At 63.7% G+C, this 55,907-nt stretch carries 54 protein-coding genes, 1 tRNA gene and 1 pseudogene (2 of these 56 cut by a window edge); 26 read left to right on the plus strand and 30 right to left on the minus strand.

The features are described from left to right. Positions 1-1,085: the beginning of a TonB-dependent siderophore receptor gene (locus AC1DX0_RS00265; protein ID WP_477221563.1), read on the minus strand. Its footprint begins 1,123 nt before the window's first position; the window shows 1,085 of its 2,208 coding nt (coding positions 1-1,085); it begins with the start codon at positions 1,083-1,085; the stop codon falls past the left edge of the window. 174 nt (positions 1,086-1,259) lie between these two features. On the opposite strand from AC1DX0_RS00265, the gene AC1DX0_RS00270 reads away from it, so the two are divergent. From AC1DX0_RS00270 to AC1DX0_RS00285, 4 genes are all read left to right on the plus strand, one after another. Continuing rightward, on the plus strand, positions 1,260-2,051 hold the full coding sequence (locus AC1DX0_RS00270; RefSeq protein ID WP_477221564.1) for an ATP-binding cassette domain-containing protein: 792 nt from the start codon (positions 1,260-1,262) through the stop codon (positions 2,049-2,051). Between the two features lie 63 nt (positions 2,052-2,114). Continuing rightward, on the plus strand, positions 2,115-3,032 hold the full coding sequence (gene exbB, locus AC1DX0_RS00275; protein ID WP_477221565.1) for a tonB-system energizer ExbB: 918 nt from the start codon (positions 2,115-2,117) through the stop codon (positions 3,030-3,032). 7 nt (positions 3,033-3,039) lie between these two features. After that, positions 3,040-3,507 carry a TonB system transport protein ExbD gene (gene exbD / locus AC1DX0_RS00280; RefSeq protein ID WP_477221566.1) on the plus strand — a complete coding sequence of 156 codons (468 nt, stop codon included), beginning with the start codon at positions 3,040-3,042 and terminating at the stop codon, positions 3,505-3,507. After that, the gene (locus AC1DX0_RS00285) at positions 3,504-4,451 is read left to right on the plus strand and encodes an energy transducer TonB family protein (RefSeq protein WP_477221567.1); all 948 of its coding nucleotides are present in this window, start codon (positions 3,504-3,506) and stop codon (positions 4,449-4,451) included. Before exbD ends, AC1DX0_RS00285 begins: the two co-directional genes overlap by 4 nt. A 6-nt stretch (positions 4,452-4,457) precedes the next feature. Here the strand turns inward: AC1DX0_RS00285 and AC1DX0_RS00290 are convergent, their stop codons facing one another. The 6 genes from AC1DX0_RS00290 to AC1DX0_RS00315 form a co-directional block, all read right to left on the minus strand. Then, on the minus strand, positions 4,458-4,775 hold the full coding sequence (locus AC1DX0_RS00290; protein ID WP_477221568.1) for a hypothetical protein: 318 nt from the start codon (positions 4,773-4,775) through the stop codon (positions 4,458-4,460). 27 nt (positions 4,776-4,802) lie between these two features. Continuing rightward, positions 4,803-5,042, minus strand: a complete 240-nt coding sequence (locus AC1DX0_RS00295) for a hypothetical protein (RefSeq protein ID WP_477221569.1) — start codon at positions 5,040-5,042, stop codon at positions 4,803-4,805. A 3-nt stretch (positions 5,043-5,045) separates the two neighbouring features. Further along, positions 5,046-5,297 carry a hypothetical protein gene (locus AC1DX0_RS00300; RefSeq protein WP_475455982.1) on the minus strand — a complete coding sequence of 84 codons (252 nt, stop codon included), beginning with the start codon at positions 5,295-5,297 and terminating at the stop codon, positions 5,046-5,048. A 67-nt stretch (positions 5,298-5,364) separates the two neighbouring features. Beyond that, positions 5,365-6,423 (minus strand): SagB/ThcOx family dehydrogenase, encoded by a 1,059-nt coding sequence (locus AC1DX0_RS00305; protein WP_477221570.1) that lies wholly within the window; start codon positions 6,421-6,423, stop codon positions 5,365-5,367. 502 nt (positions 6,424-6,925) lie between these two features. Then, positions 6,926-7,675 carry a helix-turn-helix domain-containing protein gene (locus tag AC1DX0_RS00310; RefSeq protein WP_477221571.1) on the minus strand — a complete coding sequence of 250 codons (750 nt, stop codon included), beginning with the start codon at positions 7,673-7,675 and terminating at the stop codon, positions 6,926-6,928. A 326-nt stretch (positions 7,676-8,001) separates the two neighbouring features. Further along, positions 8,002-8,077, minus strand: a tRNA-Ala gene (locus AC1DX0_RS00315). A 146-nt stretch (positions 8,078-8,223) separates the two neighbouring features. Here AC1DX0_RS00315 and AC1DX0_RS00320 point away from each other — a divergent pair. After that, positions 8,224-8,520 (plus strand): YggT family protein, encoded by a 297-nt coding sequence (locus AC1DX0_RS00320; RefSeq protein WP_477221572.1) that lies wholly within the window; start codon positions 8,224-8,226, stop codon positions 8,518-8,520. Between the two features lie 7 nt (positions 8,521-8,527). Next, the gene (locus AC1DX0_RS00325) at positions 8,528-8,839 is read left to right on the plus strand and encodes a DUF167 domain-containing protein (protein ID WP_477221573.1); all 312 of its coding nucleotides are present in this window, start codon (positions 8,528-8,530) and stop codon (positions 8,837-8,839) included. Between the two features lie 201 nt (positions 8,840-9,040). On the opposite strand, the gene AC1DX0_RS00330 is transcribed toward AC1DX0_RS00325, so the two are convergent. The 3 genes from AC1DX0_RS00330 to AC1DX0_RS00340 all read right to left on the minus strand — a co-directional run bounded on the left by AC1DX0_RS00330 (position 9,041) and on the right by AC1DX0_RS00340 (position 11,828). Beyond that, a complete protein-coding gene (locus tag AC1DX0_RS00330) occupies positions 9,041-9,922 on the minus strand; it encodes a MurR/RpiR family transcriptional regulator (protein WP_477221574.1) in 882 nt (293 codons plus the stop codon). 65 nt (positions 9,923-9,987) lie between these two features. Further along, on the minus strand, positions 9,988-11,055 hold the full coding sequence (locus AC1DX0_RS00335) for an ABC transporter ATP-binding protein (RefSeq protein WP_477221575.1): 1,068 nt from the start codon (positions 11,053-11,055) through the stop codon (positions 9,988-9,990). Positions 11,056-11,057: 2 nt separating this feature from the next. Continuing rightward, positions 11,058-11,828, minus strand: coding sequence for an SDR family oxidoreductase (locus tag AC1DX0_RS00340; protein ID WP_477221576.1), 771 nt, complete (start codon positions 11,826-11,828; stop codon positions 11,058-11,060). A 181-nt stretch (positions 11,829-12,009) separates the two neighbouring features. On the opposite strand from AC1DX0_RS00340, the gene AC1DX0_RS00345 reads away from it, so the two are divergent. The 4 genes from AC1DX0_RS00345 (at position 12,010) to AC1DX0_RS00360 (ending at position 16,635) form a co-directional block, all read left to right on the plus strand. Continuing rightward, positions 12,010-13,242 carry an ABC transporter substrate-binding protein gene (locus tag AC1DX0_RS00345; RefSeq protein WP_477221577.1) on the plus strand — a complete coding sequence of 411 codons (1,233 nt, stop codon included), beginning with the start codon at positions 12,010-12,012 and terminating at the stop codon, positions 13,240-13,242. A 135-nt stretch (positions 13,243-13,377) separates the two neighbouring features. Continuing rightward, positions 13,378-14,247 carry a carbohydrate ABC transporter permease gene (locus AC1DX0_RS00350; protein ID WP_475456000.1) on the plus strand — a complete coding sequence of 290 codons (870 nt, stop codon included), beginning with the start codon at positions 13,378-13,380 and terminating at the stop codon, positions 14,245-14,247. Continuing rightward, the gene (locus tag AC1DX0_RS00355; protein WP_172222440.1) at positions 14,244-15,068 is read left to right on the plus strand and encodes a carbohydrate ABC transporter permease; all 825 of its coding nucleotides are present in this window, start codon (positions 14,244-14,246) and stop codon (positions 15,066-15,068) included. The genes AC1DX0_RS00350 and AC1DX0_RS00355 overlap by 4 nt, the downstream gene beginning before the upstream one ends. A 22-nt stretch (positions 15,069-15,090) precedes the next feature. Beyond that, positions 15,091-16,635: a M81 family metallopeptidase gene (locus tag AC1DX0_RS00360; protein ID WP_477221578.1), complete on the plus strand. Its 1,545-nt coding sequence runs from the start codon at positions 15,091-15,093 to the stop codon at positions 16,633-16,635. Positions 16,636-16,754: 119 nt separating this feature from the next. Here AC1DX0_RS00360 and AC1DX0_RS00365 read toward each other — a convergent pair whose 3' ends face one another. From AC1DX0_RS00365 to AC1DX0_RS00390, 6 genes are all read right to left on the minus strand, one after another. Then, positions 16,755-18,809, minus strand: coding sequence for a M3 family metallopeptidase (locus AC1DX0_RS00365; protein ID WP_477221579.1), 2,055 nt, complete (start codon positions 18,807-18,809; stop codon positions 16,755-16,757). Between the two features lie 98 nt (positions 18,810-18,907). Then, positions 18,908-19,342, minus strand: coding sequence for a nuclear transport factor 2 family protein (locus AC1DX0_RS00370; RefSeq protein ID WP_477221580.1), 435 nt, complete (start codon positions 19,340-19,342; stop codon positions 18,908-18,910). Continuing rightward, entirely contained in the window at positions 19,339-19,983 is a 645-nt protein-coding gene (locus AC1DX0_RS00375; protein ID WP_027060457.1) for a carbonic anhydrase, read from the minus strand. Before AC1DX0_RS00375 ends, AC1DX0_RS00370 begins: the two co-directional genes overlap by 4 nt. Positions 19,984-20,122: 139 nt before the next feature. Beyond that, positions 20,123-20,893, minus strand: a complete 771-nt coding sequence (locus AC1DX0_RS00380; protein ID WP_477221581.1) for a DUF429 domain-containing protein — start codon at positions 20,891-20,893, stop codon at positions 20,123-20,125. Then, entirely contained in the window at positions 20,890-21,774 is an 885-nt protein-coding gene (pdxY, locus tag AC1DX0_RS00385) for a pyridoxal kinase PdxY (RefSeq protein WP_477221582.1), read from the minus strand. Before pdxY ends, AC1DX0_RS00380 begins: the two co-directional genes overlap by 4 nt. A gap of 13 nt (positions 21,775-21,787) precedes the next feature. Further along, positions 21,788-22,039 (minus strand): hypothetical protein, encoded by a 252-nt coding sequence (locus AC1DX0_RS00390; RefSeq protein WP_475456011.1) that lies wholly within the window; start codon positions 22,037-22,039, stop codon positions 21,788-21,790. 163 nt (positions 22,040-22,202) lie between these two features. On the opposite strand from AC1DX0_RS00390, the gene AC1DX0_RS00395 reads away from it, so the two are divergent. The 7 genes and pseudogenes from AC1DX0_RS00395 (at position 22,203) to ppa (ending at position 27,249) form a co-directional block, all read left to right on the plus strand. Further along, the gene (locus AC1DX0_RS00395; protein ID WP_172222459.1) at positions 22,203-22,841 is read left to right on the plus strand and encodes a LemA family protein; all 639 of its coding nucleotides are present in this window, start codon (positions 22,203-22,205) and stop codon (positions 22,839-22,841) included. Positions 22,842-22,862: 21 nt separating this feature from the next. Further along, positions 22,863-23,363 (plus strand): annotated as a pseudogene (locus AC1DX0_RS00400) (TPM domain-containing protein); the annotation flags it as partial. A gap of 10 nt (positions 23,364-23,373) precedes the next feature. Beyond that, on the plus strand, positions 23,374-24,222 hold the full coding sequence (locus tag AC1DX0_RS00405) for a TPM domain-containing protein (protein ID WP_477221583.1): 849 nt from the start codon (positions 23,374-23,376) through the stop codon (positions 24,220-24,222). Positions 24,223-24,226: 4 nt separating this feature from the next. Beyond that, positions 24,227-25,120, plus strand: a complete 894-nt coding sequence (locus tag AC1DX0_RS00410; RefSeq protein WP_477221584.1) for a TPM domain-containing protein — start codon at positions 24,227-24,229, stop codon at positions 25,118-25,120. Positions 25,121-25,124: 4 nt separating this feature from the next. Then, a complete protein-coding gene (locus AC1DX0_RS00415; protein ID WP_477221585.1) occupies positions 25,125-25,763 on the plus strand; it encodes a TPM domain-containing protein in 639 nt (212 codons plus the stop codon). A gap of 244 nt (positions 25,764-26,007) precedes the next feature. Further along, on the plus strand, positions 26,008-26,514 hold the full coding sequence (locus tag AC1DX0_RS00420; RefSeq protein ID WP_477221586.1) for an N-acetyltransferase family protein: 507 nt from the start codon (positions 26,008-26,010) through the stop codon (positions 26,512-26,514). Between the two features lie 201 nt (positions 26,515-26,715). Further along, complete coding sequence (gene ppa, locus AC1DX0_RS00425) at positions 26,716-27,249, plus strand: inorganic diphosphatase (RefSeq protein ID WP_172222467.1); 534 nt, start codon at positions 26,716-26,718, stop codon at positions 27,247-27,249. Positions 27,250-27,252: 3 nt separating this feature from the next. Here ppa and AC1DX0_RS00430 read toward each other — a convergent pair whose 3' ends face one another. Together AC1DX0_RS00430 and AC1DX0_RS00435 are read right to left on the minus strand one after the other, a co-directional pair. After that, entirely contained in the window at positions 27,253-27,846 is a 594-nt protein-coding gene (locus AC1DX0_RS00430) for a hypothetical protein (protein ID WP_477221587.1), read from the minus strand. A 44-nt stretch (positions 27,847-27,890) separates the two neighbouring features. Continuing rightward, positions 27,891-28,508: a TetR/AcrR family transcriptional regulator gene (locus AC1DX0_RS00435; RefSeq protein ID WP_477221588.1), complete on the minus strand. Its 618-nt coding sequence runs from the start codon at positions 28,506-28,508 to the stop codon at positions 27,891-27,893. A 72-nt stretch (positions 28,509-28,580) separates the two neighbouring features. Here AC1DX0_RS00435 and AC1DX0_RS00440 point away from each other — a divergent pair, with 72 nt between their 5' ends. Beyond that, complete coding sequence (locus AC1DX0_RS00440) at positions 28,581-29,864, plus strand: MFS transporter (protein ID WP_477221589.1); 1,284 nt, start codon at positions 28,581-28,583, stop codon at positions 29,862-29,864. Positions 29,865-30,034: 170 nt separating this feature from the next. On the opposite strand, the gene AC1DX0_RS00445 is transcribed toward AC1DX0_RS00440, so the two are convergent. After that, positions 30,035-30,319 carry a hypothetical protein gene (locus AC1DX0_RS00445; RefSeq protein ID WP_477221590.1) on the minus strand — a complete coding sequence of 95 codons (285 nt, stop codon included), beginning with the start codon at positions 30,317-30,319 and terminating at the stop codon, positions 30,035-30,037. Positions 30,320-30,516: 197 nt separating this feature from the next. Between AC1DX0_RS00445 and typA the strand changes: the two genes are divergently transcribed. Further along, the gene (gene typA, locus AC1DX0_RS00450; protein WP_172222479.1) at positions 30,517-32,346 is read left to right on the plus strand and encodes a translational GTPase TypA; all 1,830 of its coding nucleotides are present in this window, start codon (positions 30,517-30,519) and stop codon (positions 32,344-32,346) included. Positions 32,347-32,409: 63 nt separating this feature from the next. Here typA and AC1DX0_RS00455 read toward each other — a convergent pair whose 3' ends face one another. Further along, a complete protein-coding gene (locus AC1DX0_RS00455; RefSeq protein ID WP_477221591.1) occupies positions 32,410-33,033 on the minus strand; it encodes a DUF1062 domain-containing protein in 624 nt (207 codons plus the stop codon). Positions 33,034-33,641: 608 nt separating this feature from the next. On the opposite strand from AC1DX0_RS00455, the gene AC1DX0_RS00460 reads away from it, so the two are divergent. Next, positions 33,642-34,256: a LysE family translocator gene (locus AC1DX0_RS00460; RefSeq protein ID WP_027060444.1), complete on the plus strand. Its 615-nt coding sequence runs from the start codon at positions 33,642-33,644 to the stop codon at positions 34,254-34,256. A 9-nt stretch (positions 34,257-34,265) separates the two neighbouring features. On the opposite strand, the gene AC1DX0_RS00465 is transcribed toward AC1DX0_RS00460, so the two are convergent. Together AC1DX0_RS00465 and AC1DX0_RS00470 are read right to left on the minus strand one after the other, a co-directional pair. Beyond that, complete coding sequence (locus AC1DX0_RS00465) at positions 34,266-34,592, minus strand: YciI family protein (RefSeq protein ID WP_477221592.1); 327 nt, start codon at positions 34,590-34,592, stop codon at positions 34,266-34,268. 136 nt (positions 34,593-34,728) lie between these two features. Further along, positions 34,729-35,292 (minus strand): peroxidase-related enzyme, encoded by a 564-nt coding sequence (locus tag AC1DX0_RS00470; protein ID WP_477221593.1) that lies wholly within the window; start codon positions 35,290-35,292, stop codon positions 34,729-34,731. 136 nt (positions 35,293-35,428) lie between these two features. Here AC1DX0_RS00470 and AC1DX0_RS00475 point away from each other — a divergent pair, with 136 nt between their 5' ends. Then, positions 35,429-40,219: an NAD-glutamate dehydrogenase gene (locus tag AC1DX0_RS00475; protein ID WP_477221594.1), complete on the plus strand. Its 4,791-nt coding sequence runs from the start codon at positions 35,429-35,431 to the stop codon at positions 40,217-40,219. Between the two features lie 274 nt (positions 40,220-40,493). Next, positions 40,494-41,870, plus strand: a complete 1,377-nt coding sequence (locus AC1DX0_RS00480) for an MFS transporter (protein WP_477221595.1) — start codon at positions 40,494-40,496, stop codon at positions 41,868-41,870. Between the two features lie 160 nt (positions 41,871-42,030). On the opposite strand, the gene purH is transcribed toward AC1DX0_RS00480, so the two are convergent. From purH to htpX, 4 genes are all read right to left on the minus strand, one after another. After that, on the minus strand, positions 42,031-43,647 hold the full coding sequence (gene purH, locus AC1DX0_RS00485) for a bifunctional phosphoribosylaminoimidazolecarboxamide formyltransferase/IMP cyclohydrolase (protein ID WP_477221596.1): 1,617 nt from the start codon (positions 43,645-43,647) through the stop codon (positions 42,031-42,033). An 84-nt stretch (positions 43,648-43,731) separates the two neighbouring features. Continuing rightward, on the minus strand, positions 43,732-45,456 hold the full coding sequence (locus AC1DX0_RS00490; RefSeq protein ID WP_477221597.1) for a heparinase II/III family protein: 1,725 nt from the start codon (positions 45,454-45,456) through the stop codon (positions 43,732-43,734). A 136-nt stretch (positions 45,457-45,592) separates the two neighbouring features. Then, the gene (locus tag AC1DX0_RS00495; protein ID WP_477221598.1) at positions 45,593-46,975 is read right to left on the minus strand and encodes an RsmB/NOP family class I SAM-dependent RNA methyltransferase; all 1,383 of its coding nucleotides are present in this window, start codon (positions 46,973-46,975) and stop codon (positions 45,593-45,595) included. Then, positions 46,972-47,991, minus strand: coding sequence for a zinc metalloprotease HtpX (htpX, locus tag AC1DX0_RS00500; RefSeq protein ID WP_477221599.1), 1,020 nt, complete (start codon positions 47,989-47,991; stop codon positions 46,972-46,974). Before htpX ends, AC1DX0_RS00495 begins: the two co-directional genes overlap by 4 nt. A 105-nt stretch (positions 47,992-48,096) precedes the next feature. Between htpX and AC1DX0_RS00505 the strand changes: the two genes are divergently transcribed. After that, on the plus strand, positions 48,097-48,315 hold the full coding sequence (locus AC1DX0_RS00505; protein WP_477221600.1) for a DUF1674 domain-containing protein: 219 nt from the start codon (positions 48,097-48,099) through the stop codon (positions 48,313-48,315). A gap of 163 nt (positions 48,316-48,478) precedes the next feature. Here the strand turns inward: AC1DX0_RS00505 and AC1DX0_RS00510 are convergent, their stop codons facing one another. Next, complete coding sequence (locus tag AC1DX0_RS00510) at positions 48,479-49,144, minus strand: HAD-IA family hydrolase (protein ID WP_477221601.1); 666 nt, start codon at positions 49,142-49,144, stop codon at positions 48,479-48,481. Positions 49,145-49,310: 166 nt separating this feature from the next. Here AC1DX0_RS00510 and AC1DX0_RS00515 point away from each other — a divergent pair, with 166 nt between their 5' ends. From AC1DX0_RS00515 to AC1DX0_RS00525, 3 genes are all read left to right on the plus strand, one after another. After that, on the plus strand, positions 49,311-50,180 hold the full coding sequence (locus tag AC1DX0_RS00515) for a transglutaminase-like domain-containing protein (protein WP_477221602.1): 870 nt from the start codon (positions 49,311-49,313) through the stop codon (positions 50,178-50,180). Positions 50,181-50,515: 335 nt separating this feature from the next. Next, a complete protein-coding gene (locus AC1DX0_RS00520; protein ID WP_477221603.1) occupies positions 50,516-51,940 on the plus strand; it encodes a pilus assembly protein TadG-related protein in 1,425 nt (474 codons plus the stop codon). A 400-nt stretch (positions 51,941-52,340) separates the two neighbouring features. Then, positions 52,341-53,603, plus strand: a complete 1,263-nt coding sequence (locus tag AC1DX0_RS00525) for a class I SAM-dependent methyltransferase (RefSeq protein WP_477221604.1) — start codon at positions 52,341-52,343, stop codon at positions 53,601-53,603. A 14-nt stretch (positions 53,604-53,617) separates the two neighbouring features. On the opposite strand, the gene AC1DX0_RS00530 is transcribed toward AC1DX0_RS00525, so the two are convergent. From AC1DX0_RS00530 to acs, 3 genes are all read right to left on the minus strand, one after another. Next, on the minus strand, positions 53,618-54,436 hold the full coding sequence (locus AC1DX0_RS00530; protein ID WP_477221605.1) for a sugar phosphate isomerase/epimerase family protein: 819 nt from the start codon (positions 54,434-54,436) through the stop codon (positions 53,618-53,620). Between the two features lie 165 nt (positions 54,437-54,601). Continuing rightward, entirely contained in the window at positions 54,602-55,351 is a 750-nt protein-coding gene (locus tag AC1DX0_RS00535) for an MOSC domain-containing protein (protein WP_477221606.1), read from the minus strand. Next, positions 55,351-55,907: the 3' end of an acetate--CoA ligase gene (gene acs / locus AC1DX0_RS00540; protein ID WP_477221607.1), read on the minus strand. 1,399 nt of this gene lie beyond the right edge of the window; 557 of the gene's 1,956 nt are visible here — the last part of the coding sequence; its start codon lies beyond the right edge, outside the window; the stop codon is at positions 55,351-55,353. The genes AC1DX0_RS00535 and acs overlap by 1 nt, the downstream gene beginning before the upstream one ends.

Consider the following 55,907-nt stretch of genomic DNA (forward strand, 5'->3'; position numbering starts at 1 on the left):
CCGCTTGAAGGTTCCAGTCCGTTGGAGTCCGTCAGCCCGCCACCAAAGACGCCCTCCTCGGTGTGTGTGAGATAGACGTAGCGGGCATGCTGGCGCACCTGCCAGATCTCGTTGAAACGGTGATCGAACTCGTAGCCGATCGACGCTTGGTCGTTGTTGTAGGAGTCGAAGCCGGGCTCGCCGACGAACATGCTGTTCTGCAGGTACTTGCCGTCCTTGCCTGGTATGACCGTGCCGTAGGCCGGCAGATATTGCATCGCCCAACCCGAGCGGTCGCGCTGGTAGTTGGCGAGGATGGTCAGGCTGGTGTCGGCGTCGGGCTGCCAGGTGATCGCCGGCGCGATGAAGATACGGTCATCTCCAACGAAATCGGTCTGCGTGTCGCCCATATGGGCAGCGCCGGTCAGGCGAAACAGCAGCGACTTGTCGGCGTTGACCGCGCCGCTGAAATCGAACTTGCCTTCATAGTGGTTGAAGCTGCCGCCGCCGAATTCGACCTCACGCAGCGTCTCCTCGGTCGGGCGCTTGCTGACATAGTTGATGATGCCGCCGGGGCTTGCCTGGCCGTAGAGCACGGAGGCCGGACCGCGCAGCACCTCGTAGCGCTCGGCGCCGTAGGAATCGAGCGCGGTGAAGAGCGTGAAATTGCTCTCCTTGAGCTGCAGCCCATCCCTGTAGAAGACGCCATTGGCGTTCGAAATGCCGCGCAGTTGCAGGCCGAGGCCGCGATTGTCGGTGCCGTAGAGATCGCCGGTGGCGCCGGGCGTGTAGCGCAGGACACCGCCGAGATTGTCGATCGCCTGTGCCTCGATCTGATCCTTGGTGATGACCGAGATCGACTGCGGCGTCTCGATGAGTGGCGTGTCGGTCTTGGTGCCGGTGGAGCCCTTGCTGGCGACGTAGCCCTTGACCGGCCCAAAGGCGCTCTCGACACGGTCCTGGACGTTGATCGGATCAAGCGTGGTAACCTCGTCCTGGGCGAGCGCATGACCGCAGCCAAACAGGGCCGGCAGCGCTGTCGTTGCGATCTGCAGGCCTTTGCGCGCAAGTCCATTCCGCCAGCTTGGTTGCCGTCCAGTGATCATCCGCTGCACCCCCTGCTTTTGCGAATTTTGCCGCGATATCGACTGCCACGACGATTTGTTGATTGTTGCAGTCATCTTCAATGTTGACTAGTAATGTCATGTTTCATAGTCAACCGGGCATTGGACCGCGGAGGCCAGAAATTGGAAAAGCGGGCGGCCGACCTGGAGAAAACCATGACCGTGGCTGGAGCCGAGACTGCCTTTCATATCGACGCGGTGCGGTTTGCCGTCGGCGAGCGGACGCTGCTCGGTCCGGTCTCGCTCGAATTGCAGCGCTCGCGCGTCTACGGGCTGATCGGCCACAATGGGTCGGGCAAGTCGACGCTGATCAAGCTCCTGGCCCGCCAGCAGCCGGCAAGCTCCGGCGCCATCACTTTCGCCAGGCGGCCGTTGCCGCAATGGGGCGCCCGCGAACTCGCCCGTGCGCTCGCCTATCTGCCGCAGACGACGCCGGCCGCAACCGGCCTCACGGTGCGCGAACTGGCAACGCTCGGGCGCTACCCCTGGCATGGCGCGCTTGGCCGCTTCAGCGGGGAAGACAGACGGCATGTCGAGGAGGCGCTTGCGCTGACCGACATGGACGGTTTCGCCGACCGTCTGGTCGATGAATTGTCAGGCGGCGAGCGCCAGCGCGCCTGGCTTGCCATGCTGGTGGCGCAGAATGCCGGCGTCATGCTGCTCGACGAACCGATCTCGGCACTCGACATCGCCCATCAGGTCGAGGTGCTGGCGTTGGTCAAGGAGCTCAGCCGCAAACGCGACCTCTGCGTCGTCGTCGTGCTGCACGATCCCAACATGGCGGCGCGCTATTGCGATGATCTGATCGCGCTCAAGGACGGCAAGCTGCTGACCCGTGGCACACCCGGCGAAATCATGCGGGGCGACGTGCTCAAGGACATTTTCGGCGTGGAGATGGGCGTGTTCGCGCACCCGGTCACCGGCCAACCCGTCGGCTATGTGCAGTGACGAGATTTGATGCGGTGGCGGAATAGGAAGCGGCTGGCCGCTGTGAGAACAAGGAAGAAGCTGTTGTCTAGAACTCGTTTGTTGGCGGCGTTGGTCGCATCGGTAATCCTGGCAGGCGGCTACGCCATGGCCCAGGAGCAACCGGCCGGCGCTGCCCCTGCGGCGCCTGCTACTGCACCCGCACCGACGCCTGCCACGCCCGCCGCTGCAGCACCAGCCACGATGGCACCGGCGCAGCCAGCCGGGGCCGCACCATCGGCGCCGATGGAGTTGAACCTGCCGCACGATTTGTCGCCATGGGGCATGTTCATGGCCGCCGACATCATCGTGAAGGTGGTGATGATCGGACTGGCCTTCGCCTCGCTCGTCACCTGGACGATATGGCTCGCCAAATCGCTGGAGATTTTTGGCGGCAAGCTGCGCATCAGCCGTGCCGTGCGCGCGATTGGCGAGGCCGCGACGCTGAAGCAGGCCAGCCGTGCGCTTGACCGCAGCGGCGGTCCCGGTGCGCTACTGGTCAAGGCGGCGGAGGAAGAGACCGCGCTTTCGGCCGGTGCGCTCGACCATGTCGGCGGCGACGGACTGAAGGAAAGGGTCACCTCGCGGCTGTCGCGCATCGAGGCGGCGGCGTCGCGACGCATGTCACGCGGCACCGGCGTGCTGGCGACGATCGGTTCCACCGCACCTTTCGTCGGCCTGTTCGGCACGGTCTGGGGCATCATGAATGCCTTCATAGGCATTTCACAGGCGCAAACCACCAATCTGGCCGTGGTAGCACCCGGCATCGCCGAAGCGCTGCTGGCCACCGCCATGGGCCTCGTCGCGGCAATTCCGGCGGTGGTGATCTACAACGTCTTCGCCCGCTCGATAGCCGGCTACCGGCAGATCCTCGCCGATGCCTCGGCGGGCGTCGAGAGGCTGGTCAGCCGCGACCTGGATTTCCGCACGGTCGCGCCGGCGACGGCGCTGGCGGCGGAGTAGCGACGCCATGGGAAGCAGAATTCGACAGACCATGGACGACGATCTCGAGGAGAGCCACGAGATCAACGTCACGCCCTTCATCGACGTCATTCTGGTGCTGCTGATCATCTTCATGGTCGCCGCACCGCTGGCGACGGTGGACGTCAATGTCGACCTGCCGGGCTCGACGGCAACACCGGCGCCCAGGCCCGAAACGCCGCTTTTCCTGACCTTGAAAGATGATCTCACGCTGGCGATCGGCAACGACACCGTGCCGCGCCCGGCCTTTGCCGCCACGCTCAACGCCAAGACCAAGGGCGACAAGCAGACGCGCATCTTCCTGCGCGCCGACAAGGCGGTCGCCTATGGCGACCTGATGGAGGCGATGAACCTGCTGCGTGGCGCCGGCTATCTGAAGATCGCGCTGGTCGGCCTGGAGACGGCGCCCACGGCCGACGCCCCGGCACCCGCCCCAGCGGGAGCGGCCGCGCCATGACGCGGTCCGCCGCCTTGCCCACGGTACGGCTGTCGCGCTTCGGTTGGCGCGATCTTGGCCTGTGGACAGGTGCGGCGGTGCTGATGCTTGGCGCCCATGTCGCGGTCGCCTATGGGGTGCAGAGCTTCAGTCCGATCAAGACGGATGGCGGGCCGCCGCCGGCCGCGGTGGTCGAAATGGCGCCGATGGTTGTGACACCGGCGGTACCGGAACAGGCCGCGATGCTGGATGCGGCGATGCCCGACCAGACCGAACCCGTCGCGGAGACCGAAAAGGCCATTGAGGCCGAGTCCGAGAAGGTGACCGAACAAGCAGAACCGACCGTCGAGCCACCGGACACGGTGCCGCCCGACCAGGCCGAGCCGACAGAGACAACCGAGGCCGAACCGGTCGATCAGCCCCCGGATGAGGTCATTCCCGACGTCGTCGAGGCCGCGACGCCAGAGGTGGTCGTTCCGCTGCCGCAGCCAAAGCCGGTCGACGAGCCCAAGGAAAAGAAACCGGTCCGGGCCAAGGCGAAGAAGCCGGTCGAAAAGCCCAAGCCGAAGCCAAAGAAGGAAAAGGCCGAGCCGGCAAAGACGGTTGCCACCGCAAGCGCGGAGACAAAGCCGGCGGCCAAGGCGGCCGCGCCGAAATCGGCGAGCGGGGCTTCAGGCGTCAGCCCGGCCAAGTGGGAATCCCGGCTGACGGCATGGATCAATCGGCACAAGCGCTATCCCAGCGCCGCGAAATCCAGGCGCGCGCAGGGCAATGTGAACGTGACCTTCACAGTGGATGCATCCGGCCGGGTGATGTCGGCCCGCGTGGCCCGTTCTTCAGGCGATGCCGACCTCGACCGCGCTGCGCTCGCCGTGCTGCAGGGCGCAACGGTGCCGGCACCGCCGCCGGAACTCGGTTCGCGCGTCAGCCGCACGGCGCCGTTCGTGTTCAATTTGCGGGATTAGAGCCGTTCAGCTCATCGACTGGCACAACGCTTCAACCTGCTCCAGATAGAAGCGGCATTTCGTACGCAGCGTCCTGAGATTCGGATCGTCGGCGCCATTGATCTCGATGGTCTGCATCATGAAATCGAAATGGGCGTGAAAGGCGTCCGCCGCGCCCCACAGGCTGTCGGCCTGCCAGGTGTCGGCCATCGCCAGGGAAATCAGTTGCCGGGACTCAAGGCGCGCGGCATCCGGTGAGCCCGGCCGGCTGGCGATCAAGATTTGGAGCCGGCCGAAGACGCTGTCCCTGGCGTCGGCGCTCCTGATGGGTGCGATCATGTTCATTGGCGGGTCCCCCTCGAATCTCTATGCTCAATGTGAATTTTGCGGGCTGCGGGCGATCAAGGTGGGGATCGCGGCGGTGTCGGATGGCCGGCCCTTGATGATGTTGGCAAGCTCTGCGTCGGCCTGCTCGAACCAGTAGACCATGTCGGCGCGGCCAAGATCGGCGGCGGCCTTTTTCAAGAGCGGCAGCAGGCTTTGCAGCGCACAGACTGTCTCCCACCGGTTCGGCCGCGAGCCGGCCGGCGCACACAGGGCTGATGGTTGCATTCGCTACGCTCTCCTTGGCTGAGCGTGGCTTTCCTTTGCATTCGGCTTGGGATGCATCGGGTTGCCGCTGAGCTGCGCATGCCTTGCCGGCCGCGCGCCGCGCAGGACATCGAAGGCTTCGGCATAGGCCATGCCCAAGAGATAGGAGATCATGGGAAAACGGCTTGCTTCGGCCATCTGCACCAGCTCATTGCTCATCGATGCGATATATTGAAGGCTATCGATCTCTGACTGACGAAGGGTCTGATTTGGCACGGTCTGCTCCTGTCATCGGGTGGTACTCAGGGAACGCGTACTGGTAGCACTGGACATAGTAAGACGGCTAATTAATCGACTGACCCGCCGAATGCGGGCTTGGTTCCGGGGTCGCGAGTGTCAACGCATAGATGGGCGCGTCGGTAAGGCGGTCGAGGCCGAGAAGACGCTTGATCGCCGAATGGTTGAGAGCTGCCGTGGGGCAGGCCGACAGACCATGCCTGGTCGCCGCCAGCATCATGTTCTGGCCGATATGGCCCGCCTCGATCAGCACCACGCGATAGGCGTTGGCGTCCTCGTATTTCCACATGGTGCGATCGAGCCTGGCGCAAAGCAGGATCAGGCAAGGCATGGCATCCGCCCATTCCTGCCCGCCGACCAGTTCGGCGATCTTGGGCAGATGGTTGGCCGAGATCCTGCCAAGGTCGTGATCGGCGGCGGAGTAATGATAGACGCCGGGCTCCAGCCCCTCGACGCCAAGCGCAACCACATAGGCCTCGTAGGGGTTGCGGGCGCCGCCCGAAGGGGTCATGCCCAGCGGCAGGGCGCCGACGCAATTGCTGGTCTCGCCGGTAATGCCCATACCCGCGAACAGGCAATCGGAGAGTTGCTGCGCGGTGATGGTGGGCGCGGCCGCGGTGCGGTTGGTGCGGCGCCGCGCCATCATGGTCAGAAGCTCGTTGTCGTCGAGTGCGTTCGGCAGCGCAATGGCGCCGGTGGCATTCTTGAGCACGAGGTCGGGCTGCGCGACGTGACCGGCGCGGTCGATCTGGCGTGCCTCGGCCTGGTCAATGGTCATGAACTCTGCGTCCTGCACGCAGAAATGCATCAGCGCGGTCGGGATGCCCCACCTCCACTGTCCGGAAAATTTGGTTTCCTGTTCGGCCAGTGGCGAGCCGGCGGTGACCAGAGCGGAAAAATCAATCAATTGCGGGACGACAGCATTCAGGTCGGACTTCGACCATCCGTGGGCGCGCGCGATCTCCGCCGTGGAGGCCCACTCGTCCCAGGATGCAAGAAGACCGATCACCTCGGCGCTGCATTCGAAGACGCTTCTGGTCAGGAAATTGCAGGCCGTGACCTTGTTGGTCCCGGGATAGAAGACAAGTGTTTTTGAAGAGCGCATTTTCATGATGCTGAATGCCGTTTTGTGAAAGTGAGACGCCGACAGGCGAAGAGCCCGTCGGCGCCGAACGACTTCAGCGCTTGTTGTAGTGCATGCCCTGCGAGAAGAAGACGGTCTGCGTGCCCGCGGCGACCGTCAGCTTCGGGGCATTGTTCACTTTCTTGGCCATTTTTGTCCCTTTCCCGACCCCCCAATGGGATCTGTTGAAAGATCCCCACACCGGGATCCGCGAGAAGAAAGGTAAGGTCGAAAGAGTTAATGGTTTGTTAAAATTGTAGTAAAGCCAGTGTGATCTAAAATATCTTTCTTGTCGATAAAGTCTAAAAAAACGATTTTGCTCAGATATGGAGTAGGCAATCGCTAGCATACGCTTTTTCGGTATATTCTTATTCTTATTTAGCGTAACCGAGCGACGCCCAAAGGTGCCCCCGGCTTTGGGAGGACGACATGCATGGAAACAAAGACCTGAAGGGGGGTCGCACCAGTGGCGACGCGACGCGGTTCAGCCCAGGCCGTCCCGGACGAGGCTGGCGACGAGTTGATCGATGCCCGGGTCGTCAAGCCTGACGACATGGGCCATGCGGATCGCATGCCGTGGCCGGATACCGGACATATCCTGCCGCATGATGACCGATACGAATGCCGGCCCAGCCTCGGTCAGCAGCATGGCCTTACCCGTCAGCACCGGTTCGGAGATGGGAGCCCATTGCACGGAGATCAGGGACGGTTCGCCGGTCTGGCGACGGTTGACGCCGCTGAAATAAATCCAGTTCAGGCGCGAGATCGCCACGCCATAGTGGTTGCCGCGCGCCCGAGCCCATGTCGAGCCACGGCGTTCCGACCATCCGGTAACCCGGCGGAATGTGACCAGTTCGGCCTCTCGACGCACGAAGGTCACCGACCGCATCAACAGGTCGGGACGGGTCGGGATCGAAAAGTAGGTGAAATAGGTGCCGCCCGCGATCGATGGGGCGGGTGGGCGGATCATCTGGTTGAACAGGCTTTCGGAAATCGGCGGCAGGCCGAGAGCCATAGGCTCGGGAGTACCAGAGTCCTGGTACAGTTCGGCCTCGCCGATGCGGAAGTAGTCACAGATCAGCTTGGCAGTGGCCTTGTTCGGGACGGTCTGTCCCTGCAGGTACCGCTCGAACTGCGTGCGGTTGATACCCAACTCACGGCATACCGCGCTAACGGAGGCATGGTCCTTGCAGAGCCGTCTAAGATTTGCAGCGAGGTTCTCGCGAATGGACACGTATTTGCTTTCGCAGGCGACTTCTTCATTCCGACTCGGAATCCATATAGCGCCTTCGGTCGCCCCCGCCGAAACGCCTTGTCACAACACACAGAAAAAACTGATTTGAGAACGCCACTCTAATGGGACGGCTTGCAAAAAAAATAGCGCCGATCCAGCGGGCGGCCATCGCCATAAGTCCAATTGACAATTGCCTTGCGCCGGAGACCGCGAGATCGCCTATGGCTTTTTTTGGGGACATTGGCGCTGAGCGCCGGGTCGCTATGCGTGGAACGGCGCCTGCGCGCTGGCAGTGCGGCGGAAAAGCGGAAAACCGATTGTTCCGATGGTGGAGCTGAGGAGGATCGAACTCCTGACCTCGTCATTGCGAACGACGCGCTCTCCCAGCTGAGCTACAGCCCCGTCCAACGGATGGCGCATTTATCGGGCGCGGCGGATTTCTGTCAAGGCGGCGTTTTGCCGAAATCCTTGTTGTCTGGTGCGTCGGCTGCCGGCCCTTGCCGGTTTGGTGCGCAATGGCTACATGTCGGCAACAATTGGAGACCGGCATGCTCGCCCTCATTCAAACCATCGTCATGGCGCTCGACCTCTATTGGTGGGTCATCATCGCCTCGGCGATCTTTTCCTGGCTCTACGCCTTCAACGTCGTCAACTCGCGCAACCAGTTCGTCGGCAGCATCGGCAACATGCTCTATCGGCTGACCGAGCCGGCGCTGCGGCCGATCCGCCGCTTCATTCCGGACCTTGGCGGCGTCGACATTTCGCCAATCATCCTGCTCTTGATCTTGTTCTTCCTCAGGCAGTTCATTCTCACCACGATAGCGCCGCTGCTGCTGGGCGCTTGACGACTGCATGAGCGCGCCGTTCCGCATCCGCGAGAACGGCATCGATCTGTTTGTCCGGCTGACACCAAAATCTTCCGTCGACAGGTTTGAGGGCGTCGAGACATCGGCGGACGGGCGAAGCCATTTGAAGGCGCGGGTCCGCGCCGTGCCGGAAAACGGCGCCGCCAATCAGGCACTGGAGAAGCTGGTCGCCAAGGCGCTGGGCGTGCCGGCATCGGCTGTTTCGATTGTTGCCGGCGGCACGGCACGGCTCAAGACACTGCGCATAGCGGGTGATCCGGAGGCGCTGGCGAAGGCTGTTGAGACGCTCGACTTATAGAGCCCAGTTCGGCCAGGTCGCGCCCCCTCATCCGGCCGCTACGCGGCCACCTTCTCCCCGAGGGGAGAAGAGGCTGGCGCCGGCGCTGACCGGCTCCTCTCACCTCGGGGAGAGGTCGGATTGTCCCGAATTGCCCTTTGCAATTCGGTTGGCAATCCGGGTGAGGGGGGCTTTGCCCCGCGTGATCACCCCGGTTCGCCTTCAATCGCCCAGCGGCAGCCTTGGATCGTCGACCTTCAGCGTGTTCACGCTCTGCTTGATGCGGCGCAAATTCTCCAGCACCTTCGGACCGCGTGTCTCGGCAACCGATGTCACGATCATGTCGACGATCGCCAGCAGCGCATAGCGCGACGATGTCGGCTTGTAGATGTTGCCGTCCTCGAGCGGCTGCAGATGGATGACGGTGTCGGCGACCTTGGCAAGTGCGGAGTCGGGCGCGGTGATGGCGACCGTGGTGGCGCCATATTGCTGGGCGACCTGCACCGCCTCGATGACCGATCGCGCATAGCCGGACACCGAAAAAGCGACCAGCGTGGTTTCTGATGTGGCAACGGCGGCGTACATGCGCTGCAACTGGCCGTCGATCTGGGCCAGCACCGGCAGGCCGAGCCGGAACAGCCGGTTCTGCATTTCGGTCGCCATCATCGACGAGATGCCGCCGGAGCCGATGCACAGCACATTGCCCGACGTCGCGAGCCGCTCAGCGACAGCGACCAGCGTCGTCATGTCGAGGTTCTCGCTGGCGCGCTGGATGGCCGAGATCGCCGCTTCGGTGATGGCGGTGGCGATACGCTGCTCGCGCGCATCGCGGCTCAGCGGCTCGGGCGACAGATACTGGCCGCCGATGGCGATGGCTTGCGCCAGATAGAATTTGAAATCGCGCAGGCCCTCGCAACCGAGATTGCGGCAGAAGCGGGTCACCGTCGGCTCACTGACGCCGACGCGCGCGGCAATCTCCGAAATCGCCGCCTTGGAGGCGAAGTCGAGATCGGAGAGCACAAGGCTCGCCAGCCGGCGATCCGACTTGGTGCCGTCCTGCGACATCAGCTGCAGCCGCGTGATGATGTCGGCCGGCGTCTTCATGCCCGTGTTTTCGTCCTCATGTTTGTCGCTTCGTCTTCATGCGATTGCCTTCGCAGGGGTAGGCGTTATAGCGGCAGGCCCGTCGCCTTGTCGAACAGATGGATGTTGCCGGGATCGACCGACACCGGAAGCAGGTCGCCCGGCCGGACCGGCACCCTGTCGCGGAACACGGCGCGCACCGTATCACTGCCGATGGCGCCATAGACGTGTGTTTCCGAGCCCGTCGGCTCGACGACATCCACTTTGAGCGCCATGGCGTCGGCGGCCTCACCAATGATGAAGTGCTCAGGCCGAATACCGGCCTCCACGGCGCTGTCCGCCGGTACCGCCTTGCCGGCAAGCGCGAGCCGGCCGCCGCCGGCCGACTCGAACCAGGTTTTGTCAGACGTCGACTTGAGGGCCCCGGACACAAAACTCATCGACGGCGAGCCGAGGAAGCCGGCGACGAACTTGTTGGCCGGTTTGTCGTAGAGCTCGAGCGGTGCTCCGACCTGCTGGATCCGGCCGCGGTCCATCACGACGATGCGGTCGGCCATGGTCATGGCCTCGATCTGGTCGTGGGTGACATAGACGATCGTCGATTTCAGCCGCTGGTGCAGCGCCTTGATCTCGGTGCGCATCTGCACGCGCAATTGCGCGTCGAGGTTGGACAGCGGCTCGTCGAACAGGAACACCGAGGGCTCGCGCACGATGGCGCGGCCCATGGCGACACGCTGGCGCTGGCCGCCCGATAGCTGGCGCGGATAGCGGTCGAGATAGGAATAGAGGTTGAGGACGCCGGAGGCCTTCTTGACCTTCTGGTCGATCGCCGCGCGGTTCTCGCCACGGATTTTTGGGCCGAAGCCGATATTGTCGGATGCCTTCAAATGCGGGAACAGCGCATAGGACTGGAACACCATGGCGATGTTGCGCTGCTGCGGCGGCAAATCGTTGGCGCGCGTGCCGCCGATCAGCAGATCGCCCGAACTGATCGTCTCCAGGCCGGCCAGCATACGCAGCAGGGTCGACTTGCCGCAGCCGGACGGGCCGACCAGCACCACGAACTCACCGCTCTTGATGTCGAGGCTGATGTTTTCCAGGATCTTGTGCTGCCCGAACGATTTCGACAGGTCGCGAAACTCGACGTCGGTCATGATCACGCTCCCAATATGTCGTCGATGAACGGCAGGCAGCCGGCGGTCAGCCCCGCATCCACGGGCATCACCACGCCTGTTATGCCCGATGCGCGGTCCGAGGCAAGGAAGGCCACGGCTTCCGCCACTTCCGCGGCATTGACGATGCGGCCGAGCGGATAGAGCCGCTTGAGCTTGCCGAGGATTTCCGGGTCCTTGGCCAGGCGATGGTCCCAGGCGGCGGTGCGGATCGATCCGGGGCAGACAACATTGGCGCGCACACCGCTGCGGCCGAGCTCGACGGCGATCGACTTGGCATAGGCGTTGATGCCGGCCTTGGCCGCGGCATAGGCAGGGTTGCCGAAATGGGCGATGGCGTTGACGGAGGAGATGAAGACGACGCTGCCTGAGCCGCGCGCCGCCATCGCCTTCGCAATTGGGTCGGTGAACATCATCACCCCGGTCAAATTGAGGTCGAGCTCGTGCTTGATCTTGTCGGCGTTGAGCGCGGAAATCGTCTCGGCGCGCGTCCAGCCGGCATTGTTGATCAGGATGTCAGGCACGCCGTCCTTCTCGATCACAGAAGCGATCCCCGCCTCTATCGAAGCCCGGTCGAGAAGGTTGAAGACATGGCGCAAGGCAAGGTGCGGGCTTGCCAGCGCCTCCTGCGACTGGTCGCAGCCGACCACCCGTGCGCCTCTGCCGGCCAGCAGTGCGACGATCGCCGAGCCAAGGCCGCCGCCGGCGCCGGTGACAACGACAGTGCGGCCCTCGAATTCGGCTTTCGAAACCACGGCGCTCGCTCCTCCGGCAGGTCAGGCAGATGTCGGCAGGCTAATGAATGGAATGTAATTAAGCAACATGATAATCTGCTTGCATGCCGTAAATTCCTCGATAATGTAGGAAAGTCACATAAATCTTGCGCCAGCCATCGGCACAAGGAGCGCTAATGCGCGGAACAATGGGAGAGTTAAGATGAGCCTTGCCAAATGGACTGTCGGCCTGATGGCCGGAATGAGCATGCTGGCCTTCGCCGCGCAGGCGAATGCGGGTGAAGTGCGCGTCACCGTCGCCGAATACAGCGCCAAGACCGGCCCGTATTTCGAAGCGGTGAAGAAGGAATTCGAAGCCAAGAACCCCGGCATCACCGTCAAGTTCGAAGTCGTGCCGTGGGATGTGCTGTTGCAGAAGCTGACCACCGACATCACCGCCGGCACCAATGCGGATCTCTCGATCATCGGCACGCGCTGGCTGATCGACTTCGTCCAGCAGGATGTTGCCGAGCCGCTCGACGGCTATATCACGCCTGAATTCAAGGGCCGCTTCATCGACACCTTCCTGTCGCCCTCGATCATGAGCGGCAAGACCTACGGTCTGCCGATCGCCGCCTCGGCGCGCGCCATGTACTACAACAAGGAGCTGTTCGAGAAGGCCGGCATCGCCAAGCCGCCGGCAACCTGGACCGAGCTGCAGGATGATGCGCGCAAGATCAAGGCGCTGGGATCCGGCACCTTCGGTTTCGGCCTGCAGGGCAAGGAGATCGAGACCGACGTCTATTACTACTATGCGATGTGGTCGCAGGGCACCGAGATCCTCAACAAGGACGGTACGTCGGGCCTTGGCACGCCGGGTGCGCTCGAGGCCGCCAAGCTCTACAAATCGATGATCGACGAGGGGCTGACCGAACCCGGCGTCACCTCCAACAACCGCGAGGACGTGCAGAACCTGTTCAAGCAGGGCAAGGTCGGCATGATGATCACCGCGCCCTTCCTGTCCAACCAGATCAAGGATGAGGCGCCGACCCTGAAATACGGCGTCGCCGCCATTCCGGCCGGCCCGACCGGCGCGCGCGGCACCTATGGCGTCACCGATTCCATGATCATGTTCAAGAACTCCAAGAACAAGGATGAGGCCTGGAAACTGATGGACTTCCTGTTCACCACCGAGCAGCGCGCCAAGTTCACGCAAGGCGAAGGCTTCCTGCCGGTGAACAAGGAAGAGGCCAAGATGGATTACTACGTCAACAACGCCGATCTGGCCGCCTTCACCGCACTGCTGCCCGACGCCCGCTTCGCGCCGGTCATTCCGGGCTGGGAAGAAGTTGCCCAGATCACCTCGGACGCGATGCAGAAGATCTATCTCGGCGGCGACCCCGAGGCAGGCCTGAAGGAAGCGGCGGCCAAGGCCAACGCGGTCCTCAAGAAATAGGGCGTATCTCCCTGCGCCCGTGGCGCGCCCCAGACTCAGGCGGGGCGCGCCACTCCCTTGGTTTCCCGCCCGGTGCGGTGGATCCGAAATTCGCATAGAAACTTCTGATCCACGCGCCGAGGCGCAGGCCAGCCGATGCAAAATCGCTTCTTGCCCTATCTCCTGACCTTGCCGAGCCTGTTCCTGGCGGCGGTCGTCATCTTCTGGCCGGTCTGGGACCTGATCCAGATCTCGACGCATGACGTCAACCGCTTCGGCCAGTTGCGCGAGTTCAGCGGCCTTGCCAATTTCGCGGCACTTGCCGCCGATCCCGACTTCGTCGCCGCACTCTGGCGCACCGGCCTATGGACCGTGCTGGTGGTCGGCGGCGCGCTGCTGCTGTCGGTGCCGGTGGCAATGATCCTCAACACCGACTTTTACGGGCGCGGCATCGCTCGTGTCATCATCATGCTGCCCTGGGCGGTGTCGCTGACCATGACGGCGGTGGTCTGGCGCTGGGCGCTGAGCGGCGAAAGCGGCATGCTGAATTCGGCGCTGCTTGGCCTCGGCATCATCGACCACAACATCCAGTGGCTGGCGCAGGCCAGTACCGCGTTCCCGATGCAGGTGCTGATTGGCATATTGGTGACGGTGCCGTTCACCACGACGATCTTCCTCGGCGGCCTGTCGTCGATACCGGACGATCTCTATGAGGCGGCGGCGCTTGAGGGCGCCACGCCGCTGCAGCAGTTCCGCGAGATCACCTTTCCGCTCTTAAAGCCGTTCATCAACATCGCCATCGTGCTCAACACCATCTACGTCTTCAACTCGTTCCCGATCATCTGGGTGATGACGCAGGGCGGGCCGGCCAACTCGACCGACATCCTGGTCACCCACCTCTACAAGCTCGCCTTCCGCATCGGCAAACTGGGCGAGGCGTCTGCGGTGTCGCTGGTGATGTTCGCCATATTGCTGGTCTTCACCATGATCTATGTTCGCCTCGCCATGCGGGAGCAGCGCGCATGACAAGCAAACTCAAGCGCACGGTCATCGCCTGGCTGCTGCTGGCGCCTTTGATCGTGGTGACGATCTTTCCCTTTGCGGTGATGTTCCTGACTGCGGTCAAGCCGCGGCAGGAGGTGCTGTCGCCGACCTGGTGGCCGAGCGAGTTCCGCTGGTCGAATTTTGCCGACATGTGGGTCGCGACCGGCTTCGGCCAGGCGCTGGCCAATTCGCTTTACGTCTCGATTATCGCTACGGTCGGCGCCATCCTCATCTCTGTGCCGGCGGCCTACGCCATGTCGCGCTTTCGCTTTGCCGGCTATGGTGCCTTCCGCCAGTTCCTGCTTATCTCGCAGATGATCTCGCCGATCGTGCTGGTGCTCGGCCTGTTCCGGCTGATGGCGGCCTGGGGGCTGGTGGAAAGCACTACGGCGCTAGGCTTCATCTACATGGCCTTCAACGTCGCGTTCACCGTGTGGATGCTGCAGAGCTATTTCGACACCATCCCGCGCGATCTCGAGGAGGCCGCATGGATGGAGGGCGCCGGCCGCTGGCTGACGCTGCGAAAGGTGTTCCTGCCACTCTGCCTGCCGGCGATCGCGGTGACGGCAATCTTCACCTTCATCAACGCTTGGAACGAATTCGTCGTCGCGCTCACCATGCTGCGCAGCCAGGAGAGCTACACGCTGCCGATCCAGGTGTTCTCGCTGGTCGCGGGCCGCTACACGATCGAGTGGCATCACGTCATGGCGGCGACACTGCTGGCGACCTTGCCGGTGGCGATCCTGTTCATCTGGTTGCAGCGCTATCTGGTCCGCGGGCTGGCGCTCGGAGCCGTCAAATAGCCGTTACATCTTTGGAGCTTTCATGCGCATTTTCACCGCCTCGCTGGCGACGGAAACCAACACCTTCTCGCCGGTGCCGACCGACCGGGCCTCGTTCGAGATGGCCTTCTACGCCGGGCCGAGCAAGCATCCTGAGACGCCCACGCTGTGTTCCTCGCCGATCGTCGCCTTGCGCCGGCGCGCGGCAAAGGAAGGACTGACCGTGATCGAGGGCACCGCCACCTGGGCGGAGCCCGGTGGCCTGGTGCAGCGGCAGACCTATGAGGCGCTGCGCGACGAGATTCTCGAGCAGCTCAAGGCGGCACTGCCGGTCGATGCGGTTATCCTGGGCCTGCATGGCGCCATGGTGGCGCAAGGCTATGACGATTGCGAAGGCGATCTGCTGGAACGTGTGCGCGCAATCGTCGGTACTAAAGTGGTGATCGCCTCCGAGTTCGATCCGCACAGCCATTTGACGCCGAAGCGCGTGGCGGCGTCCGATATCATGGCCTACTTCCTCGAATTCCCGCACACCGACTTCTACGAGCGCGGCGAACATGTCGTCGAGCTTGGGCTGGCTGCCGCGCGCGGTGAGATCAAGCCTGTCATTTCGACCTTCGACTGCCGCATGATCCAGGTGCTGCCGACCAGCCGCGAGCCGATGCGCTCCTTCGTCGACCGCATCAAGGCGCTGCACGGCAAGGACGGCGTACTGTCGGTCTCGGTCATCCACGGCTTCATGGCGGCCGATGTGCCGGAAATGGGTACGCGCATCCTGGTCGTCACCGACAATGATGAGGCCAAGGGCGACGCGCTGGCGGAGCGGCTGGGACGCGAACTCTATGCCTTGCGCGAAAAGACGGCGATGACAATGCTGAGCACCGAGGCCGGTATCGATCGTGCCTTGGCCGTACGCGCCGAAAATCCGAGCAAGCCGGTGGTGGTCGCCGACATCTGGGATAATCCCGGCGGCGGCGTTGCGGGCGACGGTACGGTCGTGTTGCGCGCCATGCTGGAACGTGGCCTGAACAATGTCGGCATGGCGACGATCTGGGATCCGATCGCCGTGACCTTCTGTCAGGCGGCGGGCGAGGGCGCCGTCATCGATCTGCGCTTCGGCGGCAAGGCCGGGCCGTTGGCGGGCGAGCCGATCGACGCGCGCGTCAAGGTGTTGAAGGCCGTTCCGGAGGGCTGGCAGAGTTTCGGCCCGAGCCGGGTGACGCTCGGACCGACCGCGCTGGTCCGCATCGAAGGCACCGAGGTCGATATCATCCTCAACACCAACCGCACGCAGACCTTCGAACCGGATATCTTTTCCAATATCGGCGTCGATCCGATGAGCAAGGATATCCTGCTGATCAAGTCGACCAACCATTTTTATGCCGGTTTCGAGCCTATCGCCGCCGAGATCATCTATGTCACCGCGCCGAGTTCGTATCCGAGCAATCCGGCGGTAACCGATTATAAGAAGCTGACGCGGCCGGTGTGGCCACGGGTGCCGGATCCTTGGAAGCTGCCAATCTCCCCCCTTGTGGGGGAGATGCCCGGCAGGGCAGAGGGGGGCGCGAAGGATCGCGACCTCTCTTAGTTTGGATGAGCAAGGATATTCGACGGACCGGAGGGATTGTCATCGACTGACAGGCCAGCGGGACAGCGCCCCCCTCTGGCCTGCCGGCCATCTCCCCCACGAGGGGGGAGATCGGCTAATCACACCAATCCCCGCTTCACCATCATCGCTTCCGGCGACGGCATCTTGCCGCGAAACGCCGTGTAGAGCTCTTCGGGGTCCTTCGAGCCGCCGGCGGCGTAGATGTTCTTCCTCAACCGTTCGGCCAGCGCCGGGTTGAAGGGATCGCCGGTCTCCTCGAAGGCAGCGAAAGCGTCGGCGTCGAGCACTTCCGACCACATGTAGGAATAGTAGCCGGCCGAATAGCCGTCGCCCGAAAAGACATGGCCGAAATGCGGGGTGCGGTGGCGCATGGCGATGGTGTCGGGCATATCGAGTTTTGCCAGCGTTTCGGCTTCGAAACGAAGCGGTTCAGCCGGAGCGTCGGGCCGAGCGTGATAGGCCATGTCCATCAAGGCGGAGGAGGTGAATTCGACCGTGGCGAAGCCGGCGCCGAAGGTGCGCGTAGCCAGCATCTTGTCGAGCAGCGCCTTCGGCATCGGCTTGCCGGTCTTGACGTGCAGCGCATGCTTTTCCAGCACCGCCGGCACCGTCAGCCAGTGCTCGTAGAGCTGCGAGGGCAGTTCGACGAAATCGCGGCTGACCGAAGTACCCGCAACCGACGGCCAGGTGACGTCGGTCAGCATGCCGTGCAGCGCGTGGCCGAATTCATGGAACAGCGTTTTCGCCTCGTCGACCGACAGCAGTGCCGGCTCGCCTGCCGGCGGCTTGGCGAAGTTCATGATGTTGTAGATCACCGGCTTCGAGCCGCCACCCAGTCTGTAGCCGGACTTCAGCGCGCTCATCCAGGCGCCGGAACGCTTGGAGGGCCGCGCGAAATAATCGGCGAGGAACAGGCCGCGCTCGCTGCCGTCGGCATTTTTCACCACGAAGACACGCGCGTCGGGGTGCCAGGCGGCAATACCCCTCTTCTCCTCGAAGGTGATGCCGAACAGTCTGGTTGCCACGTCGAAGCAGGCGTCGATGACGCGGTCGAGCTGCAGATAGGGCTTCAGCTCGGCCTCATCGAAGGCGAATTTTTCCGCGCGCAGCTTCTCCTGGTAGAAGCGCCAGTCCCAGGCGGCGAACTTTTCGTTGCTGCCGGCTTCCGCCGCCAGCCGTTCCAACTCCTTCTGGTCGGCGGCGGCCTTTTCAAGCGCCTTTTCCCAGACCGGGTCGAGCAGGTCGTGCACCGCCTTCGGCGTCTTGGCCATGGTGTCGTCGAGCTTCAGCGCAGCGAAGGAGGCGTAGCCGAGCAGTTTGGCCTTTTCGGCGCGCAGCTTCAGCATGTCGCGCACAACTGACGTGTTATCGGTGGCGCCGCCATTCTGGCCGCGCATGGTGAAGGCTTTGAAGGCGATCTCGCGCAGGTCGCGGCGTTCCGAGAAGGTCGAGAACGGCTCATAGATCGATCGCGACAAGGTGACGGCGTAGCGGCCCTTCTGGTCGCGCATTTCGGCCGCTTCCGCCATCGAGCTCTTGACGAAGTCGGGCAGGCCGACAAGGTCCGCTTCGTCGAGGAACAGCGCCCAGTCGCGTTCGTCGGCCAGCACGTTCTGGCCGAAAGTCGTGCCGAGTGAGGACAGCTCTTCGCTGATCTTCGCCAGCCGCTTCTTGCCGTCGGCATCGAGCTTGGCGCCGGAACGGACGAAACCCTTCCAGGTCTTCTCCAGCACCCGCAGTGTCTCCGCGTCGAGGCCCAGGCTCTGGCGGCGCTGGTAGAGGTCGTCGATGCGGGCAAACAGTCTCTCGTTCATCGAGATCGCCGAGAAATGCCTGGACATTTTTGGCGAAATATCGCGCTCCAGCGCCTGGATAGTGTCGTTGGTGTAAGCGCCGGCGCGGCACCAGAAGATCGACGAGACGTGATCGAGCGCCTCGCCACCGAGTTCCAGCGCTTCAAGCGTGTTCTCGATGGTCGCTGCATCCTTGTTGCCGGCGATCGCCTCGATCTCGGCCTCATGCGCCTTCAGCGCCGCATCGAAGACCGGGGAGAAATCGTCGTCGCCGATATGAGCAAAGTCGGGCAGGCCGAGCGGCCCTTGCCACGTGGTCAGCGGATGGGCGGCGAGATCGATGGCTTGTTTGGAAGTCATGAGCTGTCTTTCGAATATGACGGCGAGGGGAAGGGTGGTCACCACCGATGTAGGGCGCTGGTTTGCCGCGCGCAACAGCGCCGGTGGTCAGGCTTTCGTCAGTAGCCCTCGCAGTTTTCGGCGATTGCCGCCTGCGAGCTGGCGGTGATGCGGTTGTCGGTCACCGCGAAGGTTTCCTGCATCAGCATGTCATTGTTGGGGAAGTCGTAGCAGGCGATCACCGTGGTTACGCCGCCCTCGCTCTTCTCGATGCGGTGGCGGATCGCAGCACCGGCAACAGCACCTTTCCATTCGTCGAGCGAGGCGATGAATTCCTGCTTGCTTTGAACGACGCCGAGGTCATCGAGTTTGATGCGGACATCGTCGGCAAGCAGATCTGCGAGTTCGGTGCGGTCGGCGACGAGCAGCGCCGAATACCAGCGGCTGATGATGGCGCCGTCATCGGCGCGGGCGGCAATGATCGCTATCAGCAGCGCGGCCGCCGTGAAAACGACCGAGCGGACGTTCATCACCTGGCGCGCCTTGCCGTTCATTCCAGCACCGGCCGCTCGAAATCGCCGGTTTCCTTGTTCATCACCCAGAGCTCGCCGGTCGAGATGTCGAACCAGGCCCCATGCAGCGACAGCCGTCCCTTGCCCTCGAGGATCGAGACGCAAGGAAAGGTCCTGAGATTGGCGATGGAATAGCGGATCGAGATGCGTTCCAATGCCGTCTGGCGCTCCGTTGCCGTCATGAAGGTGCTGGAGGAGACGGTTTCGGCAGCCGGGGCGATCAGGCTCATCCACTTGCCGATGAAGTCGCCGGGAGACAGCGGCGCCGAATTGGGGTCGAGCGCGGCGCGGATGCCGCCACAGCGGCCGTGACCCATGACGACGATGTTCTTGACCTTGAGGCTCTGCACCGCGAATTCGAGCGCGGCCGAGGTCGAATGGAACTCGCCATCCGGCTCGTAGGGCGGCACCAGATTGCCGACATTGCGCAGCACGAAGAGCTCGCCTGGCCCGGCGTCGAAGATCGCTTCGGGGGCCGATCGGGAGTCACAACAGGCGACGATCATGGTTTCCGGGGCCTGGCCCTCCCGGGCGAGCTCGCGATAGCGGCCGCTCTCGGTGAGGTAGCGGCCATTCATGAAATTGCGGTAGCCGGCGAGGAGGTGGTCGGGAAGATGAGGCATGGGCGGCTTTCCAGGTTGGAGGCGGCAGCTCTTTGCGGTCGAGAAAGGCTCTAACGGTAAAAGCCTGTTACGAGCAATGCAGAATTGCGGGGGCTGGCCATAAATGCCATGCGCCAAAGCGGGAGGTCCGCCGACTCTGTCACGCCCAGATGGCGACCGGTATGCCAAAACCGTCAGCGCGTGGCGGGTCCGGAAACGGCATGGCCTGGCCGCCGGCGATGCGGCCGGCGATCAGCATCATGACGGCCGCATCGAGGAAATCGTCGGCGGCCGCGCCACGCGGGGGCGGCTGATCGAGGAAGTCCATGTCATAGCCGTGCCGGTACAGCAGCGCCTTGCGCTCCGCCATGCCGGCCGGATTGACGCTGCCCTTGATCTTCTTCGGCAACTGCATCGCCTGATCGCCATTGAGGCGGCAGAAGGCGACCTCCGGATGCGATTCGAAGATGCGGCCACGCAAATCGGGCCGCGCGATCAGCAAGGTGTCGATCTCGCGGATTTTCGAAAAAATGCCGAAGGCCTGGATGGAAACGCTGCGCGGCGGGTCGGATGTGGTTTTGGCCACGTCGCTCGCCCGGCGATGCGCAGCGTACCAGGCTTCGACGGTGGTGAAGTCGCTGGTGTCGGCATAGAGCGCGGCCCGGGACGGGATCGAAAAGACGCTGGACTGGCGTGTGCCGAGCAGTGGCCTGACCAGCGCCTCCGGCCCGCGCCCGCCTTTGCTGGAAAATTCGGGCAGGCCGATTGGCATGTCGACGGCGACAATCGCATTGTCGGGAATTGCCGAAAGCAGCGCTGCGAAGCTGACGAAGACCTCGACCGAAGGCATCGAGCCTGGAGCGCGTCGCACGGCGATCCAGCCGGCCTTGCAGCCGTCGGCGCCGACCAGGACGACTTCCGTCGAGGTCACGCCCGGCGGTCCCGCCCCGGATGCGTGAGGTGGCGCAGCTGCACCATGGCCATCGGGTGCGACAGGCTCTGCGCGTCGGTTTCGAGCTGCAGCTCGTCGCCGCCGCGTTTTGCGGTGCGCGCCAGGATTTCGTAGACCGCCGCCGTGGTCGACTGCAGCGCCTTGATCGGCGGCTGGCCGGAGAGGATGCGGGCAAGGTAGACGGCCGCCGTCAGATCGCCCAGGCCATTCGGCGGCTTGTCGATCAGGCGGTGTTCGGCGAGCAGCGCCTGGGTGCCGTCGAGCAGCAGGTTGCCGGTGCCGCCAATCATCATCGACTGTGCCGAGGTGACCAGCATGGTCGACGGTCCGGCGTGGAGTGCGGCCGAGATCACTGATTTCAAATCGGGCAGCGGCGCGCCAGCCATCCATTCCAGCTCGAAACGGTTGGGGGTGGCGATGTCGGCGATCGGCATCAGCCGGTCGCGCATGGCGACGGCGGTTGTTTCAGGCACGTAGAGGCCGCCGGAATCGCCCATCACCGGATCGCAGATGTAGACGGCATCAGGCGTCCTGGCCTTGACGGCGGCGACCAGCGAGGCGACGGCCTCGGCCTGGCCGGCTTCGCCGAGATAGCCCGACAGCACGGCGCCGACCTCGCCCAGCCATGGCGCGCGCTCGAGATCGGCCATCAGCGCCTTGAACTGGTCGAGCGGCGGCACGATGCGTGTCGCTCGCCCATGGCCGGGATGCCAGGGCAGCGTGACCGTGGGCACGGCCCATACCGGAAAGCCCAGCGTTTCCAGCGCAAACACGGCGGCACGGTTGCCGACCGAACCGCGCACGACATGGCTGGAAATGACGATGACCGCACGCGGCGCGTCGGTTTGCTCGGCGCTCATTGTTCTTTGATTCCTAACTGCCCCGGATGACGTAAAGCACAAGCCAGACCATCAGGCCCAGCGTCAGAAGCAGGCCGAGTGTTCGGCCAATGCGGGTGCCCCAGACTTCGATCGGATCGTCGCGGTCGGCATCGGCCGCGGAGACGTGGTCGCGCACGCCTTTCGTGGTCCGCGCCACAAACGAGGTGCCGGACGGATCCGTCTCGCGCGCAACGCGCTCGAGGATGCGGCGCGATTCGCTCTCGCTGTCGTGGCGTTCCGCCATGATGATGTCCCGTTTCGACCGGACCTTATCGCGTTCGCGCGGCCAATCACAGGGCCTTGCGACAGGGCAATGGATGCCGGGCCTGCTCAAGAGGTAGAGGCCGTTTTCTTGCGCGCTGATTGTGGTAATGCTTCGCATGCAACTTCTACCGAGGAACCCCATCATGCTTGCCCAGCGCCTTGCCAGACCATCGACATTCCGCACGCTGCCCGCCTTCCTGATGATGGCAATCGTGCTGCCGCTGCTTGCCGGCTGCGGCTACAACACGATCCCGACGGCGGAGGAAAACGCCAAGGCGGCCTGGAGCGAGGTGCTGAACCAGTACCAGCGCCGCGCCGATCTCATTCCCAATCTGGTCGAGACGGTCAAAGGCTATGCCTCGCATGAAAAGGACACGCTCGACGCGGTGGTCGAGGCACGCGCCAAGGCGACCCAGATCACGGTGACGCCGGAAACGCTGAAGGATCCCGAAGCCCTCAAGAAGTTCCAGGATGCCCAGGCCGGGCTGACCAGCGCGCTGTCGCGGCTGATCGCGGTGTCGGAGGCTTACCCCGACCTCAAGGCCAACCAGAACTTCCTGGCGCTGCAGGCGCAGCTCGAGGGCACCGAGAACCGCATCGCGGTGGCACGGCGCGACTACATCCAGGCGGTCAGGGACTATAATCTGACGCTGAAGACCTTCCCGTCGGTGCTGTGGGCGACCTTCTGGTTCCGCAGCAACGAGCCCTACGCCAATTTCACCGTCGACGAAGACAAGATGCAGCCGCCGAAGGTCGATTTCGGCACGAAGCAGGGCGGGTGATCGCCGGAGCCAAGCGTCGTGATGTTGCAGGCCGATGAGGGGCGGCACCGCATTCGCGTTCTCGCGTTTGCGCTCCTCATCCTTTTCCTCCCTCTAACCGCCTTCGCCGCCGATCTCCCGGCGCTCACGGGCCGTGTCGTCGACAATGCCGGTATCATTGATGCCGCGACCGAGGCGGCGCTGACGCAAAAGCTTGCCGACTTCGAGGCAAAGGGTTCCGACCAGATCGTCGTCGCCACGATTCCCAGCCTAGACGGCGAGGAGATCGAACCCTATGCCACCCGGCTGTTCCGCTTATGGAAACTCGGCCAAGCCAAGGAGAACAACGGCGTGCTGTTGCTGGTGGCGCTGAACGATCGCAAGATGCGCATCGAGGTCGGCTCTGGTCTGGAAGGCACGCTCACCAATCTGCAGAGCAAGCGGATCATCGAAAACGACATGGTGCCGGCTTTCCGCGCCGGCGATTTCTCCGGCGGCATTTCCAAAGCCGTTGACGACATTGTCATGGTGCTGGGAGGCAGCGGGTGACGACATGACCGCCTCCATCATCAGCCCCTCCCGGCACAGCCGTTTCGTGACCCTGACAGGCGCTGCCTTGTTGGCCATGGCGGTCTTGCTCGTCGGCTTCACAGCCTTCGCCGCGGACCTGCCGGCGCTCACGGGCCGCGTCGTCGACAATGCCGGCATCATCGATGCCGGCACCAAAGCGGCGCTGACGCAAAAACTCGCCGACTTCGAGACCAAGGGCTCGGACCAGATCGTCGTCGCCACCATCCCCAGCCTCGACGGCGAGGAGATCGAGCCCTACGCCAACCGGCTGTTCCGCTTCTGGAAACTCGGCCAGGCCAAGGAGAACAACGGCGTTTTGCTGCTGGTCGCGCCGAACGACCGCAAGATGCGCATCGAGGTCGGCTACGGGCTGGAAGGTACGCTGACCGACCTGCACACCAAGCTGATCATCGAAAACGATATGGTGCCGGCCTTCCGCGCCGGCGACTTCTCCGGCGGTATCTCGAAGGCCGTCGACGACATGGTCATGGTGCTGGAAGGCAATCCTGAGGAATTGGTGGCGCGCGGCGAGCGCAACCAGAAAGCACCGTTCAATACCGACAATCTGTTCTTTGCGGTGTTCATCGGTATCTGGGCGATCATCTTTTTCGGTAGCATGGCAGCCTCCATCCTGCCGCCGATCTTCGGCCAGAAGCTCGGGCCTGGACGCTATCGCTGGCTCGGCATGACCTTCGAGCCTGGCCGGCGCTCCTCAAGTGGCGGCTGGTCTTCTGGCAGTTCCGGCGGTGGCTGGTCTTCGGGCGGCGGTGGCGGTGGGTTTTCCGGCGGCGGCGGTTCGTCCGGCGGTGGCGGCTCCTCGGGAAGCTGGTGACGGCATGACGGCACGCAGCAACAGCCTGTCGAGGCCCGGCCATTTCACCCCGGCGATCCATGCTCTCCTGGCCGCGCTGGCGCTGCTTTCGTCCTGCTTCGCTGTTTTCGCCGCCGAGTTGCCGGCACTGACCGGCCGCGTCGTCGACAATGCCGGCATCATCGATGCCGCGACCAAGGCGGCGCTGACGCAAAAACTCGCGGATTTCGAGACGAAGGGCTCCGACCAGATCGTCGTGGCCACCATCCCCAGCCTCGATGGCGAGGAGATCGAACCCTACGCCAACCGGCTGTTCCGTTTCTGGAAACTCGGCCAGGCCAAGGAGAACAACGGCGTTTTGCTGCTGGTCGCGCCGAACGACCGCAAGATGCGCATCGAGGTCGGCTACGGGCTGGAAGGCACGCTGACCGACCTGCACACCAAGCTGATCATCGAAAACGACATGGTGCCGGCGTTCCGCGCCGGCGATTTCTCCGGCGGCATCTCGAAGGCCGTCGACGACATGGTCATGGTGCTGCAAGGCAATCCCGAAGAGCTGGAAGCGCGCGGCAAGCGCAATCCCGCCGACAGCAGCACCCCCATCGACCCGATCGTCGCGGTGTTCCTGATCCTGTGGGGCACGATGTTCTTCGGCGGCATCGCGATGGCGTTCCTGCCGCCGATGTTCGGCACCAAGCTTTCGCCGGGCGTGTATAGATGGCTGGGCATGACGTTTCGTTACGGTCGGGGGCCCAGCGGTTCGTCTGGCAGCAGCGGCTGGACAACGGGTTCGTCGGGCGGCGGCTGGTCGTCGGGAAGCTCCAGTAGTGGCTGGTCGTCCGGGTCAAGCAGCAGCGGCGGTGGGTTTTCGGGCGGCGGCGGCTCGTCCGGTGGTGGCGGTTCTTCAGGAAGCTGGTGAGACAATGGCAACACGACCGATCAGCCCGCAGGATCATGAGCGCATCGCCGATGCGATCCGCACCGCTGAAACCAGGACCGATGGCGAGATCTACTGCGTCGTCGCGCATGCCAGCGATGGCTATTTCGCCCCCGCCGCCTTGATGGCGACGCTTGGCATGCTGGTCGTCAGTCTCGCCGTTGCCTACGGGCTGGAGGCTTGGTGGCTCACCATCCGCCTGCCGCATTTCGTCATCGCCCAATTGCTGGCGCTGGCTTGCGTGCTGGCCCTGTTGTGGGCGTTGCCCGGCCTGCGCATCCATATGGTGCCGCGGCGCCTGCGCTATCAGGCGGCGCACGCCAATGCGATCAAGCAGTTCCTTGCCCGCAACGTCCACCGCACCACGGCGCGCACCGGCGTGCTGGTGTTCGTCTCGATCACTGAGCGCTACGCCGAGGTGGTCGCCGATTCGGGCATCGACGCCAAGGTCGGCCAGCATGTCTGGGACGGTGTGGTGCGCGATCTCACGGCGCACGCCGGCGACGACCGGCTTGCCGACGGCTTCGTCAAGGCGATCGAGCAGGTGGGGGCGGTGCTGGCCGAGCATTTCCCGGTTACCTCGGGCGATGCCAACGAGTTGGACGACCATCTGGTCGAAATCTGAAAAGCCTGCCTGCAAACGCTGCTCAGCCGGGCGCCTGACGCGGCTTTCTGCGCTTCCGATGCTCACGGACCCAAAAGTCCGCTGCGCTTCGGTTCTCGAAAGCCACGCCATCGGCCTCGGCTGAGCGCGTTTTCAGGCAGGCTTTCGCACGATGTCAGCAGTGTCATGATCGGCTGTGAGAAAGCGGTCGGCGAGCCGCCCGGACTCTTGCAATCGGGCGATGCGGGTTTATGGTTAACAAATCATGAATACGCTGACGATCGACATCCGAAAAGCCGACCCGCGCGACGCTGGCGCCATCGCCGAGGTGCACCTGGAAGCCTGGCGCGGCGCCTATTCCGGCATCATTCCGCACCGCACGCTGACATCGATGATCAACCGTCGCGGCGCCGATTGGTGGGCGAATGCGATTCGCCGCGCCGCCACCGTTCTGGTCGTCGAAATCGGCGGCACCATCGCCGGCTATGCGACGATCGGCAAGAACCGTGCCCGGGAGCTCAAGCAGCAAGGCGAGATCTACGAATTGTACCTGCGCCCGGAGTATCAAGGCATCGGTCTCGGCCGTCGCCTGTTTTCGGCAGCCAGGGCGCGCCTCGCCGACCATGGCCTGAAGGGCATGGTGGTCTGGGCACTGGAAGACAATCAGAATGCGCTGGCCTTCTATGAGGGTGCCGGCGGCCGCGATGTCGCCGAGGGTGTCGAGATCTTCGAGCAGAAAGCGCTGAAGAAGGTCGCCTTCGTCTGGGAATGACAGCTTGGGGATGATCGCGGAAGCCAAAGCCGATACGCCGTGCGTATCCCAGTGAAATCACGACGCTGAAACATCTTGTGCCGATGATTGAACGCGTCGGATGGCATCGCGTCTCGCCTGACGTCTTCGAATACGATTCGCCGCATTGCGCCATTCTGCGCCGCCCGCTATCTCCTCCCCAACCGAGAGAGGGACAAAACCATGCGCATCGAAGCCATAGCCATCGGAAAGAATCCGCCTGAGGACATCAACGTCATCATCGAAGTGCCGATCGGCGGCGAGCCGATCAAGTACGAGATGGACAAGGAGGCCGGCACGCTGTTTGTCGACCGCTTCCTGCACACCTCGATGCGTTATCCCGGCAATTACGGCTTCGTGCCGCACACGCTGTCAGGTGACGGCGATCCGATCGACGTGCTGGTCTGCAACACGCGCGCGCTGGTGCCGGGCTGCGTCATCAATGTCAGGCCGATCGGCGTGCTGGTGATGGAAGACAATGCCGGCCAGGACGAAAAGGTCATCGCGGTTCCGTCGCCGAAGCTGACGCTGCGCTACGAAAACGTCACCGAATACACGCATCTGCCTGAAATCACGCGCCAGCAGGTGCAGCACTTCTTCGAGCACTACAAGGATCTCGAGCCCGGCAAATGGGTCAAGATCGAAGGCTGGCACGATTCCAAATATGCCAAGAAGATGATCGTCGACGCGATCGCACGGGCGAAGGCGAGCAAGTAGCGCTCAATTATCGACCCGGCCGAAAGGCGGCACATTGCCGATGACGGTGTGCCGGTCCTTGCCGCAGGCGAAGGTTCGCGCCTTCTCGTCGGCAAGTTTTCGCGCCTGGTCGTTGGCTTGCGGGTTGCCGGTGGCCAGGACAAGGCCGACCGTGCAGCTTTCTCGCGCATCCATCTGGCCGACCTTGGCGACAAGCAGCACGTCGGTCGATTTGTTCGCGTCCTCGCCATTGCTGATTGAGCGGCGGTGGATGACCGCGAAGGGCACGGCCTTGTCGCCTGTGGTTTCAATGCGCCATTCGACCTTGGTTCCGGACGAATTGAAGCCTGAAAAACTCTCCCACGCCGACGTCATGTCGCCACCGGGCGGAAACCCGTAGAACAGCGATTCACGGGCGTCGTCATAGGCGATCAGCACCGGATAACCGCGATAGCCCGAGCAGGCTAGCTCGGCCCAGTCACCGTCGCCTTCCTCGGCCTGCGCGTAGGTCACGCAATCCTTCTTCGAGTCGAGATCGGTGTAGGCGCTGGATATGTCGCCGGCGTGCGCCACCTGGCAGAGACCGGCGAGGGCAAGCGGGATCAGAATGGCACGCATGACGGACACCTCCGGTTCGGGCCGGAGCAGCGTACCGCCAATTGCTATTTCTTCAAACTCGCTTCGATCAGCAGATCGGCGTTGCGGGCCACCGACTGCGCCGGTCCGCCGAGGCCGAACAACTGGCCGCTGATATAGGCGCCTTCGATGAGGAGCAGCAGCCCGTCACCCAGCGTGTCTGCGTCTTCCGCCCCCATCGCGGCGGCCATGGCGCGCAGCCGGCGGCGCAATTCCTGCTTGTTGGCCTCGCTGACGACGCGGGCCGGATGGCTGTGTTCGGGATACTCGACCGCTGCATTGGTCATGCCGCAGCCGCGATAGTCGGCCACTTGCGTGCGCTTGCCGATGCGGGTCAGGAAAGCCTTGATCTGCGTGCGCGGGTCGCCGGGATGGGCTTCCACCGCCTCGTCGAAACGCTCCCAGTATTCAAGATCGTATTGCCGGAGATAGGAAGCGGCCAATTCGTCCTTGGAGGGAAAGCTTCGATAGAGGCTGGGTTTGGTGACGCCGGCGCGCTTGACGATCTCGTCGACGCCGATCGCCCTGATGCCGCGCCGGTAGAACAGGTCATAGGCGACATCGAGGATCTTCTTGGCGGCCTTGGGTGGCGCCGATGCATGACCTTCGCTGATGGTTAGTTCAATATTTTTGTCCGTTGGCATCATGTGACTCGATTGACGTGTACCGATCGGTACGTGTACACGTTCCCATCTTGCAACGTACCGGTCAGTAACATGATAGCTCAGTCCCGTCCCTTTGGCCAGCGCTACGCGTTCGTCGTGGTCGGCGTCATCTTCCTTTGCCTGCTGGTCGCGGCCGGGCTGCGCTCCGCACCCTCGGTCATGATGCTGCCGCTCGAAAACAGCTTCGGCTGGCGGCGCGACATCGTCTCGCTGGCCGCCGGCGTCGGCATCCTGCTCTATGGTCTGACCGGTCCATTCGCCGCCGCGCTGATGGAAAGGATCGGGCTGCGCCGCACGCTGCTTGCCTCGCTGGTGATCATGTCGGGCTCGACGGCGCTCAGCCTGCTGATGACCAAGCCCTGGCATCTCTTCATCACCTGGGGTGTGTTTTCCGGCATCGGCTCCGGCGCGGTCGCCAGCGTGCTTGGCGCCACCATCGTCAATCGCTGGTTCAAGACCAATCGCGGTCTCGTCATGGGGCTGATGTCGGCCTCCAGTGCGTCGGGCATGCTGGTGTTCCTGCCTCTGATCGCTGCTTTGGCGCAATCGGGCGGCTGGCAGCCGGTTGTCATTGCGGTCGCGATCGCCACTGCAGCCATGATACCGCTGGTCTGGCTGCTGGTGCCGGAGCGGCCGGCCTCGATTGGTATGGTGCGTTATGGCGCCGAGGCCGATGACGTGCCGCCGACATCGCCGGCATCGCAAGGCAATTTCCTCGCCCACACGCTCAACACGCTGCGCCGCGCCGCCGGCACAAGGGTGTTCTGGTATCTGTTCGCCACCTTCTTCGTTTGCGGCTTCACCACCAATGGGCTGGTCGGCACGCATCTGATCGCCTTCTGCGGCGATATGGGCATCGGCGAGGTGCAGGCCGCCGGCCTGTTGTCGATGATGGGCATTTTCGACCTGATCGGCACGACATTGTCGGGCTGGCTCACCGACCGTTTCGATCCGCGCAAGCTGCTCGGCGTTTATTACGCCATCCGCGGCCTGTCGCTGATCTACCTGCCCTATTCCGGCTTCTCGGCGACCAGCCTGATCATCTTCGCCGTGCTCTACGGCCTCGACTGGATCGCCACCGTGCCGCCGACACTGCGGCTCGCCAATGAAGCATTCGGCGACCGCAGCGGCCCGATCGTGTTCGGCTGGATCGTTGCCGGCCATCAGGTGGGTGCGGCCACGGCTGCTGCCTTCGGCGGCACCATGCGCGAGCTGCAGGGCAATTACGAACTGGCCTTCCTGATTGCAGGCATGACGGCGATCGCCGCGGCCTGTATCTCGCTGCTGATCAACACCAGCCGGCCGGCCTTCGATCCGGAACCGCAGGCGGCTTGAGGCGCATCAATATTCAGGTGAGGCCGGCCTGCAAACGGCGGCTTCCCTGCGCTTCCGGTGCTCACGTACGAAAAGTACGCTCCGCTCCGGTTCTCGGAAGTCACCGTTTTCGACTCGGCCTGACCTGAATCTCAACGCGCCTCAGCGTGTAAGCACAGGCGCGAGGCGTCTCAATCCGGGTAGCAGACCATCGGAATGTTCGGCCACACGGCGCTGTCGCAGTTGGCGCTGGCTTGTCTCTGCTTGAAGGCGGTACTGACCGGTCCCGTAACCATCGGGTCAACGCCATCAGGCGCATCGGCATAGGCCTGTTCGGCGGTCTGGGTGTCGGCCTGCCCAACAGCGCGCGCGCCCTTCTGCGTCGCGGCAGCCGACTGCGCAGCGTTGGCCGCCAGCAGTAAGGCAAAGGCCACGGATGCGATGAGTGGCCAAAATCGGTTGAGTTTGTCGGTCATGATGGTCGAACTGCCCGGGCCCTCAAAGGTTCCCGCCTTGGTTAACAAAATCATCTCACACGCAGATGCTTAAGATTTGATGAGTATTTGGTGTCGCGCGTCCTCTTTCGCAACTGCGAAAAACCCTGTATGAGCCGCGCAACCGAAAGAGGCAGCGCCTTTTGGCCTGCTGCCTGCAACGCTTCCGAGACCAGAACATGAAAATTCGTAATATCGCGATCATCGCGCACGTCGACCATGGAAAAACCACCCTCGTCGACCAATTGCTGCGGCAATCCGGCTCCTTCCGCGACAATCAGCGCGTCGCCGAACGCGCCATGGATTCCAACGACCTCGAAAAGGAACGCGGCATCACCATCCTGGCCAAGGCGACCTCGGTCGACTGGAAGGACACGCGCATCAACATCGTCGACACGCCCGGCCACGCCGATTTCGGCGGCGAAGTCGAGCGCATCCTGTCGATGGTGGATTCGGCCATCGTGCTGGTCGACGCCGCCGAAGGGCCGATGCCGCAGACCAAGTTCGTCGTCGGCAAGGCGCTCAAGGTCGGCCTGAAGCCGATCGTCGTCATCAACAAGATCGACCGTCCGGACGCCCGCCATGTCGAGGTGGTCAACGAAGTGTTCGACCTGTTCGCAGCGCTCGACGCCACCGATGACCAGCTCGATTTCCCGATTCTCTACGGCTCGGGCCGCGATGGCTGGGTCTCCGAGAACCCGGAGGGCCCGAAGGATCAGGGCCTGGCGCCGCTGTTCGACCTCGTCATCAAGCATGTGCCGGAGCCGACCGTTCATCCCGGCCCGTTCCGCATGATCGGCACCATCCTGGAAGCCAACCCGTTCCTTGGCCGCATCATCACCGGCCGCATCGAGAGCGGCACGCTGAAGTCGAATCAGGCGGTCAAGGTGCTGCACCATGACGGCACCCAGATCGAAACCGGCCGCATTTCCAAGATACTTGCCTTCCGTGGCCTCGAGCGCCAGCCGATCGAGGAAGCCCAGGCGGGCGACATCGTCGCCATTGCCGGCCTGTCCAAGGGCACAGTCGCCGATACGTTCTGCGACATGGCGGTGACCGAGGCGCTGCATGCGCAGCCGATCGATCCGCCGACCGTGACCATGTCCTTCCTCGTCAACGATTCACCGCTCGCCGGCACCGAAGGCGACAAGGTGACCAGCCGCGTCATCCGCGACCGCCTGTTGCGCGAAGCCGAAGGCAATGTCGCGCTGAAGATCGAGGAATCGCCCGACAAGGATTCGTTCTTCGTCTCCGGCCGCGGCGAATTGCAGCTGGCCGTGCTGATCGAGACGATGCGCCGCGAAGGTTTTGAAATCGCCGTGTCGCGTCCGCGCGTCGTCATGCAGAAGGGCGAGAACGGCGAATTGCTGGAGCCGGTTGAGGAAGTCGTCATCGACGTCGACGAGGAGCATGCCGGCATCGTCGTGCAGAAGATGTCGGAGCGTAAGGCCGAGATGGTGGAACTGCGCCCCTCCGGCGGCAACCGCCAGCGCATCGTCTTCCACGCGCCGACACGCGGCCTGATCGGCTACCAGTCGGAACTGTTGACCGACACTCGCGGCACCGCCGTGATGAACCGGTTGTTCCACGCCTATGAACCGTACAAGGGCGAATTGCCGGGCCGCACCAATGGCGTGCTGATTTCCAACGAACAGGGCGAGGCTGTGGCCTACGCCATGTGGAACCTGGAAGACCGCGGCCCGATGGTCATCGATCCGGGCGTCAAGGTCTATCAGGGCATGATCATCGGCATCCACTCCCGCGACAACGACCTTGAGGTCAATGTCCTCAAGGGGAAAAAACTGACCAACATCCGTGCCGCCGGCAAGGACGAGGCGGTCAAGCTCACCCCGCCGATCCGCATGACGCTGGAACGCGCGCTGGCCTGGATCCAGGACGACGAGCTGGTCGAGGTGACGCCCAAGACCATCCGTCTGCGCAAGCTCTATCTCGACCCGAACGAGCGCAAGCGTTTCGAGAAGTCGGCCAAGGTGGTCGGCGCGGCGTAAATTTTCTGACTTCTGATTGTGTATGAGAGGGGCGGAGCATTTGATGCTTCGCCCCTCTCTCGTTCACCCGCCGGCCGCGCATATGATGGCTTGGTGATCCGGCTCGCCAGCCAGATCGATGCGGATCGTTGTTCTGGTGCGGGCCGGCTTGCGCAAGGCTTTGGCTCCTTCCGGATCGACGGCCAGCAGGTGCCGCTCCTCCAGCGCCTGAAGCCGCGACCGCGAAATGCCGAGTTCATTGGCAAGCAAGCGGTCGAGCCGGAGTGATGTCGGCATTTCCAGTCCAAGCTGGAGTTCCAGAACCGCCGCGCTTTCCCTGGCGCCGAGCAACCGCTTATGCACGGAGACATCGGCAAACTCCTCGACCCGCCCCACCTGGTTGCGCAAGGCGACGATGTCGAAGGCGTGGCGCCGCGCCAGTCCCGGATCATTGCTTTCGAGCGCCTGCAGCAGCGCCGGCTCGATGTCGCGGCGGTTGCAGCGTTCGAAAATGCCGAGATTCCAGGAATTGTCACAGTCGACGCAGCGATAGATGAGCCAGACGTCGATGCGCTTGCCGTTGGCGTTGACGCGGAATTTTCCGCTGCAGCGATAGGCCTTCACGCCGCCGCAGCGATTGCAGTTGATCAGGGGTTGAGGTGCGATTGCAGGCGTGATCGCCCAGTGGATACGCAGAATAGAAGACATGCCGGTAAGCCCTTCCCGTCGGGAAGTTCATCAGGTCGGCACTATCGAGATGCCCGTGCAGGCGCGGCGTGGCGGTAGGCTGCGGAGATTGTGACGTCAGGTGTCGCTGGCGGAAAGCGCGCGACAGCGGTTCAGCAGTGCCAAACCGGTCTCGAACCGCCGCCCAGAAGAACACATGAACATGAAACAGGCACCACGAATGCGGCGCCATGCAAGTGTGTCGGGGGAGTTGACGAGACCGGCGGTTACTGGGGCAAAGTGAAGCTCGAAATTGTTTCGCGGCGGGTCTTCTAGCCGCGAGATGCAGTGTCTGCAAGGGGACTTCGCAAGCCCTGGGTTCCTCACCCCACGGGAGTGGGGGAGAGGTGGCTCGGCGAAGCCGAGACGGAGAGGGGGAAGGCTCGGTGTTCACAAGAATTCGGAGCAGACTCACCAGCGCCGCAGCCCCCTCTCCGACCGCTTCGCGGCCACCTCTCCCCCGCTTTGCGGGGGCGAGGCACCCAAGCCTTGGTGTGTCAGCGCCAATGGTCCGTATCTGGTTGCCTTTGCCAGAGCCGCAGCTGTCGAGTATTTGTGGTTGATCGAGCCCTGACGCAGAGACCCCCGCCATGCACCTCACCTCGCTGCTGATCTTCGCCGCCGCCTTGTTCGTCGCCGCCGGCTCGCCTGGTCCATCGATCGCCGCACTCGTCGCCCGTGTCATCTCGAAGGGCTTTCGCGACGTGTTTCCGTTCCTGCTCGCCATGTGGATCGGCGAGGGCATCTGGCTGTCGCTGGCGGTGTTCGGCCTGGCTGTGGTGGCGCAGACTTTTCACTTCGCCTTTGTTGTCGTGAAATGGGTGGGTGTCGCCTATCTCGCATACCTCGCCTGGAAGATGTGGACGGCGCCTGTCGACGCGAAGGAAGGCGAGATGCCGCGCGAAGATTCGGCGATCAAGCTGTTTTTCGCCGGCATGGCCGTGACGCTCGGCAATCCCAAGATCATGATGTTCTATCTGGCGCTGCTGCCGACCATCATCGACCTCGCCTCGGTCAGCATCGTCGGCTGGGTCGAGCTGACGGCGACCATGGCCGTGGTGCTGATCGCCATCGATCTCGCCTGGGTGCTCGCCGCCTCGCAGGCGCGCAAGCTGTTGAAGAGCAAGCGCGCCATGAAGATCGCCAACCGGATCAGCGCCACGACGATGGCGGGTGCTGCGGCGGCGATCGCGGCACGATCCTGAGGCGAAGCGTCAGCCCATCATATTGATGATCGGCGCGATCTCGACGTTGCAGTTTGGCATGGCCAGCATCGGGCAGCCTTTGGCCTTCTCCGCGGCATCGTCGATATCCCTGGCTTCGATGATCGAGTAGCCGCCGGTCGGGTTGCTGCCGCCATTGTTTTCTATCTTGCCACCGGGCAGGACGGTCTTCGACATGCCGACCGGATTGCCCGGGTCGACAACAGCCGAGCCCAGTTGTCCAAACCAGCCGGTCCAGGCGTCCGTCATCGCCTTTCGCTCGGCATCGCTCGTCGGCATCTTGCCGGAGCCGTGATAGACGTAGAGAAACTGCGCCATGTTCTCCTCCCTTGATGAGCGGCATTGAACCGGCATGCGGTCATGCCGCGCACCGATCATCGGACCAAACTGGCGGAGAAGCAACGAGAATGCGCGACTGCTAATATATGGTGCGTCGAGCGGTAGCTGCGATCCGCTACCTTGCCATGGCGTGGTATTCGTCGTTCGGCCGCATATCGATTGCCGCCGCCACCCGGTTCGACATGTTGAAGAAGGCTGCGGCCGAGGCGATGTCCCAGATGTCGCGGTCGGTAAAGCCGGCTTGACGCAGGGCGGCCCTATCAGCTTCAACAATCCTGGCGGGCTCCTCGGTCAGCTTGACGGCGAATTCGAGCATTGCGGTCTGTTTCGGTGACAGATCGGCGGCGCGGAGATTCATAACCATCATCTCGCCGAGGGCCGGATCGCCGGACAGTTGGCGCACCGCCGCGCCATGCGCGGTCAGGCAGTAGTAGCAATGGTTGATCGAGGAAACAGTGACCGCGATCATCTCGCGTTCCAGCTTCGACAGGCCTGATTCACCCAGCATCAAATCATTGTACATGTCGGTGAAGGCGCGCAGCTTCTTGTCGTCGAAGGCGTAGGCCTTGAGCACGTTGGGAACCAGGCCAAGCTTCTCCTCGCATTTGGCGAAATAGGCCTTTGTTGCGTCACTCAGCTCTCCTGAGGCCAGATTGAGCGCGGTGATTTTGCCGGTCATGGGTCGTTTCTCCTCTTTGGGCGGTGGCTTGTCGTCGAATTCCGATAATTCTTGGCAAGCCGTCAAACCTTTGTCGCCAAACAGCGGTCATCTGCTACGATAGTCGTAAAAGCATTCGACGGGAGGGAATAGCGTCATGGCCAGCGTGAAATCCGCAGCTAAGCCGAAGAAAAAAGCCACAGCAGCATCAAAAGCGGAGGAAAGGCCAGCCAGGCTTGCTGACTACCTGCTCGCCCGTGCGCCGGCGGAAGACATCGCCACCTATGAAGCGGCCGACCTCGAACGCGCCGCCGAACTCGCCGGCCGGGCGGTCGCCGCCCACAAGAAGGGCGCGTGCGTCGTTGCCGTCGAGACCGATTCGGGCGTTGTCCGCGAGGGCCGGCCGGTCACGGTCATCACCGTCGTCAACGACAACATGCCGTTCCTGTTCGATTCCATCCTCGGCGAGATCACCGAGACATCAGGCGAACCGACCCTGGTCACCCACCCGGTCATCACCGTTCGCCATGGCAAACGCGGTGTCGAGGAAATCCTCGGCGACGGCAATTTCGCCAAGGACGACAGCAATCACGACCGGCTGAGCGTCATCCACGTCCATATTCCGCGGCTGACGGCGGAGGCGGCGAACGGCTTGACCGAGCGGTTGCGCAAGATGCTCGGCCAGGTGCACGCCGCCGTCCACGACTGGAAGCCGATGCTGGCCCGGCTCGACCAGGCGATCTCGGAGTTCCGCTATTCGGCGGTGCCGCTCGACAAGAACAGCGTTGCCGAGGCGATCGCCTTCCTGGAATGGCTGCGCGACGACAATTTCACTTTCCTCGGCATGCGCGAGTTCAAATACTCCGGCGGCGAGGAAAGCGGTAATCTGGAGCGCGCCGACAAGCCCGGCCTTGGCATCCTCAGCGACCCCGACGTGCTGGTGCTGCGGCGCGGTACCGAAGCGGTGACGACAACGCCCGAAATCCGCGCCTTCCTGCATGGGCCGGAGCCGCTGATCGTCACCAAGGCCAACGCCAAGTCTTCCGTGCACCGCCGCATCTATCTCGATTACATCGGCGTCAAGACCTACACCCCTAAGGGTGCGCTTGCGGGCGAATTGCGCATGGTCGGCCTGTTCACCTCGACCGCCTACACGCGTTCGGTGATGAAGATCCCGTATCTGCGGTCAAAGGCCGAAACCATCATCGCCAAATCCGGCTTCGACCGGCACGATCATTCCGGCAAGGCGCTGATCAACGTGCTGGAGAGCTATCCGCGCGACGAACTTTTTCAGGTGCCGGTGCCGATCCTGCGCAAGCACGCCGCGGCCATTCTCGGCCTGGTCGAACGTCCGCGGGTGCGGGCTCTGGTGCGCGCCGACCAGTTCGACCGTTTCGTCTCGATCCTCGTCTTCGTGCCGCGCGACCGTTACGACAGCGTCGTGCGCGAGAAGATCGGCGCCTATCTGAAAACCGTGTTCGAGGGCCGGCTGTCGGCCTATTACCCGGCCTTCCCTGAAGGCGGGCTGGCGCGCGTGCATTTTATCATCGGCCGCTCCGGCGGCAAGACGCCGAAGGTCGAGCAGATGACGATCGAGGCGGCGATCCGCGACATCGTGCGGACCTGGGAAGATGCCCTTGCCGACGCGGCGGACGCCGGTGGCGGCGATCAGGCGCTAAAGGCGATTGCCGCAAGGCTGCCGGAAAGCTACCGCGACTCGTTCAGCGCCGCGGTGGCGCTGACTGACGCCGGGCGCATCGCCAAAATCAGCGCGGCCAATCCGATCGCCATCGACTATTATCGCCATGCCGAGCAGAAGCCGCATCAGGCGGCGCTGAAGATCTATCATCATGGCTCACCGGTGGCGCTGTCGCGGCGTGTGCCGGTGCTGGAAAACATCGGCTTCCGCGTCATCAGCGAGCGCACCTTCGAGGTCGGCGACGAGCAGTCCGGCTTGGTCTTCATCCACGACATGGAACTGGAGAACAGTTACGGCAAACCGATCGACCTTAGCGATGGCGGCGCACTGTTCGAGGACGCGTTCCTGTCGGTCTGGCGCGGCGACGTCGACAATGACGGCTATAACGGCCTTGCCCAGACGGCTGGCCTGTGGTCGGGCGAGATCACCATCCTGCGCGCCTATGGCCGCTATCTGCAGCAGGTCGGCATTCCGCAAAGCCAGGATTTCATCGCCGCGGCGCTCAACCGCTATCCTGACATCGCGCGCGGCCTGCATGCGCTGTTCATCGCAAGGCTTGGGCCGACGGCCGAGGGCGAAGGCGTGGTGGCGGCAAAGCATCTCAAGGCCAAGATAAGGGATGCGCTGGAGGATGTGCCCAATATCGATGACGACACCATCATCCGCCGCTACCTCAATCTGATCGAGGCCTCGCTGCGTACCAATCATTTCGTTGCCGATACGAAAGCGAAAGGCCAGTCGCTGGCGATCAAGCTCGAATCGCAGGCGGTCGAAGGGCTGCCGGCGCCGCGACCGTGGCGCGAGATTTTCGTCTACGGTTCTGAAGTCGAGGGCCTGCATCTGCGCTTCGGCCCGGTGGCGCGCGGCGGCCTGCGCTGGTCGGACCGGGCCCAGGACTACCGCACCGAGGTGCTTGGCCTGGTCAAGGCGCAGCAGGTCAAGAACGCCGTCATCGTTCCGGTCGGCGCCAAGGGCGGCTTCTTCCCCAAGCGCCTGCCGGCGGGCGGCAGCCGCGACGCGATCTTCGAGGCCGGCACCTCGGCCTACAAGAACTTCGTCTCCAGCCTGTTGTCGATCACCGACAATATCGGCCTGGACGGCGTTATCCCGCCGGCCGGCGTGGTGCGCCGGGACCAGGACGATCCCTATTTCGTCGTCGCCGCCGACAAGGGTACGGCGACCTTCTCCGATACCGCCAACGCCATCTCCGAGAAGCATGGCTTCTGGCTCGACGACGCCTTCGCCAGCGGCGGCTCGGCCGGCTACGACCACAAGAAGATGGGCATCACCGCCAAGGGCGCCTGGGAAGCGGTCAAACGGCATTTCCGCGAGATCAACCGCGACATCCAGACCTCGCCCTTCACCGTCGTCGGTGTCGGCGACATGTCGGGCGACGTGTTCGGCAACGGCATGCTGTTGTCGCCGCAGACCAGGCTGATCGCCGCCTTCGACCATCGCGACATCTTCATCGATCCCGATCCGGATCTGGCGGCCTCGATGGCCGAGCGCGAGCGCATGTTCGCTCTCGCCCGTTCGAGCTGGCAGGACTATGACAAGTCGAAGCTGTCGGAAGGCGGCGTCATCGTCTCGCGCAGCCAGAAGTCGATCACCTTGCCTGCCGCGGCAGCGGCGGCAATCGGCCTTGCCAAGACCACCGCGACGCCGGCCGAGATCATGACCGCCATCCTCAAGGCGCCGGTCGACCTGTTGTGGTTCGGCGGCATCGGCACGTATCTGCGGGCATCGACCGAAACCAACGCCGAGGTCGGCGACCGCGCCAATGATGCCATCCGCATCACAGCGCTCGACGTGCGCGCCAAGGTGATTGGCGAGGGCGCCAATCTCGGCGTCACGCAGCGGGCGCGTATCGAATTCGGGCTGGCCGGCGGCCGCAACAATTCCGACGCCATCGACAATTCGGGCGGCGTCAATTGCTCCGACGTCGAGGTCAACATCAAGATCGCGCTGGCGTCGGCGATGCGCAAGGGGTCGCTGACGCGTCCGGCCCGCAACAAGCTGCTGGCCGAGATGACCGACGAGGTCGGCGGGCTGGTGCTGTCCAACAATTACGAACAGACGCTGGCGCTTTCGATCGCCCGCAAGCGCGGCCTTGCCGACATCGCGCATCAGAGCCGTTTCATGACGGCGCTGGAAGCGCGCGGCCTGCTCGACCGTGTGGTCGAGACGCTGCCGTCACCGTCCGCACTCGCTGAGCGCGAGGCGCGTGGCGAGCCGCTGACCCGGGCCGAACTCGGCGTGCTGCTCGCCTATGCCAAGATCGTGCTGTTTTCCGACATCGTCGCCAGCGACGTGCCGGACGATGCGCATTTCGACCGCGACCTGATGGGCTATTTCCCGGACCGGATGGCGAAGAAATACGCCGCCGAAATCCACGGCCACAGGCTGCGCCGCGAGATCATTGCCCGCGTCATCGCCAATGATCTGGTCAATCGCGGCGGCCCGTCCTTCGTCAACCGGCTGCAGGAAGCCACGGGGCGCACCGCCGCCGACGTGGTGCGCACCTTCGCCGTGGTGCGTGACGGCTTTGCGCTGCCGGCGCTCTACCGCGAGATCGACGCGCTCGACAACCAGATCGACGGCCAGGTGCAGCTCGATCTCTACCAGATGGTGAGCCGGCTGATCTACGTGACCAGCGGCTGGTATCTGAAGAACGACGCCGGCACGGCCCCACTCGGCCAGCGCATCGCCGAACTGCAGGACGCCCGCAAGGCGCTCGAGCCGAAGCTCGCTTCGCTGCTGCCGGCCTTCTCGCGCGAGCGGATCGAGGAGAAGCGGCACGGGCTGTTCAAGGCCGGCGCGCCCGAAAAACTCGCCGAGCAGCTGGCGCTGAGCGAGGTGGCGGAATTGATCCCCGACATCGCGCTGACCGCGCGGATGGCAAATGCCGAGATCGTCGCCGCGGCCAAGGCGTTCTTCGCCGTCAGCGATGCCTTCCGCATCCCGCGTGTCGAGGACGCGGCACGCTCGATAACGCCATCGGATTATTATGACCAGCTGGCACTGTCGCGGGCGACCGACACGATCGGCGCGGCGCGGCGCGGCATCGCGGTGGCGGCACTCACCGGCCATGCCAAGACGGCGGACCCGGTGGCAGCCTGGCTGGAAGCCGGCGGTGAGAGGGTGGCACGCATCCGCGAGCGGCTGCAGGCGCTGACCGAAGGCGGCGACATCACCGTGTCGCGGCTGTCGGTGGCGTCCGGGCTGATGAGCGATCTGACGGGGATGTGAGGCTCGAACGCTTGGGTTCCTCGCCCCCGCCAGAGCGGGGGAGAGGTGGCCGCGAAGCGGTCGGAGAGGGGGCTTCGTAGGGTGAAGACCTTTCTTCAGGATAGGACGGCGCATTCCCCCTCTCCGTCTCGGCTTCGCCGAGCCACCTCTCCCCCACTCCCGTGGGGGCGAGGAACCCAAGAGCAATGAACGGCGGCGCGATGCTTGTCATTTGCATGCGTATCGGAAACATGCAGACATGGCGCCCGATGCGGGGGCGGGCGGGGGAATCATCATGGCGGTAGAAACAGTGCAGCGTGCGTCCGGGCGCGGCATCTGGGGATGGATGTTCTTCGACTGGGCGGCGCAGCCGTTCTTTACGGTCGTCACCACCTTCATCTTCGGTCCCTATTTCGTTTCGCGCATGGCGAGCGATCCCAACACCGGCCAGGCCGTCTGGGGTTATGGTATTGCCGCGGCCGGGTTGGTCATCGCGATACTGTCGCCGATCCTCGGCTCGATCGCCGACCAGACCGGGCCGCGCAAGCCGTGGATCGCCTTCTTTGCCGCGATCAAGATCTGCAGTCTCATCCTGCTGTGGTTCGCCGCCCCGGGCTCGAACCTGTTCCTGGTCGTGGCGCTGTTCTCGCTGGCCTCGGTGGCGGCGGAATTCTCCACCGTGTTCAACGATTCCATGATGCCGCGGCTGGTGCCGAAGAGCGAGATCGGCCGCATCTCCAACACGGCTTGGGGCCTCGGCTATCTCGGTGGCATGATCGCGCTGATCTTCGTCGTCACCTGTCTCGCGGGCTCACCGGAGACCGGCAAGACGATCATCGGCATCGACCCGCTGTTCGGGCTCGACCCGAAGCTCGGCGAGGATGCGCGCGCCACCGGGCCGCTGTCTGCCGGCTGGTACTTCCTGTTCATCCTGCCGATGTTCTTCTTCACCCCGGACGCCATCAAGGGCATTCCGATCGGGCCGGCGGTGCGCGAGGGCCTGTCGGAATTGAAATCGACACTGGCGGAGGTGCGCAAACGCGGCGGCATCTTCCGCTTCCTGGTTGCCCGCATGATCTACCAGGACGGCGTCAACGCGCTGCTGGCGCTCGGCGGCACCTTCGCGGCCGGCATGTTCCACTGGTCGATCACCGAGATCGGCATGTTCGGCATCATCCTCAACGTCGTTGCCATCTTCGGCTGCTGGATCGCGGCCCGGCTCGACACCGCGCTTGGCTCCAAGGCAGTGGTGATGATTTCGCTTGTCTTGCTGTCGATCGCCACCGTCGGCGTCGTTTCGACCGGCCCGGGCTTCACGCTGCTCGGCCTGATCCAGCTCTCGACCACCGACTCGGGCGGCCTGTTCGGCACGGCGGCCGAGAAGGCCTACATCATGTATGGGCTGCTGATCGGGCTCGCTTTCGGCCCCGTGCAGGCGTCGTCGCGCTCCTACATGGCGCGCAGCGTCACGGCGGCGGAATCGGGCCGCTATTTCGGCATCTACGCACTGGCCGGACGCGCGACCAGCTTCCTGGCGCCGTTCATGGTGGCGACCATCACCGCGCTCAGCGATTCGGCGCGGCTCGGCATGGCGGTGATTATCCTGTTCTTGGCGATCGGCATGGCGATTTTGGTTCGCACTCCGTATCCGGCGGACCAGCCGGTGGAGTAGCGCTTCTTCCCTTCCCCCCTTGTGGGGGAAGGTGTCGCCGAAGGCGACGGATGAGGGGTGTTCCAGGGAACACCAACGCCTCACTCCGCTGGAACACCCCTCAACCGTCTCGGCGCTGCGCGCCGATCCACCTTCTCCCACAGGGGGAGAAGGAAGGAGCCTAATGCCTGAAGTGCCTAACCCCCGTAAACACCATGGCGATGCCATGTTCATCGGCAGCGGCGATGACGTCCTTGTCGTTCATCGAGCCGCCGGGCTGGATCACGGCGGTGGCGCCGGCTGCGACTGCGGCAAGCAGGCCATCGGCGAAGGGGAAGAAGGCGTCGGAGGCGACCACCGAGCCCTTGGTCAGCGGCTCAGCCATGCCGGCCGCTTCTGCGGCATCGAGCGCCTTGCGGGCGGCGATGCGGGAGGAATCGACCCGGCTCATCTGGCCGGCGCCGATGCCGACGGTGGCGCCGTCCTTGACATAGACGATGGCATTCGACTTGACGTGCTTGGCGACGCGGAAGGCGAATTTGAGATCGGCCATTTCGGCCGGTGTCGGCGCCCGCTTGGTCACCACCTTCAGCTCGAGATCGTCGACCACGGCATTGTCGCGGCCCTGGACGAGCATGCCGCCGGCGACGGATTTGACCGTCGTGCCGGGCGAGCGCGGATCCGGCAGGCCACCGGTGACCAGCAGACGCAGGTTCTTCTTCGCCGCAACGATTGCCGCCGCCTCGTCGGTCGCGTCGGGCGCGATGATGACCTCGGTGAAGGTTTTCACGATCTCCTGCGCTGCTTCCGCGTCGAGGGTGCGATTCACAGCGACGATGCCGCCGAAGGCTGACACCGGGTCGCAGGCCAGCGCCTTGGCGTAGGCAGCCTTGAGCGAGGTGCCCTCGGCGACGCCGCACGGGTTGGCGTGCTTGATGATGGCGACAGCGGCGGAGCGGGCAGGATCGAACTCGCCGGCCAGTTCGAAGGCGGCGTCGGTGTCGTTGATGTTGTTGTAGGACAGCTGCTTGCCCTGCAGCTGGCGCGCGGTGGCGACGCCCGGCCGCTTGTCGCCATTGACGTAGAAGCCGGCGCTCTGGTGCGGGTTCTCGCCGTAGCGCATCACCTCGGTCAGCCTGCCGCCGAAGGCGCGCCAGGTCGGATGCTCGATCTCAAGCGCCTCGGCGAACCAGCCGGAAATCGCCGCGTCGTAGCTGGCGGTGCGGGCAAAGGCCTTGGCCGCCAGCTTCTTGCGGAAATCCAGCGACAGCGAGCCGATGTTCATTTCCAGCGCGTTCAGCACCGAGGCATAGTCGCTTGGGTCGGTGACGATGGCGACATAGGCGTGGTTCTTGGCCGAGGCGCGGATCATCGCCGGGCCGCCAATGTCGATGTTCTCGACGATCGCGGCATAGTCGGCGCCGGAGCGACGGACTTCCTCGAACGGATAGAGATTGGAGACGAGGAGATCGATCGGCTCGATATGGTGTTTGCGCATCGCCGCGGCGTGTTCGGGGTCGTCTCGCACGCCGAGCAGCGCGCCGTGCACGGACGGATGCAGCGTCTTGACGCGGCCATCCATGATCTCGGGAAAGCCGGTGAGCTCGGAGACGTCGCGTACCGCCAGCCCTGCCTCGGCGATCGCCTTGGCGGTGCCGCCGGTCGAGACCAGTTCGACACCGGCCGCGGCCAATGCCCTGGCGAAGTCGATGAGGCCGGTCTTGTCGAAAACGGAGAGCAAGGCACGGCGGACGGGAACGAGATCCGGGGCGGGAATGTTCTTGGCGGCGACGGCCATGGGCTGGCGGCCTTTCACGGCTGGAGGGGCAAGCCCGCGCCGTAGCACATGACATCGGGAAATCAAACCGGCCGCAGTGTCAGCTCAGTTGTTTTCGGGATAACCGGCGATGCTGGTTCGCGTCAGCTGCCAGTGGACTTCGGACACGTCGGAGGCCTTGAAGGCAAGCACGATCTGCCGGCTGCGGCGCGGGCCGCCAAGGCCGGCGAAATAGATCGATTCCTCGACTTCCGGCACCACTTCGCCTGCAGTGAACACCCAGCTATCGGCCTGGTCGGCGGTCAGCACCAGGCGGTCGTGCTCGTCCTGCAAAAGGGTGATGTCGGGATGGACATGGAAGCGCACGGTGATGAAGTCGCGGCCATTGTTGCGGATCGCGGCATTGCCGGGGCGCTGGAACCGGTCCCTGCCGGCCAGCACATTGCCGTCCGACGACAGCTTCAGCTCGCGCTCATGCAGGAAGCCGAAACGCGGGACATAGCCGTCATGCCGGGCGATGAAGCCGTGAACGCCCTTCTGGTCGATACGCTTGCACTGCACATGCTGCGGGCCGCCGATCAGCGGCGAGCCGAGCAGGTCGTTGACCCGTATCGAATGGCTGAAGCGTGCCGAAGAGGTGTCGTTGATGGTGGCTGTCGAGTGCGCGGCGGTGGCGCGGGCCAGCGGCCGGAACTCGGCGGCGCCGTAGGTGTCGATGCCGGCATTGACGATGTAGTGCTGGCGGCCGGACGACAGTTCGAAGGCAAGGCAACCGGCGTGCGCGGCGTTAGAAACGTCGACCGGCGGCGGCAGGCCGGTGTCGGCGATGACGGTGACGCCGCCCATCGACAGCCGTTCATAGCCAGAATGCGGCGCGTGCAGCAGCGGCGCGCCGGCGGTGTCGTCATGGCGCAATATGGTGGCGATGCGGTCATGGATGGTGGCGCCCATGCCGTTGAAGCGGGCAAGGCTGCCGTCCTGGTGGCGGAAGAAGCGCAGCGCCGGCAACATGCGGTCGATGGCGCCGATCAGCGCCTGCGGCGGGGTTTCCGCCTGGTTGGCGTAGGTCTGGCGCAACGGAAGCAGATCGGCGAGGATTTCCAGCACCGCCATCGGATTGCGTGAGATATGGCCGCCATCGGCGAGGATCTGGCGGTTGAGTTCCTCGGCAAGGTTGCGGGTGGCGCCGCGCAGCGCCGAAGCCGGCGCCGGCAGGGAAAGCGCGGCGAAGGCCAGCGCGATGCGGGCACGCAGCCGGTCCTTGCCGTCGGGCATTTCGCGCGCCATCGACCTGAGGTAGCGGATCTGGACGGCCAGCGATTTCAGGAAGGCGCGATAGAAGGGGAATTCGGCACCCTGCAGCACCACGGAGGAATGCTGCAGCCAGGCGATGATGCGCTTGGCCGTCGTGCCGGGCTCCCAGGCGACACCGGCAATGTTGTTGCCATGCATGGCGATCCAGTCGGACACCAGCGCGCGGGCGTTTGCGGCGGCAAGCTCGGTGCCGGCGGCGCGCATGTGGCGAAGCCAGCGGAAGCCGTGCAGCGTCTTTTGCCAGCCATGATTGGGCACGTTGATCTGGAACGGCGATTTTCCGCCGGTCTCGACCAGATGCCCCGACAGGGGATAACGGCCGTAATAGATCTCAAGTGCGATCTGTGGGTCGGCGAGGCGCAGGTCCGGCGGGGCGATCAGGACTCGTTCGGGCGTGCGGCCGGAATAGCGCCAGCGATAGACCGGCCCGGCACGCAGGCGCCGGCGCGTCTTGCGCCAGAACTCCTTCGCGACAAGCGTCCAAAGACGCGTCGTGTTGCTGGCAACGAGTGCCAAAAGCCCTCCTGGTCGTCCTCTACCCCGGCGCCGAGTTTACATGATTGAACGACTCGTGCGAAGGCGAATTCCGGGGAATGGGTCCGGTGCCCCATACCCTCCCTAAAAAAGTCAGCAAATCCTGTGAGTTAAGTGGTTAGTCGGCTCGTCGTATGCGGGCGGCGAAGAAGCCGTCCAGACCCGAGCGCTCCGGCGCGCCGAGGTCGAGATCGGCGGGCGTGGTGCGCAGCGTGCCTTGCGCAGTCAGGAACGAATCGATGCCGGCGATCTCGCCTTGCCGCAGCGGATCGTCAACGGCCGCCGGCGTCCCTTTGAGGAAAGCGCGATAAAGCTCCTCGCCTTCGAGCGGGTCGAGCGAACAATTGGAAAAGACGATGCGGCCGCCGGGTTTGACCAACGTGACGGCGCGGGCGAGCAACCGTTTTTGCAGGTCGGCGAGCTTTTCGACATCGGCGGCCGTCTTGGTCCATGGCACGTCGGGATGCCGACGCACCGTGCCGGTCGACGAGCAGGGCGCATCGAGCAGCACGGCGTCGAACAGTTCCGCTGGCTCGTATTTGAGCAGGTCGGCCTGGACGATGTCTGCCGACAGGCCAAGACGCTCGAGATTCTGCGCCAGCCGCGCCAGCCGGTTCTTCGAGGTGTCGACGGCGGTGACCTTGGCGCCGGCGAGAATGAGTTGGGCGGTCTTGCCGCCCGGTGCGGCGCAGAGATCGGCGACGCGCAATCCGCTGACATCGCCGAACAGCCGTGCGGGCAGGCTGGCCGCGGCATCCTGGACCCACCAGGCGCCTTCCGCGAAGCCGGGCAGTTCGGTGACGGCGCCGGCAAGATTTTCCACGCGCACCGTGCCGGTCGGCAGGATGATGCCGCCGAGTTTTTCGGCCCAGAGTTCGGGGTCGGCCTTGACCGAGAAGTCGACCGGCGCCTCAACGCGATGCGCTTCCAAGATCTGTCTGGCCTTCTCGTTGCCGTAGGTGGTCTTCAGCCGGTCGGAAAACCATTTTGGTGCTTCGTCGGTGGCGGCAAGGGCCGCAGGCAGCTCGGTTTCCTTGGCACGCGCCAGCGTGCGCAGCACGCCGTTGACGAGGCCGGAAAAGCGCTGCGTGCGCGGATCGGACTTGGCGTGCGTCACCGCCAGGTCGACGGCGGCGCTGTCGGGAATGTCGAGGAACAGGATCTGCGCCGCCGCCACATGCAGTATGTGCGACAGCGCAGTGGCGTTGGGCGGCAGCGGCTTCTCCAGCCTGCGCGCCAGCAGCCCTGTGATGGTCATGCGGAAGCGTAGTGCGGTGACCAGGATGGCGCGCACCAGGCCACGGTCGCGCAAATCGAGCGCCTTGTATTGCGGGTGGCCGTTCTCGTGGTCGGTCAGGCCGTCGAGCGGCGTCCTGGCATCGATGACGGCGGCAAGCAGCCGCGCCGCTGCCTTGCGGGCGGCAAGACCGGCGACGAATTCACCGCCGTCCCTATGGTCCTGATCGCCTGAGCCTGGGCGCCGAGGTGCCGCCACGCTCACGACCACCGGCCCTTAGGCCCGGTCGGGTTGCGACCCCACGGATTGGCCCTCGGTTCGGCCGGTTCGGCCGGCTGCTCGGGCTGCGCTGCCTGGCCCCACGGGCCGGACGGCTGCTGTTGTTCCGCCTGCGGTTGCATTGGCGTCTGGCGCGGCGCCGTCCGCGATGCACCGTCGCCCATCTGTCGCGCCATCTCCTGCAACGCTGCGATGCGGTTGTCGGTGCTCGGGTGGGTGGAGAACAGACTGTCCATGCGCTCGCCGTGAAGGGGATTGATGATGAAGAGATGCGCCATCGCCGGATTGCGCTCCGCATCGGGGTTCGGGATGCGTTCTGCTCCACGGGCGATCTTGTCAAGGGCGGATGCCAGCCACAGCGGGTGTCCACAGATTTCGGCGCCACGCCGGTCGGCCTCGTATTCCCGGGTGCGGCTGACCGCCATCTGCACGACCATGGCGGCAAACGGCGCCACGATCATCGCCGCCAGCACGCCGACAAAGCCGAACGGGTTGTTGTTGCGGTTGCCGCCAAGGAAAAAGGCGAAATTGCCGAGCATCGAGATGGCGCCGGCAAAGGTGGCGACGATGGTCATGGTCAGCGTGTCGCGGTGCTGGACGTGGGCGAGCTCGTGCGCCATCACAGCCGCGACCTCTTCATGGGTCAGCCGCTGCAACAGGCCGGTGGAGGCGGCGACCGCCGCGTTCTGCGGGTTGCGGCCGGTGGCGAAGGCGTTGGGCTGCGGATTGTCGATCAGATATGTTTTCGGCATCGGCAGCCCGGCCTGCTTGGCCAGCGCCTGGACGATGGCGTAATATTCCGGCGCGTTCTTCTCGTCGACCTCGACGGCGCGGTTCATCGACAGCACCATCTTGTCGGCGTTCCAGTAGCTGAACAGATTGGTGCCGGCGGCGACCACCAGCGCGATCATCATGCCGCCCGAACCGCCGATCAGAAAGCCGACGCCCATGAACAGCGCCGTCATCGCGGCAAGAAGCATGGCGGTGCGCAAAGTGTTCATCGTCTGCTCCTGTCCAGATCGCGGTTAAAGGGGGTCGATCCCTGTCGGTTCATGGCTATATGATGGGAAACGCCTGCCCCTGTTTCAATCCGATTGAGATATCGCATGAACGACGAAACCAGTAAAACGCCTGCCGGCCCGGATGACGCGCCGCCAAAGGAGTTGACGCTTGCCGCCCGCCGCGCGCTGGCGGAAGCGGAGGCAAGGCGCACGGATTATCGTAAAAAGGAAGCCGCGCTGCCGAAGGAGATCGGCGGCCGTGGCGGCAAGGAGCCCGGCCGCTACGGTGACTGGGAAGTCAAAGGCCTGACCAGCGACTTCTAAGGTATGTTGATATTCAGGTGAGGCCGGCCTGCAAGCGTTGGTTCCCTGCGCTTCCGGTGCTCACGTACTTTAGTACGCTCCGCTCCGGTTCTCGGAAACCATCGCTTTCGACTCGGCCTGACCTGAATCTCAACACACCTTTGGACGGGCGTTGCCTACATCGTTAGGCAGCGTTGCGCTGTGCTTCGAGCGCCAGCCAGCCGCGCTCGTCGATGGTGATGCCGACATTGTCATAGCCCGCGATCGCGGCATGCGGCGTTTGCATCGGGTGTGCGTGAGTGGCGTTGATCACCATGACCGAAGCTTGCGCGGCCTCGGCTGCTGCGATACCGGCCGGGGCATCCTCGAACACCAGGCAGTCGCGCGCATCGACGCCGAGCCGTTGTGCGCCAAGCCGGAAGCAGTCGGGCGCCGGCTTGCCACGGGAAACGTCTTCCGCCGCAACGATGACCGCAGGGACAGGAATGCCGGCAGCCTGCATGCGTGCAAGCGCCAACGAACGTGGTGCCGAGGTTACGATCGCCCAGCTTTCGGCCGGCAGCGCCTTGAGAAACGCCACGGCGCCGGGGATCGGGAGAATGCCATCCAGATCGGCGGCCTCGGCCTTCAGCAGCAGGTCGGCCTCATGCGCCGGGTCGACGCCGGGAAGGGCTAGGTTGGTGATGGTCTCGATCGCCCGCACGCCGTGGATGGTCGGCAGGAAGGCGGCGACGTCGAGGCCGTGCCGGCGTGCCCAATCGCTCCACACCCGCTCCGCCGAGGCGATGGAATTGATCAGGGTGCCGTCCATGTCGAAAAGAAAGGCGGCGAATTTTCTGCCAGCAAACATGATTTTCCTTGAAATCCGGGGAGTGTGTCGAGGGAGGATGCAACCGTAACGTCAAGGCGCTGACATGGAAAGGCACGAGGCGTATTTTGGGACGATCCAGGGAACCACGGCACAGCTGCGACGTTTGAGCAAAACTATTTTCCATGGAGATCGAAGGGGACCTGCAATGCTGATCCGGCTCGGCTACGAAATAGCCATCGAATGTATCGAAGCCACTCCGGTGATTTCGCTGCTCGAGATCCACAAGGACAGGCAGGCCGACATCAAGCGGCAGACGCGGGTGCTGACATCGCCTTCGGTGCCGACCAAGCTCTACCAGGACCTGCATGGCAATGGCTGCCGCCGCTTCACCGCACCTGCCGGCACCTTCCGTATCCTCTACGATGCGGTGGTCGAAGACAGTGGCGAGACGGACGCGGTCAACACACTGGCGAGGGAAGTGCCGGTGGCTGAATTGCCCGACGAGGTGCTAGGCTATCTCCTTGGCAGCCGCTATTGCGAGACCGATCACCTCAGCAGTCTCGCCTGGCAGTTGTTCGGTCATCTTCCCTCCGGCTGGGCGCGGGTGCAGGCGATCGTCGACTATGTCCACAACCGGCTGTCGTTCGGCTACGGCTATGCCCGTTCGACCCGCACAGCGGCGCAGGCGCATGAGGAACGGGTCGGCGTCTGTCGCGACTTCGCCCATCTGGCGATCACGCTCTGCCGCTGCATGAACATTCCGGCGCGCTATGTGAACGGCTATCTCGGCGACATCGGCGTGCCGGTCGATCCGGCGCCGATGGATTTCTCGGCCTGGATGGAAGTGTTCCTCGACGGCAAGTGGTACACGTTCGATCCACGCCACAACCAGCCGCGGACCGGCCGCGTCGTCATCGCGCGCGGCCGCGACGCCACTGACGTGCCCTTGCTACACAGCTTCGGCCCGCACCGGCTCAGCCTGTTCAAGGTGTGGACCTATGAACAGCAAGGCAATCTGTTCAACCCGCCCCATCACGGCATCGACAGGACGGCCAGCGCGCAGATGCTGGCGTAGGGTGTGTTGATGTTCAGGGGATGCTGGTCTGCAAATGGCCTGATCCGATCCTGCGGGACAGATGGTCCGCTTCGGCACACAAGTGATGTGCCGCAACAGGACGTCGTCGGGTATGCCGCGATCCATGGGTCCAACATGGTAAGCGCTTCGTAAACGAAACTGCGTTGATGGTTTCGCATTTACCGGTCATTCACCTTCCTGCAGGCCGGAACCAAACAAAAACAATACATTAGCTGTTAACCGCCTGCTTTGTGAGGGCTGCGACGTCATCCGGCTGGAATCCTGCATTGCGTCTGTTGCGGCGACGAGGCCGAGGCAAGCGGAGGCAGTTGGAGATGCGAAATTACGGGGGTCTTGTTCACGCGGTCGGCGGGTTCACCAGAGATCGCGGTGGAAATTTCGCGGTCCTGTTCGGCTTTGCTGCCTCGGTCTTGGCGCTAGCGGGCGGCTTCTCGGTCAACATCTCACAGCTCTACAATGCCAGATCGAGCCTGCAGAGCGTGGTCGACGCAGCGGTGACATCGACAGCGCGCGACCTGACGACCGGGGTCATCAAGGAAGCCGACGCCAACAAGGCAGTGCAGAATTTTCTCGTGGCCAACAGCACGGCGGGCATTCTGCAGCCCGACCAGATCGTGCTCGACAAGCTGATCGTCGACAGGACCGCCAACACAGTGCAGGCGGACGTCCATGTCGATGTCGCCCTGTTCTTCCCGATCTTTGGGATGGGCGACATGAAACGCGTGACGGCGTCGACGACATCGCTTTATTCAGACAAGACCATCGAAGTCGCGATGATGCTCGATGTGACCGGATCGATGGCGGCCAACTGGTGGGCCAAGACCGACAAGATCGGCGACCTGCAAGCCGCCGCTTCGACGGCTGTCGAGAACCTGCTGGACAACAACATCGATCCAAAGAATCCACGCGTGCGTGTGGCGATTGTTCCCTATGCCGAAGCGGTGAATACGGGCGGCCTCGCGGACAGCGTTTTCGTCGAGCAGGCAGGAGGTTTGAACCTGCCGCCGCCAGTGGACACGCCGATCCCGGCGGGCTCATCGGCGCCCTCGCGGCCGGATAACTGCGCCACCGAGCGCAAGGATAAGGACGGCTATGCCGATTATTCGTCCGATGGGCCGTCGACGCCGCGCCTGAACAATCAGGGCAAGACCTATCTCGCCAAGGTCAACCGCGATGATCGCATGGGGATCTGTCCGAAGCCGGGGCTCATTCCGCTGTCGGCCGACAAACAGAAGCTGCTCGACACGATTGCCGGCTTCAAGGCGGCTGGTGTGACCGCAGGCGGCATCGCCGTGCAATGGGGCTATTACATGCTTTCACCCTCCTGGCGCTCGACCATCGTCGACGCCCGGCTGGGCGCCGGCCCCGCCAATTTCGACAACAGGAAAGTCGGCAAGGTCGCGATCCTGATGACGGACGGCCAGTTCAACACGGCTTTTGCCGGCGGGCGCGGCGCGCCCCGATCGCAGAATGCCGGCCAGATGTCACGAAGCAATGCCGAAAGCATTTGCGACAACATGAAGCGCGACGGCATCGAGATTTTCACCATCGGCTTCGACCTCGACGATCCGTCGATGACATCGACAGAGCGGGATCAGGCAAAGAGCGTGCTTCAGGATTGCTCGACCGCGGACACGTCTAACCTGAAACATTATTACGAGGCGGCCACGGGCTCCGAGTTGAACGAGGCATTCAATGCCATCGTCCAGAACATCGAGCGGCTGACCATCGCCAAGTGAATCTGGAACCGGATGGTCTTGGCGCCTCGGCGCAAAAGGAAAAGGCCGCCGCTTCTTTCGAAGCCGGCGGCCTTCCGTGTTTCCGTCCGTGGCGCGGCCTGTGGCGGCAACCCCTTGGGGTTACCCGCCGCGCATCTCGCGCCTTAACGGGAAGACTGCTTCCCGAAAGTGCAATCCTGCGAGGCCACGTTCTGGAAAACGAAATCACTCGACATCGGATCACCTCCTTTCGATTTGTTGAACACATAGACATGATGGGGTGCGTCGCAGCAAATGACAAGATGCCGGGCTGAAAAAGGCGCCCAGCCGAAAAATGCCGCCCAGCCGGGTCCGCGTGCCTCGGCTTGCGATCCACAGCCCAAACGGACAAGATCGTCCCATCGGGCCGTGGGGAAGGAGCATGGACGCAACCGAAAGAGCCGCGCGCATTGTCAGAACCGTGATCGAGGCGCTGAAGCCGGGCTTTGCCGTCAGGCTGTGGACCGGGGAACGGATCGGTCCCGCCAGTGGTCCTGTGCTTGCCATCAACGACCAGGACATCGTCTGGCAGTTGGCCCGCCGGCCGAATTTCTCGACGCTGCTCGAAATGTGGATTTCCCGGACGATCGACGTCGAGGACGGATCGCTGTTCGATCTCTACGCCTTGCCTTCAAAGGGCAAGCTGAGGTTGAAGGCTTTGCCGAAGCTGGCGATCCTTCGCGACCTGCCCGCCGTCCTGTTCTCACGACGACAGATGACGAAACGGGCCGATCTGGCCGGCCGCAATCCTTTCGTCAGCGGGTCGAACAAGCAGGCGATCGAACATCACTACGACATTTCGAACGCCTTCTACCGGCTCTTCCTCGATGAGCGCATGGTCTACACCTGCGCTTATTTCACCGATTTCGCCAATGGCATCGACCAGGCGCAGCAGGACAAGCTCGACCATATCTGCCGCAAGCTCAGGCTGAAGCCGGGCGACCGGCTGCTCGACATTGGTTGTGGCTGGGGCGCGATGCTGATCCATGCCGCCAAACACTATGGCGCGATCGGCCATGGCGTCTCGCTGTCGGAGGAGCAGACCCGGCTGGCGCGCGAGCGCATCCGCACTGAGGGGCTGGAGGACAAGATCACGATCGACATCAAGTCCTACACCGAGCTCGACGGCAGCTACGACAAGATTTCATCCATCGGCATGTTCGAGGCCGTCGGCCTCGCCAACCACGCGACCTATTTCTCGACCGTCCACCGGCTGCTGAAGCCGGGCGGCATCTACCTGCACCACGCCATCACAAGGCGCGGCAAGGGCGGCACGCGCAAGACGCTGCGCAAGGGCGCGGAATACAAGGCGCTGATCAAATACATCTTTCCGGGCGGCGAGGTCGACACGATCGGCATGACAACAGGCAATCTCGAGGCGCATGGTTTTCTCATCGCCGACGTCGAGAATCTGCGCGAACACTATGCCCGGACCTGCAGGCTGTGGGCCGAGCGCCTGCAGGCCCGCTTCGATGAGGCGATCGCCGAAGTCGGCGAACCCAAGGCGCGGCTGTGGCTGCTTTACCTGACCGGCTGTTCGATCACCTTCGACCGTGGCTCGGCGCAGATTTTCCAGACTGTGGTGACCAAGCGCGCGCGGGGCCCGAGCGGCCTGCCGCCGACGCGGGCGGATCTGTACCGGTAGCGCTAGCTCTCGCCTTACTCGGCGATACCAAGCGAGGCGATGTAAGCCGCCGAAGCGGGGATCTTGGACTTGTCCCTGATCTCGATGATGAGGCGCGGATTGCTTTCGAGTTTCGCCAGCGCGGCAAAGACCGAGCGCCATTGGATTGTGCCTTCGCCGAGGCTCCAGTGACGATCGGCGTAGCCGTCGGCATCCTGCAAATGGATGTGCTGCAGGCGGTTGCCGGCAGCATGCACATAGTAATCAACCGGCGGGGCACCGGTCGAGCCATGGGCATAGTAGGCGTGGCCAGTGTCTATCGATACGGCAACCGCGGGGGAGTTGAAGCTGTCGGCCAACGCCACGCGGATATGCGGATCCTTGTCCTCGATGTTCTCCAGAACCATCGTGCAACCGATGTCCTGCGCCCGCCTGACGGCATCGCGTAAGGTGAGCTGGCAATACTCGACGATTTTCTCGCGCTCGCCGGGATTGTTGTCGAGATTGTTATAGGACCAGGTCGTGTAGGGGCTGTGAACGACCATATGCGTTGCGCCGATGGCGGCGCAGACCTCGATACCCTGGACCAGGCGCTTGCTGACGACATCGCGAATATCGGGGTCCTGCGAGGCAATGGTGAAGCCCCAGAAAGGTCCGTGAATCCCGAGTCGACCCTGATGGCCGTCGAGAAGTTTTGTGGCGCGGGCGGCGAGCGGTGCCCAGTCGCCGTTGAGAACACTTGCCTCGGCAAAGCTCTGCAATTCCAGGTCGCGCTGCTTTTCGAAGAGCCAGTCGCGATGGATTTCGAGGTCGTCCAGGGTCATGGCGGCGCCAAGAACGGGCAGGGAAGTCATAGGCACTCCGATTGGTGTGATTTCAAGGTGTCGGGCGGCAAGACGGATCGCGCCGAGGGGCTGTATGACGCCGTTTTCTGTCATGCGTATTACACGCTGCGCCAAACCTGCCGCGAGGTGCAGGGATCATGCCGCAGCCATATGGCCTGGCGTTTGCGGTATGATTTAGACGAAGCGCATCGGCGCGCCGATCTCGACGCGGGCCGGCTGGTCTACCGTGCAATAGACGCCGAGATTGTGGGCGTTGTGACGGACCAGGTTGCGCAGGATACCGGGATCGGTGTCGAAGCCGTCCTGGCCGATGATGGTGAAGCCGCAGCGGCGGCATGGCTCGGAGATGGTCACCAGCAGGTCGCCAATGGCGAGTTTTCGGCCGATCCATTCGGTTTCCGGAAACGAGCCTTCGACCGCTGCCATGTCGACGACGATGTTGGGGCGGAAGCGGCGCGGGTCGGCGGCGCCATCCGGGTGCAGCGCCTTCAAGCGCGCCAGCGAGGCCGTGGTCAAGAGATGGATCGGCGCCTTGGTATAGCGGGCCGCGGTGACCGGACCGGCATAGGCCGGCGGCGCGTTCTCCCGGCCGAACGGCCGGATCGAGGCGGCGAAGCCGAGATAGGCCGATATGGCGCTGTCGCATTCGGCGCCGGGTGCGCTCAGCCAGTCGCCGTTGGGGATGGCGACCTCCAGGTCGCGGTCATTGGTCAGCCGGGTGCGGATGCGCGGCACCTTGTGCCATTTCGCCTCGCGGTCGGGTCGGGCAATCTCGTTGTCCGAGGTATCGACGAGGCCGTACATGCGGTCGCCCGCCATGCCCGCCGGTCCAACCACGACCGCATCCTGACGCTCGCCGGCGAGCGAACTCGCCGGATAGCGCCACAACTGGGTGACAGAGCCCAATGCCGCCTCGTCCCGCATCAGCCCTTCTTGTTCTGCCGGTTGGCGATGAGGTCGTCGACGACGGCCGGATCGGCGAGCGTCGAGGTGTCGCCAAGGGCGGCAAAATCATCCTCGGCGATCTTGCGCAGGATGCGGCGCATGATCTTGCCCGAGCGCGTCTTGGGCAGGCCGGGCGAGAACTGGATCTTGTCGGGCGAAGCGATGGCACCGATCTCCTTGCGGACATGGGCGACGAGCTCCTTGCGCAACTCCTCGGTCGGCTCCACGCCCTTCATCAAGGTGACATAGCTGTAGATGCCCTGGCCCTTGATGTCGTGGGGATAGCCGACGACGGCGGCCTCCGAGACCTTGTCATGGCTGACAAGTGCGGATTCGACTTCGGCCGTGCCCATGCGGTGGCCGGAGACGTTGATGACGTCGTCGACGCGACCGGTGATCCAGTAATAGCCGTCGGCGTCGCGGCGGCAGCCGTCACCGGTGAAGTATTTTCCCTTGTAGGTGGAGAAATAGGTCTGGATGAAGCGGTCGTGGTCGCCATAGACGGTGCGCATCTGGCCGGGCCAGGAATCGGTGA

Source organism: Mesorhizobium sp. P3_A9, from assembly GCF_056402975.1.

Bases quoted from the DNA above. Each gene is read 5' to 3' on its own strand.
- AC1DX0_RS00270 (WP_477221564.1), top strand. From the start codon at position 1,260: ATGACCGTGGCTGGAGCCGAGACTGCCTTTCATATCGACGCGGTGCGG.
- exbD (WP_477221566.1), top strand. From the start codon at position 3,040: ATGGGAAGCAGAATTCGACAGACCATGGACGACGATCTCGAGGAGAGC.
- AC1DX0_RS00285 (WP_477221567.1), top strand. From the start codon at position 3,504: ATGACGCGGTCCGCCGCCTTGCCCACGGTACGGCTGTCGCGCTTCGGT.
- AC1DX0_RS00290 (WP_477221568.1), bottom strand. From the start codon at position 4,775: ATGAACATGATCGCACCCATCAGGAGCGCCGACGCCAGGGACAGCGTC.
- AC1DX0_RS00295 (WP_477221569.1), bottom strand. From the start codon at position 5,042: ATGCAACCATCAGCCCTGTGTGCGCCGGCCGGCTCGCGGCCGAACCGG.
- AC1DX0_RS00305 (WP_477221570.1), bottom strand. From the start codon at position 6,423: ATGCGCTCTTCAAAAACACTTGTCTTCTATCCCGGGACCAACAAGGTC.
- AC1DX0_RS00320 (WP_477221572.1), top strand. From the start codon at position 8,224: ATGCTCGCCCTCATTCAAACCATCGTCATGGCGCTCGACCTCTATTGG.
- AC1DX0_RS00325 (WP_477221573.1), top strand. From the start codon at position 8,528: ATGAGCGCGCCGTTCCGCATCCGCGAGAACGGCATCGATCTGTTTGTC.
- AC1DX0_RS00330 (WP_477221574.1), bottom strand. From the start codon at position 9,922: ATGAAGACGCCGGCCGACATCATCACGCGGCTGCAGCTGATGTCGCAG.
- AC1DX0_RS00335 (WP_477221575.1), bottom strand. From the start codon at position 11,055: ATGACCGACGTCGAGTTTCGCGACCTGTCGAAATCGTTCGGGCAGCAC.
- AC1DX0_RS00345 (WP_477221577.1), top strand. From the start codon at position 12,010: ATGAGCCTTGCCAAATGGACTGTCGGCCTGATGGCCGGAATGAGCATG.
- AC1DX0_RS00350 (WP_475456000.1), top strand. From the start codon at position 13,378: ATGCAAAATCGCTTCTTGCCCTATCTCCTGACCTTGCCGAGCCTGTTC.
- AC1DX0_RS00355 (WP_172222440.1), top strand. From the start codon at position 14,244: ATGACAAGCAAACTCAAGCGCACGGTCATCGCCTGGCTGCTGCTGGCG.
- AC1DX0_RS00360 (WP_477221578.1), top strand. From the start codon at position 15,091: ATGCGCATTTTCACCGCCTCGCTGGCGACGGAAACCAACACCTTCTCG.
- AC1DX0_RS00365 (WP_477221579.1), bottom strand. From the start codon at position 18,809: ATGACTTCCAAACAAGCCATCGATCTCGCCGCCCATCCGCTGACCACG.
- AC1DX0_RS00370 (WP_477221580.1), bottom strand. From the start codon at position 19,342: ATGAACGGCAAGGCGCGCCAGGTGATGAACGTCCGCTCGGTCGTTTTC.
- AC1DX0_RS00375 (WP_027060457.1), bottom strand. From the start codon at position 19,983: ATGCCTCATCTTCCCGACCACCTCCTCGCCGGCTACCGCAATTTCATG.
- pdxY (WP_477221582.1), bottom strand. From the start codon at position 21,774: ATGAGCGCCGAGCAAACCGACGCGCCGCGTGCGGTCATCGTCATTTCC.
- AC1DX0_RS00390 (WP_475456011.1), bottom strand. From the start codon at position 22,039: ATGGCGGAACGCCACGACAGCGAGAGCGAATCGCGCCGCATCCTCGAG.
- AC1DX0_RS00395 (WP_172222459.1), top strand. From the start codon at position 22,203: ATGCTTGCCCAGCGCCTTGCCAGACCATCGACATTCCGCACGCTGCCC.
- AC1DX0_RS00405 (WP_477221583.1), top strand. From the start codon at position 23,374: ATGACCGCCTCCATCATCAGCCCCTCCCGGCACAGCCGTTTCGTGACC.
- AC1DX0_RS00410 (WP_477221584.1), top strand. From the start codon at position 24,227: ATGACGGCACGCAGCAACAGCCTGTCGAGGCCCGGCCATTTCACCCCG.
- AC1DX0_RS00415 (WP_477221585.1), top strand. From the start codon at position 25,125: ATGGCAACACGACCGATCAGCCCGCAGGATCATGAGCGCATCGCCGAT.
- AC1DX0_RS00420 (WP_477221586.1), top strand. From the start codon at position 26,008: ATGAATACGCTGACGATCGACATCCGAAAAGCCGACCCGCGCGACGCT.
- ppa (WP_172222467.1), top strand. From the start codon at position 26,716: ATGCGCATCGAAGCCATAGCCATCGGAAAGAATCCGCCTGAGGACATC.
- AC1DX0_RS00430 (WP_477221587.1), bottom strand. From the start codon at position 27,846: ATGCGTGCCATTCTGATCCCGCTTGCCCTCGCCGGTCTCTGCCAGGTG.
- AC1DX0_RS00435 (WP_477221588.1), bottom strand. From the start codon at position 28,508: ATGCCAACGGACAAAAATATTGAACTAACCATCAGCGAAGGTCATGCA.
- AC1DX0_RS00440 (WP_477221589.1), top strand. From the start codon at position 28,581: ATGATAGCTCAGTCCCGTCCCTTTGGCCAGCGCTACGCGTTCGTCGTG.
- AC1DX0_RS00445 (WP_477221590.1), bottom strand. From the start codon at position 30,319: ATGACCGACAAACTCAACCGATTTTGGCCACTCATCGCATCCGTGGCC.
- typA (WP_172222479.1), top strand. From the start codon at position 30,517: ATGAAAATTCGTAATATCGCGATCATCGCGCACGTCGACCATGGAAAA.
- AC1DX0_RS00455 (WP_477221591.1), bottom strand. From the start codon at position 33,033: ATGTCTTCTATTCTGCGTATCCACTGGGCGATCACGCCTGCAATCGCA.
- AC1DX0_RS00460 (WP_027060444.1), top strand. From the start codon at position 33,642: ATGCACCTCACCTCGCTGCTGATCTTCGCCGCCGCCTTGTTCGTCGCC.
- AC1DX0_RS00465 (WP_477221592.1), bottom strand. From the start codon at position 34,592: ATGGCGCAGTTTCTCTACGTCTATCACGGCTCCGGCAAGATGCCGACG.
- AC1DX0_RS00470 (WP_477221593.1), bottom strand. From the start codon at position 35,292: ATGACCGGCAAAATCACCGCGCTCAATCTGGCCTCAGGAGAGCTGAGT.
- AC1DX0_RS00475 (WP_477221594.1), top strand. From the start codon at position 35,429: ATGGCCAGCGTGAAATCCGCAGCTAAGCCGAAGAAAAAAGCCACAGCA.
- AC1DX0_RS00480 (WP_477221595.1), top strand. From the start codon at position 40,494: ATGGCGGTAGAAACAGTGCAGCGTGCGTCCGGGCGCGGCATCTGGGGA.
- purH (WP_477221596.1), bottom strand. From the start codon at position 43,647: ATGGCCGTCGCCGCCAAGAACATTCCCGCCCCGGATCTCGTTCCCGTC.
- htpX (WP_477221599.1), bottom strand. From the start codon at position 47,991: ATGAACACTTTGCGCACCGCCATGCTTCTTGCCGCGATGACGGCGCTG.
- AC1DX0_RS00505 (WP_477221600.1), top strand. From the start codon at position 48,097: ATGAACGACGAAACCAGTAAAACGCCTGCCGGCCCGGATGACGCGCCG.
- AC1DX0_RS00510 (WP_477221601.1), bottom strand. From the start codon at position 49,144: ATGTTTGCTGGCAGAAAATTCGCCGCCTTTCTTTTCGACATGGACGGC.
- AC1DX0_RS00515 (WP_477221602.1), top strand. From the start codon at position 49,311: ATGCTGATCCGGCTCGGCTACGAAATAGCCATCGAATGTATCGAAGCC.
- AC1DX0_RS00520 (WP_477221603.1), top strand. From the start codon at position 50,516: ATGCGAAATTACGGGGGTCTTGTTCACGCGGTCGGCGGGTTCACCAGA.
- AC1DX0_RS00525 (WP_477221604.1), top strand. From the start codon at position 52,341: ATGGACGCAACCGAAAGAGCCGCGCGCATTGTCAGAACCGTGATCGAG.
- AC1DX0_RS00530 (WP_477221605.1), bottom strand. From the start codon at position 54,436: ATGACTTCCCTGCCCGTTCTTGGCGCCGCCATGACCCTGGACGACCTC.
- AC1DX0_RS00535 (WP_477221606.1), bottom strand. From the start codon at position 55,351: ATGCGGGACGAGGCGGCATTGGGCTCTGTCACCCAGTTGTGGCGCTAT.